Annotated in this window: 49 protein-coding genes and 1 tRNA gene (2 of these 50 only partly in view); 17 read left to right on the plus strand and 33 right to left on the minus strand. The window is 73.9% G+C overall.

The annotated features are described in order from the left end of the window. Nucleotides 1-2005: the 5' portion of a right-handed parallel beta-helix repeat-containing protein gene (locus AC4H2G_RS07935; protein WP_494365215.1), read on the minus strand. 1718 nt of this gene lie to the left of the window's left edge; the window shows 2005 of its 3723 coding nt (coding positions 1-2005); the start codon lies at nucleotides 2003-2005; the stop codon falls past the left edge of the window. Between the two features lie 928 nt (nucleotides 2006-2933). Between AC4H2G_RS07935 and AC4H2G_RS07940 the strand changes: the two genes are divergently transcribed. Next, complete coding sequence (locus tag AC4H2G_RS07940; RefSeq protein ID WP_494365216.1) at nucleotides 2934-3962, plus strand: SH3 domain-containing protein; 1029 nt, start codon at nucleotides 2934-2936, stop codon at nucleotides 3960-3962. Nucleotides 3963-4043: 81 nt separating this feature from the next. Here the strand turns inward: AC4H2G_RS07940 and AC4H2G_RS07945 are convergent, their stop codons facing one another. Continuing rightward, nucleotides 4044-4658, minus strand: coding sequence for a TetR/AcrR family transcriptional regulator (locus AC4H2G_RS07945; RefSeq protein WP_494365217.1), 615 nt, complete (start codon nucleotides 4656-4658; stop codon nucleotides 4044-4046). A gap of 72 nt (nucleotides 4659-4730) precedes the next feature. Here AC4H2G_RS07945 and AC4H2G_RS07950 point away from each other — a divergent pair, with 72 nt between their 5' ends. Further along, nucleotides 4731-5549, plus strand: a complete 819-nt coding sequence (locus AC4H2G_RS07950; protein ID WP_494365218.1) for an SDR family NAD(P)-dependent oxidoreductase — start codon at nucleotides 4731-4733, stop codon at nucleotides 5547-5549. Nucleotides 5550-5632: 83 nt separating this feature from the next. Here the strand turns inward: AC4H2G_RS07950 and AC4H2G_RS07955 are convergent. From AC4H2G_RS07955 to AC4H2G_RS08010, 12 genes are all read right to left on the minus strand, one after another. Beyond that, nucleotides 5633-5705, minus strand: a tRNA-Ala gene (locus tag AC4H2G_RS07955). 66 nt (nucleotides 5706-5771) lie between these two features. Then, nucleotides 5772-6452 (minus strand): histidine phosphatase family protein, encoded by a 681-nt coding sequence (locus AC4H2G_RS07960; protein WP_494365219.1) that lies wholly within the window; start codon nucleotides 6450-6452, stop codon nucleotides 5772-5774. Further along, a complete protein-coding gene (gene rsfS, locus AC4H2G_RS07965) occupies nucleotides 6449-6910 on the minus strand; it encodes a ribosome silencing factor (protein ID WP_494365220.1) in 462 nt (153 codons plus the stop codon). The genes AC4H2G_RS07960 and rsfS overlap by 4 nt, the downstream gene beginning before the upstream one ends. Before the next feature lie 33 nt (nucleotides 6911-6943). Continuing rightward, a complete protein-coding gene (locus tag AC4H2G_RS07970; RefSeq protein WP_494365221.1) occupies nucleotides 6944-8128 on the minus strand; it encodes a hypothetical protein in 1185 nt (394 codons plus the stop codon). After that, the gene (gene nadD, locus AC4H2G_RS07975; protein ID WP_494365222.1) at nucleotides 8121-8726 is read right to left on the minus strand and encodes a nicotinate-nucleotide adenylyltransferase; all 606 of its coding nucleotides are present in this window, start codon (nucleotides 8724-8726) and stop codon (nucleotides 8121-8123) included. The genes AC4H2G_RS07970 and nadD overlap by 8 nt, the downstream gene beginning before the upstream one ends. A 40-nt stretch (nucleotides 8727-8766) precedes the next feature. Beyond that, nucleotides 8767-8922 (minus strand): hypothetical protein, encoded by a 156-nt coding sequence (locus AC4H2G_RS07980; protein WP_251151667.1) that lies wholly within the window; start codon nucleotides 8920-8922, stop codon nucleotides 8767-8769. A gap of 173 nt (nucleotides 8923-9095) precedes the next feature. Next, nucleotides 9096-10427, minus strand: coding sequence for a glutamate-5-semialdehyde dehydrogenase (locus AC4H2G_RS07985; RefSeq protein WP_494365223.1), 1332 nt, complete (start codon nucleotides 10425-10427; stop codon nucleotides 9096-9098). 185 nt (nucleotides 10428-10612) lie between these two features. Then, complete coding sequence (gene proB / locus AC4H2G_RS07990; RefSeq protein ID WP_494365377.1) at nucleotides 10613-11740, minus strand: glutamate 5-kinase; 1128 nt, start codon at nucleotides 11738-11740, stop codon at nucleotides 10613-10615. 144 nt (nucleotides 11741-11884) lie between these two features. Continuing rightward, complete coding sequence (obgE, locus tag AC4H2G_RS07995) at nucleotides 11885-13405, minus strand: GTPase ObgE (protein ID WP_494365224.1); 1521 nt, start codon at nucleotides 13403-13405, stop codon at nucleotides 11885-11887. A 137-nt stretch (nucleotides 13406-13542) separates the two neighbouring features. After that, entirely contained in the window at nucleotides 13543-13800 is a 258-nt protein-coding gene (gene rpmA, locus AC4H2G_RS08000; protein WP_251151670.1) for a 50S ribosomal protein L27, read from the minus strand. Nucleotides 13801-13883: 83 nt separating this feature from the next. Beyond that, nucleotides 13884-14192 (minus strand): 50S ribosomal protein L21, encoded by a 309-nt coding sequence (gene rplU, locus AC4H2G_RS08005; protein ID WP_251151886.1) that lies wholly within the window; start codon nucleotides 14190-14192, stop codon nucleotides 13884-13886. A 206-nt stretch (nucleotides 14193-14398) separates the two neighbouring features. Further along, the gene (locus tag AC4H2G_RS08010) at nucleotides 14399-14605 is read right to left on the minus strand and encodes a dodecin family protein (RefSeq protein WP_454043435.1); all 207 of its coding nucleotides are present in this window, start codon (nucleotides 14603-14605) and stop codon (nucleotides 14399-14401) included. 194 nt (nucleotides 14606-14799) lie between these two features. Here AC4H2G_RS08010 and AC4H2G_RS08015 point away from each other — a divergent pair, with 194 nt between their 5' ends. Then, a complete protein-coding gene (locus AC4H2G_RS08015) occupies nucleotides 14800-15408 on the plus strand; it encodes a protein-L-isoaspartate O-methyltransferase family protein (protein ID WP_494365225.1) in 609 nt (202 codons plus the stop codon). On the opposite strand, the gene AC4H2G_RS08020 is transcribed toward AC4H2G_RS08015, so the two are convergent. Genes AC4H2G_RS08020 through AC4H2G_RS08035 form a run of 4 tightly spaced genes read right to left on the minus strand, consistent with a single transcriptional unit; the run spans nucleotide 15357 to nucleotide 21956 of the window. Continuing rightward, complete coding sequence (locus AC4H2G_RS08020; RefSeq protein ID WP_494365226.1) at nucleotides 15357-16061, minus strand: thymidine kinase; 705 nt, start codon at nucleotides 16059-16061, stop codon at nucleotides 15357-15359. The genes AC4H2G_RS08015 and AC4H2G_RS08020 overlap by 52 nt on opposite strands. 9 nt (nucleotides 16062-16070) lie before the next feature. After that, nucleotides 16071-17573, minus strand: coding sequence for a 5'-nucleotidase (locus tag AC4H2G_RS08025; RefSeq protein ID WP_494365227.1), 1503 nt, complete (start codon nucleotides 17571-17573; stop codon nucleotides 16071-16073). 7 nt (nucleotides 17574-17580) lie between these two features. Then, nucleotides 17581-18210 (minus strand): GNAT family N-acetyltransferase, encoded by a 630-nt coding sequence (locus AC4H2G_RS08030; RefSeq protein ID WP_494365228.1) that lies wholly within the window; start codon nucleotides 18208-18210, stop codon nucleotides 17581-17583. After that, a complete protein-coding gene (locus tag AC4H2G_RS08035; RefSeq protein WP_494365229.1) occupies nucleotides 18207-21956 on the minus strand; it encodes an Rne/Rng family ribonuclease in 3750 nt (1249 codons plus the stop codon). The genes AC4H2G_RS08030 and AC4H2G_RS08035 overlap by 4 nt, the downstream gene beginning before the upstream one ends. Nucleotides 21957-22466: 510 nt before the next feature. Here AC4H2G_RS08035 and AC4H2G_RS08040 point away from each other — a divergent pair. Genes AC4H2G_RS08040 through cydC form a run of 4 tightly spaced genes read left to right on the plus strand, consistent with a single transcriptional unit; the run spans nucleotide 22467 to nucleotide 28882 of the window. Further along, nucleotides 22467-23993, plus strand: coding sequence for a cytochrome ubiquinol oxidase subunit I (locus AC4H2G_RS08040; RefSeq protein ID WP_494365230.1), 1527 nt, complete (start codon nucleotides 22467-22469; stop codon nucleotides 23991-23993). 37 nt (nucleotides 23994-24030) lie between these two features. Beyond that, complete coding sequence (cydB, locus tag AC4H2G_RS08045; protein WP_494365231.1) at nucleotides 24031-25167, plus strand: cytochrome d ubiquinol oxidase subunit II; 1137 nt, start codon at nucleotides 24031-24033, stop codon at nucleotides 25165-25167. Continuing rightward, nucleotides 25164-27005 (plus strand): thiol reductant ABC exporter subunit CydD, encoded by a 1842-nt coding sequence (gene cydD / locus AC4H2G_RS08050; RefSeq protein WP_494365232.1) that lies wholly within the window; start codon nucleotides 25164-25166, stop codon nucleotides 27003-27005. Before cydB ends, cydD begins: the two co-directional genes overlap by 4 nt. Then, the gene (gene cydC / locus AC4H2G_RS08055; protein ID WP_494365233.1) at nucleotides 27002-28882 is read left to right on the plus strand and encodes a thiol reductant ABC exporter subunit CydC; all 1881 of its coding nucleotides are present in this window, start codon (nucleotides 27002-27004) and stop codon (nucleotides 28880-28882) included. Before cydD ends, cydC begins: the two co-directional genes overlap by 4 nt. An 84-nt stretch (nucleotides 28883-28966) precedes the next feature. On the opposite strand, the gene AC4H2G_RS08060 is transcribed toward cydC, so the two are convergent. From AC4H2G_RS08060 to gadC, 3 genes are read right to left on the minus strand one after another with little or no spacing between them, the layout of a single operon-like run. Then, nucleotides 28967-30376 (minus strand): dipeptidase, encoded by a 1410-nt coding sequence (locus AC4H2G_RS08060; RefSeq protein ID WP_494365234.1) that lies wholly within the window; start codon nucleotides 30374-30376, stop codon nucleotides 28967-28969. After that, a complete protein-coding gene (locus AC4H2G_RS08065; protein WP_494365235.1) occupies nucleotides 30373-30894 on the minus strand; it encodes a hypothetical protein in 522 nt (173 codons plus the stop codon). The genes AC4H2G_RS08060 and AC4H2G_RS08065 overlap by 4 nt, the downstream gene beginning before the upstream one ends. Nucleotide 30895: 1 nt before the next feature. After that, nucleotides 30896-32458, minus strand: a complete 1563-nt coding sequence (gadC, locus tag AC4H2G_RS08070; protein WP_494365236.1) for a glutamate/gamma-aminobutyrate antiporter GadC — start codon at nucleotides 32456-32458, stop codon at nucleotides 30896-30898. A gap of 250 nt (nucleotides 32459-32708) precedes the next feature. Here gadC and AC4H2G_RS08075 point away from each other — a divergent pair, with 250 nt between their 5' ends. Beyond that, a complete protein-coding gene (locus AC4H2G_RS08075; protein ID WP_494365237.1) occupies nucleotides 32709-33650 on the plus strand; it encodes a phosphoglycerate dehydrogenase in 942 nt (313 codons plus the stop codon). Between the two features lie 31 nt (nucleotides 33651-33681). Here AC4H2G_RS08075 and mutM read toward each other — a convergent pair whose 3' ends face one another. The 9 genes from mutM to AC4H2G_RS08120 form a co-directional block, all read right to left on the minus strand. Continuing rightward, nucleotides 33682-34647: a bifunctional DNA-formamidopyrimidine glycosylase/DNA-(apurinic or apyrimidinic site) lyase gene (gene mutM, locus AC4H2G_RS08080; protein ID WP_494365238.1), complete on the minus strand. Its 966-nt coding sequence runs from the start codon at nucleotides 34645-34647 to the stop codon at nucleotides 33682-33684. Beyond that, entirely contained in the window at nucleotides 34640-35395 is a 756-nt protein-coding gene (gene rnc, locus AC4H2G_RS08085) for a ribonuclease III (protein ID WP_494365239.1), read from the minus strand. The genes mutM and rnc overlap by 8 nt, the downstream gene beginning before the upstream one ends. A gap of 5 nt (nucleotides 35396-35400) precedes the next feature. Beyond that, nucleotides 35401-35595: a 50S ribosomal protein L32 gene (gene rpmF, locus AC4H2G_RS08090; RefSeq protein ID WP_251151686.1), complete on the minus strand. Its 195-nt coding sequence runs from the start codon at nucleotides 35593-35595 to the stop codon at nucleotides 35401-35403. Between the two features lie 2 nt (nucleotides 35596-35597). Next, nucleotides 35598-36116, minus strand: coding sequence for a YceD family protein (locus AC4H2G_RS08095; RefSeq protein WP_494365378.1), 519 nt, complete (start codon nucleotides 36114-36116; stop codon nucleotides 35598-35600). A gap of 278 nt (nucleotides 36117-36394) precedes the next feature. Beyond that, the gene (locus AC4H2G_RS08100; RefSeq protein WP_494365240.1) at nucleotides 36395-37000 is read right to left on the minus strand and encodes an ATP synthase subunit B family protein; all 606 of its coding nucleotides are present in this window, start codon (nucleotides 36998-37000) and stop codon (nucleotides 36395-36397) included. Nucleotides 37001-37023: 23 nt separating this feature from the next. After that, a complete protein-coding gene (coaD, locus tag AC4H2G_RS08105; RefSeq protein WP_494365241.1) occupies nucleotides 37024-37521 on the minus strand; it encodes a pantetheine-phosphate adenylyltransferase in 498 nt (165 codons plus the stop codon). A gap of 63 nt (nucleotides 37522-37584) precedes the next feature. Next, nucleotides 37585-38175: a 16S rRNA (guanine(966)-N(2))-methyltransferase RsmD gene (gene rsmD, locus AC4H2G_RS08110; protein ID WP_494365242.1), complete on the minus strand. Its 591-nt coding sequence runs from the start codon at nucleotides 38173-38175 to the stop codon at nucleotides 37585-37587. A 128-nt stretch (nucleotides 38176-38303) separates the two neighbouring features. Then, nucleotides 38304-40571 (minus strand): ATP-dependent DNA helicase RecG, encoded by a 2268-nt coding sequence (locus AC4H2G_RS08115; RefSeq protein ID WP_494365243.1) that lies wholly within the window; start codon nucleotides 40569-40571, stop codon nucleotides 38304-38306. After that, nucleotides 40568-42535, minus strand: coding sequence for a DAK2 domain-containing protein (locus AC4H2G_RS08120; RefSeq protein ID WP_494365244.1), 1968 nt, complete (start codon nucleotides 42533-42535; stop codon nucleotides 40568-40570). Before AC4H2G_RS08120 ends, AC4H2G_RS08115 begins: the two co-directional genes overlap by 4 nt. Before the next feature lie 273 nt (nucleotides 42536-42808). On the opposite strand from AC4H2G_RS08120, the gene rpmB reads away from it, so the two are divergent. Further along, entirely contained in the window at nucleotides 42809-43000 is a 192-nt protein-coding gene (rpmB, locus tag AC4H2G_RS08125) for a 50S ribosomal protein L28 (protein ID WP_251151694.1), read from the plus strand. Between the two features lie 165 nt (nucleotides 43001-43165). Further along, nucleotides 43166-43681: a GNAT family N-acetyltransferase gene (locus AC4H2G_RS08130; protein WP_494365245.1), complete on the plus strand. Its 516-nt coding sequence runs from the start codon at nucleotides 43166-43168 to the stop codon at nucleotides 43679-43681. A 2-nt stretch (nucleotides 43682-43683) separates the two neighbouring features. Here AC4H2G_RS08130 and AC4H2G_RS08135 read toward each other — a convergent pair whose 3' ends face one another. Then, entirely contained in the window at nucleotides 43684-44703 is a 1020-nt protein-coding gene (locus AC4H2G_RS08135; RefSeq protein ID WP_494365246.1) for a thiamine-phosphate kinase, read from the minus strand. 72 nt (nucleotides 44704-44775) lie between these two features. Between AC4H2G_RS08135 and AC4H2G_RS08140 the strand changes: the two genes are divergently transcribed. Further along, entirely contained in the window at nucleotides 44776-45318 is a 543-nt protein-coding gene (locus tag AC4H2G_RS08140; protein ID WP_494365247.1) for a DUF3515 family protein, read from the plus strand. A gap of 165 nt (nucleotides 45319-45483) precedes the next feature. Here AC4H2G_RS08140 and AC4H2G_RS08145 read toward each other — a convergent pair whose 3' ends face one another. Continuing rightward, a complete protein-coding gene (locus AC4H2G_RS08145) occupies nucleotides 45484-46662 on the minus strand; it encodes a D-alanine--D-alanine ligase family protein (protein ID WP_494365248.1) in 1179 nt (392 codons plus the stop codon). A gap of 231 nt (nucleotides 46663-46893) precedes the next feature. On the opposite strand from AC4H2G_RS08145, the gene AC4H2G_RS08150 reads away from it, so the two are divergent. The 3 genes from AC4H2G_RS08150 to AC4H2G_RS08160 all read left to right on the plus strand — a co-directional run bounded on the left by AC4H2G_RS08150 (nucleotide 46894) and on the right by AC4H2G_RS08160 (nucleotide 53489). After that, nucleotides 46894-48309, plus strand: coding sequence for a hemolysin family protein (locus tag AC4H2G_RS08150; protein ID WP_494365249.1), 1416 nt, complete (start codon nucleotides 46894-46896; stop codon nucleotides 48307-48309). Continuing rightward, nucleotides 48306-49337 (plus strand): CNNM domain-containing protein, encoded by a 1032-nt coding sequence (locus AC4H2G_RS08155; RefSeq protein WP_494365250.1) that lies wholly within the window; start codon nucleotides 48306-48308, stop codon nucleotides 49335-49337. Before AC4H2G_RS08150 ends, AC4H2G_RS08155 begins: the two co-directional genes overlap by 4 nt. A 255-nt stretch (nucleotides 49338-49592) precedes the next feature. Continuing rightward, entirely contained in the window at nucleotides 49593-53489 is a 3897-nt protein-coding gene (locus AC4H2G_RS08160) for a PQQ-dependent sugar dehydrogenase (RefSeq protein ID WP_494365251.1), read from the plus strand. 73 nt (nucleotides 53490-53562) lie between these two features. On the opposite strand, the gene AC4H2G_RS08165 is transcribed toward AC4H2G_RS08160, so the two are convergent. Further along, nucleotides 53563-54624, minus strand: a complete 1062-nt coding sequence (locus tag AC4H2G_RS08165; RefSeq protein ID WP_494365252.1) for a LacI family DNA-binding transcriptional regulator — start codon at nucleotides 54622-54624, stop codon at nucleotides 53563-53565. A gap of 190 nt (nucleotides 54625-54814) precedes the next feature. Here AC4H2G_RS08165 and AC4H2G_RS08170 point away from each other — a divergent pair, with 190 nt between their 5' ends. The 3 genes in view from AC4H2G_RS08170 to AC4H2G_RS08180 are tightly spaced (at most 55 nt apart) and all read left to right on the plus strand, a layout consistent with a single transcriptional unit that may run on beyond the window. Beyond that, the gene (locus AC4H2G_RS08170; protein ID WP_494365253.1) at nucleotides 54815-56065 is read left to right on the plus strand and encodes an amino acid ABC transporter substrate-binding protein; all 1251 of its coding nucleotides are present in this window, start codon (nucleotides 54815-54817) and stop codon (nucleotides 56063-56065) included. A gap of 7 nt (nucleotides 56066-56072) precedes the next feature. After that, on the plus strand, nucleotides 56073-56957 hold the full coding sequence (locus AC4H2G_RS08175) for a branched-chain amino acid ABC transporter permease (protein WP_494365254.1): 885 nt from the start codon (nucleotides 56073-56075) through the stop codon (nucleotides 56955-56957). Between the two features lie 55 nt (nucleotides 56958-57012). Next, nucleotides 57013-57671: the 5' portion of a branched-chain amino acid ABC transporter permease gene (locus AC4H2G_RS08180; protein ID WP_494365255.1), read on the plus strand. 691 nt of this gene lie beyond the right edge of the window; the window shows 659 of its 1350 coding nt (coding positions 1-659); it begins with the start codon at nucleotides 57013-57015; the stop codon falls past the right edge of the window.

The following is a 57671-nucleotide window of genomic DNA, read 5'->3' on the forward strand; positions in this document are numbered from 1 at the left end:
CGTCGCCCGCCGCATCGAGGACCTGACCGGTGCCGTACATGTTCGCCACGAGGGGGACGTCGAGGCTGCGCTCCGGCGTCGTCGAGGTGATGTCGACGCCGAGCGTCGCCGGGACGTGCTCCGTCGGCGGCTCCTGGGCGGGCTCGTCGTCGTCGGGGTGGATCGTGGTGAGCTCCCAGTCCGTGACCGTCACCTGGATCTTGCGAGCCACGGCCATCCCGACGAAGAGGCGCTCCGGGTCTTGCTGAAGCAGCATCTCCGGGTCGTACTGGATGACCTCCAGGATCTCGCCGCCCTCCTCGGCTGACCGGTGCCAGACCGCGTGGAACCCGGTGTTCGACCTGCGCAGCGAGAGCTCGAAGACGTCACCGGTGGCGAACCTCGGGCCGGTGGTGTCCGCCCGCCAGGCCTCGTCGAAGACCTCTGCGTCGGAGGTGTCCCGCGTCCCCGCGGAGCTGTCGTGCGGCGCGCCGGTGTAGCCGTGCACGAACCGGGCGCCGGGCGTACCGTCGCGCACCGTGCCGGTGCCCTCGCCGTAGCGCGTGATCAGCGCACCGGCGGAGTTGAAGTACCGGGCCGCGGAGTCTCCGGGCACGAGGGTGTCGACCGCGAGCACGCCGAACCCGGACTGGTTGTCCTTCGTGGCGGCGTCGTCCACGCGGAAGGTGGCGGTGAGCGTGAAGTTCTCTTCCTCCGGGTCGATCTCGGTGTAGTGGTACTGGAACCCGTCCTCGGACGAGGCGAGCTTGGTCGAGCTGGCGCGCGCGTCGAAGGTGATCGATCCGTCGGCGTTCTCGACCACCTCGCCGCCGGAGCCGGCGTTGGAACCGATGTCGGCGGTCTTCCACCGCTCGACGGCGGTGGCGACGGTGACCTCGAACGGAGCACCCGCGGCAGCGTCCGTGCCGCGGTGCGCGACCGCGCGCAGCACGTAGGTCTGACCCGTGGTCAGGCCGGTGACGTCCGCGACGGTGCCGACGACGCCCTCGACGACGGTGGACCAGCTGGTGCCGTCCTCGCTGACCTGCACCGAGTAGGTCTCGGCCTCGGGGCTCGTGGACCACTCGGTGGACAGGGTGCCCCGGTCGGCGGAGACGGCGGTGGTCAGGGCGGAGGCGATCTCGGGTGCGGCGAGCGGGAGCGAGAAGCCGGCGTGCGCGACCCGGGCCGAGGTGAGCGGCGCGTCCTCGCCGTAGCGCGTGATCGAGACCTCGACCGCGTAGTCGCCGGACGCGGGCGGCGTCAGCGCGACGGTTCCGACCGGACCGTCGGTGACGGTCATGGCGCGGTCGACGACGGCACCCGTCGCGTCGTGGAGCGCCGCGTGCGCGACGTCGCCGCCGTCGATGCCGAGCAGGCCCGTGAAGCCCACGAGCAGGGTCCCGGGGTCCGCGGGGTCGGTGGTGAGCGAGTCGACCGTCGGGGCCGCGACGTCGGCCCACGGCGCGCGGTCCCCGAGGTCGACGGGTCCGAGCTGCGCGGAGAAGACGTTCACGCCGGAGCTCGGGGACGCGAGGTAGTAGTCGCCGGGAGCGGCGACGTCGATCGTCGCGGTGGCGACGGGCACCGTCTCGTCGTCGGCCGGCGCCGGCACGCGGGCGACCTCCCCGGTCGCGCCGTAGAGGGCCAGCGCACGGTCGCTCGCGCCGCTGCTGCGGGCGTTGACGACGACCTGGGTGGGCACGTCCTCGGCGCCGACGGTGAAGTGCAGGGAGCGCGCCTCGGCGCTGCCCGACCCGTTGAGCTTGATGCGCTGGGAGAAGACGTCGCCGCGGTCGGAGATGCGATCCGTCGCGTCGACGGTGACCTTCTTGGTGGCCGTCGCGTAGATCGTGAAGTCGGTCCCCGTGTCGACCACGGTGGCGTAGTCACCCGGCGCGAGGTCGCTCGCGTCGAGCGCCGTGCCCGGCCCGACGGCGACAGCCGTCAGCGCGGACGTGACGGTGAGTGCCGCTGCGACCACTGCCGCCAACGACGTGCGGAGGGTCCGCCCGAACGGTGTCATGGATCTCCTCGTCGAGATGCGCGTGCTCTGCGATGAACCACGCGAGAAACCGGTTTCCCGCACGGTAATCGCATTCCGGCCTAGCCGTCAAGGCTGGTCGATGCTCGACCGCCCGCCGGGACGGCCGCGCCGTCTCCTCCGGTACCAACCCGCCCGAGAGCTGGAGCGACCGCAACCGCGGCATCCGCGCGAGGAACGTGCCGTCGGCACCGTCGAGGGAGACGGAGAAGCACCTCGAGCGCCGCCGGGGACGCCAGGGCGCCCAGAGCGCGGAGCGCGACGCGCCGCGCGGCGGTGCGCTTGCTCGGGGTGCGGGGCGAACCGCTGCGGGTCGGTGTCCGGGTGCGCGGCGACCCACTTCGCCACCTGCGCGACCTTGTCGGGGAGCGGCGGGCCGTCGGTCGCCGCCGGTGCGACCGGCGAGACGGAAGGCCTCTCGAGCCCGGCGTCGTGCTTCGCGACCGCTCGCCGGATGATCGCGATCTTGTCAGCGCCCTGCTCGGTGACCTCGGCCGGGAGCCGGTCGAGGGCGGTCACGTCGGCCCGCGCCGCCAGCGCCAGGAGGGACCAGAGCGCCTGCGCACCGACGGCCCCTCGAGGTCCCAGGAGACGAGGCCGGCGGTCGCTCCGAGAGCCGGGTCCTCGAACACCTGCGGCGCCGCCCGTTCCAGCTCGGGGTCGCTCGGCAGCCTGGACACGCCCCGAGCGCGTTCGGCTGGTTCGAGTACCGGTCGACCCCGTCCAGCACCTGGGCGGAGCGTTCCGCGCCCAGGGCGTCCGGGAGGGCGGCGAGGATGGTCTTCGGTCCTGGCGTGCGAGCCTCCGCTCATGTCGGAAGGCAGGAGACCGACGACGATCACCGAAGGCCGCGGACGTCGACAGCACGGTCCGCAGGGCGACACAACCGAGCCCGGTCTCGCAGCGAGGGATGCAGGCCGGAGGGAGCCGGACGGCCACCGGTTGGACGACTTCCATAACGTTTTGGTTACACTGGCGCGGTCCCTTCCATCGATCCCCGGAGCACACCGTGTCACGAGGCCGCCACCACGCAGCGCCCGCTGCCCCGAAGCGCTCCGTCCGGCTCCCGGTTCTCGCGCTGGTCACTCTGCTCGGAACGGGAGTCCTGGGCTCCGGACCCCAGCCCGCGGACGCCGACGACGCCGCAGTGGCACCCGTCGCCGGGGCAGCCGAAGGACGCGACCAGCCGGCCGCCAGCCGCTCCGGCGACCGAGCGGCCCGGGAGCCCCTCCGGCAGGCGGCGCCGACACCGACCCCGGCTCCCGCGCCCGCGCCCGCTCCGACGCCCAAGGTAGTCCCCGCTCCGACGTCCGAGCCCGCCCCGGCGCCCACCCCCGTACCGCTGCCCGCAGTCACCGGTCAGCTCTGGACCACGGACGCCGTCAACGTCAGGACCGGTCCGTCGGCCGATGCCGAGCGCGTCACGACGGTTCCGCTCGCGACGGTGGTCGACGTCACCGGCACCGCCCAGGACGGGTGGAACCAGGTGGTCTGGGAGGGTGCCGTCGCGTGGGTCAGCTCCAGCTTCCTCTCCGAGACCGAACCGGTCGCAGCGGCGCCGGCGAGCGCAGCCGGTACCTCCGGTGCCGCCTGCTCCGTCAGCGCGGGGATCGAGTCGAGCCTGCGGAGCAACGCGTCCGCGGTCTACCGGTCCGTGTGCGCGGCGTTCCCGCAGGTCACCGCGTACGGCGGCATCCGGCCCGGCGACGGCGGCGATCACGGCACGGGCCGCGCCGTCGACATCATGATCAGCGGCGACACCGGCTGGGAGATCGCGCGCTACGTGCAGGCCAACGCCGGCGCGCTCGGGGTCACCTACGTCATCTACCAGCAGCAGATGTGGATGGCGGGAGACCCCGCGGGGGCCTGGACCGCGATGGAGGACCGCGGCGGAGCGACCGCGAACCACTTCGACCACGTGCACGTCAGCACCTCCTGACGACCGGTACCACGGCCGCGTTCCGCGCCCCGCCGCGGCGGTCCGCCGCGGCGGTCCGCGCAGGCAGGGTTTCGGCCGGGTTCAGACGGCCGCGTCGTCCGGTGAGCGGCGGATCGCGTCGAGAGCGGCGTCGTAGTAGGTCGCGAGGGGTCGCACCGCGCCGTCGCGGGTCCACGCCTCGCCGGCGAGGTCGAGGCACGTGATGACACAGCCGACGACGGCCTTGGCGCGCAGCGTCTGGTCCGCAGCCGCACCGAGGCGTCGTTCGACCTCCGGCACCAGCTCGTCGTACCAGCGCAGGTGCTTCTCGATGCTGCGCGCCCGCAGCGTGGGCGTCTGGTACATCATCCGGGAGACCGCCAGGAGCCGGTCCTTGTCCGCCGCCTTTCCCTCGAGCGCGAACAACGCCTCACGCAGGGCCGCCCAGACGTCCTCGTCGTCGGGCCGGCGTTCCAGCTCGGCGCGCAGCACGGCCCCGTCGGCGACGAAGTGGCCGAGCGCGACGTCCTCCTTGGTGCCGAAGTAGCGGAAGAAGGACCGGCGCGAGATTCCCGCGGCGGTGACGATCTCGTCGATCGTGGTCTGCTCGAACCCCTTCACGAGGAACAGGTCCATCGCCACGGCGGCGATCTCGGCGTACGCCCGCTGACGGGACCTCTCCCACAGCCCGGGACCCACCTCGCGCGTCGATGCCATGCCGTCACCCTACCTTTCCGTAGCCCATGTGCCTGGTTGGCACTAGGTGCCACATAGGCATACCGTGTCCGCATGAACACCTCGAAGAAGCCCCTGGACCACGCCCGCCAGACCGTCCTCGTCACCGGAGCGAGTGCAGGGATCGGGGCGGAGTTCGCCCGACAGCTCGCCGCTCGCGGCAGCAGCCTCGTGCTCGTCGCTCGGCGCGCCGAGCGACTCGAGGCACTCGCCCGGGAGCTCGAGGACGCTCACGGCACCGACGTGGTCACGGTGCCCATGGACCTCGCGCAGCCGGGTGTCGGTCGGCTCCTGCAGGGCGAGCTCGACGCCAGGGACGTCGAGGTGACCAGCGTGATCAACAACGCGGGGTTCGCCCACCTCGGCCCGTTCCACGCGCAGGACCTGTCGGACGCCAGCGCGGAGATCGCCCTCGACGTGGTCAGCGTGGTCGACATCAGCCACACGTTCATGCCCGTCCTGCGTCGACGCGGGGACGGCTACCTCATCAACGTCGCCAGCATGGCCGCCTACCAGGCCACCCCCACGATGGCGGTCTACGGTGCGAGCAAGGCGTTCGTGCTCCACCTCACGGAGGCCCTCTGGTACGAGGCCCGCGACACCGGCCTCCGCGTGCTCGCCCTGTGCCCGGGTGCGACCCGGACCGAGTTCTTCGACGTCGCCGGGGACGGAGCCGACGGCGGGTCCCGCCGCATGTCCGCCGACGCGGTCGTCGTCACAGCCCTGCGCGCGCTCGACCGTCGCAACCCGCCGCCCAGCGTCATCGCGGGCCGGTCCAACCGATTCGCCGCCGTCGCGTCCCGGCTCGTCGGTCGGCGCGGTACGACCGAGATGATCGGCGCGCTGATGACACGCGGGACGGTTGGTCGCTGACCCGTCTCCGACCACGACGACAAAGGCTCGGATCCCGCCGGTCACGTATCGTGATCAGCGGGATCCGAGCCCAGTGCGTTCGGTGGAGCTGAGGGGACTCGAACCCCTGACCCCCTGCATGCCATGCAGGTGCGCTACCAGCTGCGCCACAGCCCCGAGGACCCGAAGGTCCAGGTAAGACGCTCCCCCGGCCGGTTTCCCGTCCTGCGGAGCGTCGCTAGTCTACGCAGAAACGGGCTCCAAGTTCCAATCCGGTCCCGCGTTCCACTCGTCGAACGGGAACCCCGCACCGACGTTGTGCGCGACGAGGCGCCACGCCGGCACCGCCGCGGGCGCCGAGCGGTGCAGGTGCGACCAGTGCACGTTGTGCAGGCCGCTGATCCCCCGCCAGCCGCCGGGGTCGAGACCGAGCAGGGCCGTCACGGCGAGCGTGATGGCGGCGCCGTGCGAGACCACCACCAGGGTGTCGCCACGGTCGAGCGCGTCGGCGTGCTCCGTCACGGCGGCGAGCATGCGCGCCGCGACGTCGACCTTCGCCTCCGCCCCGGCGCGCGTCGGCTCCTCGCCGGCCCGCCAGGCCGCGTGCTGCTCGGGCCAGCGCTCGGCGATCTCGTCGCCCGTGAGACCTTCCCACTCGCCGAAGCTGCGCTCGCGCAGGCGGGCGTCGAACGTGGGCTCCACGCCGACGGCCGCGCCGTACGCGCGGGCCGTGTCGGCGGCGCGTCCGAGGTCGGACGTGACGACGCGCGTGGCCCGGTGCGCGGTCGCGAGGGCCTTCGCGCCCTGCTCGGCCTGCCACCGGCCGACGTCGTCGAGCGGGATGTCGGACTGCCCCTGCAGCCGCAGCGCGGCGTTGAACGCCGTGCGGGCGTGCCGCAGGAGGACGAGGGTGCCCGCTGTCACGCGAGCGGCTCCCCCGAGAGGCGGATCGCGCCGTCGTCCTCGGAGCGGTTCCCGCCCGTGGTGTCGTCGGCCGCGTCCACCGTACCGTCGCCGCCGCGGGCGTCCTCGGGCAGCTCGATCAGCGGGCAGTCCTTCCAGAGGCGCTCGAGCGCGTAGTAGACCCGGTCCTCCGCGTGCTGCACGTGCACGACGACGTCGCCGAAGTCGAGGAGCACCCAGCGGGCCTCCTGCTTGCCCTCGCGGCGGATCGGCTTCGCGCCGGCCTTGTGCATGGCCTCCTCGACGGCGTCGACGATGGCCGACACCTGCCGCTCGTTCGTCCCCGAGGCGATGAGGAAGACGTCCGTGAGGACGAGCTGCTCGCTCACGTCGAGCGCGATGATCTCCTCGGCCTTGCGGTCGGACGCCGCGCGCGCCGCGGTGACGGCGAGCTCGACGGCCCGTTCGGTAGCAGTCACGTGTGTTGTCCGTTCGTCGGTGGGGTGTGCGGGTCAGCGGACGGCGTCGGGAGCGCCGACGGCGTGCCACGCCGGGTCCGAGGGGTCGACGGTCTCGACGACGGCAGCCGCGTCGTCGACCGCCGGGGCCGTGTCGTCGCGCGAGATGAGCTCCCACACGAGCAGCCCGAGCACGAAGGCGACCGCCACGAGGATGAGGTAGTGCAGCCAGGTGTACGACGGACCGCGCGGCTCGTCGTCCTCCTCGGCCGCGTCGTCGGCGCTCTCGGCGGCGCGGGCGTGCACGCGTGGGAAGAGGTCGTCCCCGGCGGGGGTCGACGCAGCGGCGACCGGTACGGGCGCGCCCGAGGCGGTCCCGAACGGTGACGCCGGCTTCTCGACGGCGCGAGCGGGTTCCGGTGCGTCGCCCGACGTGATCGCCGCCCAGGGCAGCGCCGATCCCACGGGCTCGGCCGGTGGTGGCGTCGCCTGCCTCGTCGCCCGGGCGGCGGGCGCCTCGACGGGCGCCTGGGCCGCAGGCTGCACCTGCGTCTCCCCCCAGGGTGACGGGGACGGCGACGGCGACGGGCTCCCCGGGGCCGTCGAGGCCCCGGTGGAGCTCGCGAACGCGGACATGCGCTGCGGCTGGTTCGTCAGCGGCAGGCTCGTCGGCGGCGTCGAGGGCGCGGGTGCGGACACCTGCCCGAACGGCGACGCCGCGGGCACGCCGGGTACCGGGGTCCGGCCGGAGGACGTCGCGAAGGGGTCGCCCGTGGGTGTCGGCGGGCGGACGGGGCCGCTCGCACCGGGCGCCGTCGGACGCGGAGCGCCGGCGGGCGGGCGCGAGCTCGTCCGGGTCGGGACGGCCGGCGTCGGGGCGGGCGGGCGGATCATGACGCGCTCAGCGGTCTCCTGGACCGGGGTCAGACGACCGGTCTCGTCGAGACCGCGCATGCCCCCGGACGCCGCGGGCGGCCGGACGACGGAGGGCTGGGACGGATAGTCGGTCGCCCCCGTCGTCTCGCGCAGGGTGCGCCGCGAGGGCGGCGGCGTGGGCGGGGCGGCCGGGCGCGCGGGCGGCGCGGGGGCCCAGGTGGAGGCCGCCGGCGCAGCGGAGGGCTCCGGGGGCGTGCCGCCAGCCTGCGCCGTGCGCTGTGCCGCGGCCGCCTGCTCGCGCTCACGGATCTCGCGCCGCGTCAGGGGGCGGACGGGCTGCATGTTGCTGCCGTTGTCACTCATCGTGCTGACCTCGATACAAACCGTGCTTGGCGATGTACTGGACCACGCCGTCGGGCACCAGGTACCACACCGGCTGGCCCGCCTGCGCGCGTCGACGGCAGTCCGTCGACGAGATGGCGAGCGCCGGCACCTCGAGCGTCGTGACGACGCCGGGAGGCAGGCCCTCGACGCTCAGCCGGTGCTCCGGGCGCGTGACAGCCACGAAGTGTGCCATCTTCCACAGCTCGTCGGCATCCTTCCAGGTCAGGATCTGCTCGATGGCGTCCGCACCGGTGATGAAGAAGAGCTCGGCGTCGGGTCGCGCGTCGCGCAGGTCGCGCAGCGTGTCCACGGTGAAGGTCAGGCCCGGTCGGTCGACGTCCACCCTGCTCACGGTGAAGCGAGGGTTCGACGCGGTCGCGATCACCGTCATGAGATACCGGTGCTCGGCCGGGCTGACCTGCTGGTGCTGCTTGAACGACGGGTTGCCCGTGGGGACGAAGACGACCTCGTCGAGGTCGAACCGCGCGGCGGCCTCGCTCGCGGCGACCAGGTGTCCGTGGTGGATCGGGTCGAACGTCCCGCCCATGACCCCCAGTCGGGGCCTGCGCGGGCTCATCGGTCGGTCGTCGGACGCGGCACGGGATCCCGTTTCTCCGTCAGTGGCGCGTGCCCACGCTGCGGAACGCGTAGGTCACCAGAAGGAGCGCGACGAGGCCTCCGAACGCGAGCAGACCGTAGGCGAGCGGCGGGATGGGCAGGTGCGACGCGGCCTCGGCGCCTTCCTCGGCTGCCTTCACGACGGCTGGGATCACGACGTCCTCCTCGAGTGTCGTCCCCGGGCGGGGTCGACCGTCCGGACGGGTCCGGGCGGTGCGTGCTGGGATGCTTGCGGGCGACCGGAGGGGCTCCGGTCGCCGACCAGTGTCTCACGGACCCGTGGGAGACCGGTCCGGCCGGTACCGGGTACTTCCCGGCACAGCGGTCGTCACGGACGAACGTGACCGTCGCCGTGGACGACCCATTTCGTCGTCGTGAGCTCGGCGAGGCCCATGGGGCCGCGCGCGTGCAGCTTCTGGGTCGAGATGCCGATCTCGGCGCCCAGGCCGAGCTGCCCGCCGTCCGTGAAGCGCGTGGAGGCGTTCACCATGATCGCGGCCGAGTCGAGCTCCGCGACGAACCGCTCCGACGACTGCAGGTCGCGCGTGACGATCGCCTCGGTGTGCCCCGACGTCCACGTGCGCACGTGCTCGATCGCGGCGTCGAGGTCGTCGATGACCCGGACCGCGATCTCCAGCGCGAGGTACTCCGTCGCCCAGTCCTCGTCGGTCGCCGGGAGGACCTCGAGCCCGGCGGGCGCGAGCGCCGTCGTGCGCTCGTCCCCGTGCACGACGACGCCCGCCTCACCCAGCGCCGCGAGCGCGGCGGGCAGGAAGTCGTCGGCCGCGTCGGCGTGCACGAGCAGCGTCTCGGCCGCGTTGCACACCCCGACACGCTGCGTCTTGGCGTTGAGGAGGATCTCGAGCGCCATGGCCCGGTCGGCGCTCGCGTCGACGTAGACGTGCACGTTCCCCACGCCGGTCTCGATGACGGGGACGGTCGACTCCTGCACGACGGTCCGGATGAGGTCCGCCCCGCCGCGCGGGACCAGGACGTCGACGAGGCCGCGCGCGTGCATGAGGGCGACCGCACCGGGGCGTCCGTGGGCGTCGATGGACTGCACGAGGTCGCCCGGCAGGCCCTGCACCTCGAGGGCGCTCGCGAGGACGGCGACGATCACCGCGTTCGAGCTCGCGGCCGCCGACCCGCCGCGCAGGATCACGGCGTTGCCGCTCTTCAGCGCGAGACCGGCGGCGTCGACCGTGACGTTCGGGCGCGCCTCGTAGATCATCCCGACGACGCCCATCGGCACGCGGAGCTGGCGCAGGCGCAGCCCGTTGGGCAGCGTCGAGCCCCGCACGACCTCGCCGACGGGGTCCGGCAGGCCCGCGAGCTCGCGCAGCGCGTCCGCGATCGCGGCGACGCGCTCCGGGGTCAGGGCCAACCGGTCGAGCAGGCCGGGCGCCATGCCGTGCGCGCGACCACGCTCGAGGTCGTCGGCGTTCGCCGCCACGATCTCGTCGGTCGCGGCGACCAGTGCGTCGGCGAGGCCGAGCAGCGCCGCGTCCTTCGTCGCGCGGGTCGCGGTCGCGAGCGCTCGGGACGCCGTCTTGGCCCGGCGGGCGATGTCCTCGACCGCGGTGGCGACGTCGGTGGTGCCGTTCTCGACGGCGGCGGCGGGCCCGCGACCGACCGCAGCCGTGTCCTCGATGGTCGTCATGTGCCGAGCCTACGACCGACAGGCCGCGTGGCGGGAGCGGCGTCCGCCGACCATGCCTTCGTCCCCGTCGACCATACGGTCCCGGACCGTCCCGGGAGTAGGACAGGCCCTGATCACCTGGTCAGCAGCGAGGGATCACCTGGTCGGCAGCGAGGCAGCGCCGTCTCGTGCGACGACCGCGGTCGTCAGCGGGCGCGCTTGCGCACGAGGACGAGGTCGTCGCGGTGCACGATCTCGCGGTCGTAACCCTCCCCCAGCTCCGCGCGCAGGTCGCCCGTCGTGCGGCCGAGCAGCCCGGGAAGGTCGCGCGACTCGAACGCGACGAGCCCGCGGGCGACGACGCGCCCGTCGGACGCCACGAGCTCGACCGGGTCGCCGGCGTCGAACTCTCCCTCGACGGCCGTGACGCCTGCCGGCAGGAGCGAGGCCCGGCCGCCCTGCACGGCCCGCACCGCGCCGTCGTCCAGGACGAGGCGCCCGCGCGTGCGCGCCGCGTGCGCGAGCCACAGGCGGCGACGCGTCGTGCGCTTGCCGGTCGCCGCGAACCACGTGCCCACGGGGTCTCCCGCGAGCGCGGCCGCAGCGTTCCGGGCCTGCGTGAGCACGACGGGGATCCCCGTGCCGGTCGCGATGGTCACGGACTCGAGCTTGGTGACCATGCCCCCGGTCCCGACCGCGCTCCCCCGCGACGTCACCTCGACGCCCTCGATGTCCGCCGCGGAGCGCACCTCGGCGATGCGGCGCGTCCCCGGTCGTGACGGCGGCCCGTCGTACAGGCCGTCGACGTCGGTGAGGAGCACCATCGCGTCGGCGCGCACGAGGTGCGAGACGAGCGCTGCGAGCCGGTCGTTGTCGCCGAACCGGATCTCGTCGGTCGCGACGGCGTCGTTCTCGTTGACGACGGGGACCACACCGAGGTCGAGCAAGCGCTCGAGGGACCGCTGGGCGTTGCGGTAGTGGCCACGGCGCACGGTGTCCTCGGCGGTGAGCAGGACCTGGCCCACGCGCAGCCCGTGCGCCGCGAAGGCCTCGGTGTAGCGGGCGACGAGCATGCCCTGCCCGACGGACGCCGTCGCCTGCGCCGTCGCGAGGTCGCGCGGTCGCGTCGTCAGGCCGAGCGGTCCCAGGCCGGCGGCGATCGCGCCGGACGTGACGAGCACGACCTGACCGCCGGCCGCACGCCGCGCCGCGAGGACGTCGACGAGCGCGCGCAGAGCGGCGAGGTCGAGGTGCCCGTCCGCGCCCGTGAGCGACGACGAGCCGATCTTCACGACGACGCGGTGGGCGGTGGCGATCTGGGACCGGGAGGACAGGGCGTTCACCGCCCCATCATCGCCGCCGCCCGCCCGGGCGCGCTGCGGATTTCACGAGGCAGGACGCCGACTCCGTGCTGTGGGCATGCGATGGGCCCGGTTCCACGTCGGAGACCGGGCCCATCTCCAGCCCACAGCTGCTCGTCAGTCGGCGTCGGGGTCCGTCCAGGTGCCGGCCTGGCGCTCGGTCCACAGCTCACGGCGGGCCTCGGCCTTCGCGTCCATGCGCTCGTGGTGCTCGCGGCGCTTGTCGGTCCGCGTCGGGCGCAGGCTCTCGTCGAGGCGGTTGTCGGAGCCGCGCGGGCCGCCGAGCAGCTCGGAGCCCGTCATGAGCGTGGGCTCCCAGTCGAAGACGACGGCGTTGACGTCGCTGCCGATGCGCACCTCGTCGCCCGCGACGGCGCCCGCGGCGAACAGCTTCTCCTCGACCCCGATCCGGGCGAGCCGGTCGGCGAGGTATCCCACGGCCTCGTCGTTGGAGAAGTCGGTCTGCCGGACCCAGCGCTCGGGCTTCGCACCCCGCACCTGGAACCAGTAGTCGGTCGCCCCGCCCTTGCGCGTGACCGTGAAGCCCGCCTCGTCGACGGCCCTGGGCCGCAGGACGACGCGCGTCGGCTCGGGCGCGGGCGCGTCCGCGCGCGCCTTCTCGACGAGCTCGGCGAGCGCGTAGGTCAGCGCACGCAGCCCTTCGTGGCTCGCCGTCGAGATCTCGAGGACACGCAGCCCGCGCGCCTCGAGGTCCGGCTTGACGAGCTCGGCGAGCTCGCGCGCCTCGGGCACGTCGATCTTGTTGAGCACGACGATCCGCGGACGCTCCATGAGCGGCACGCGCCCGCCCTCGATCTCCAGGTCGCCCGCGTACGACGCGAGCTCGGCCTCGAGCACGTCCAGGTCGCTGATCGGGTCCCGGTCCGGCTCGAGCGTCGCGCAGTCCAGCACGTGGACGATCACGGCGGTGCGCTCGATGTGGCGCAGGAACTCCAGCCCCAGTCCCTTGCCCTCGCTCGCGCCGGGGATGAGCCCGGGGACGTCGGCGACGGTGTACCGCGCGCCGCCGGCCTGCACGACGCCGAGGTTCGGCACGAGCGTCGTGAACGGGTAGTCCGCGATCTTCGGCTTGGCCGCGGAGATCGCCGCGACGAGCGACGACTTGCCCGCGCTCGGGTAGCCCACGAGGGCGACGTCGGCGATCGTCTTCAGCTCGAGCACGACGTCGCGCTCGTCGCCCGGCTCGCCGAGCAGCGCGAACCCGGGCGCCTTGCGGCGCTGGGACGACAGCGCGGCGTTACCGAGCCCGCCGCGACCGCCCTCCGCGAGCACGTACTCCGCGCCCGCGCCGACGAGGTCGGCGAGCACCGTGCCGTCGGCGTCCTTGACGACGGTGCCGTCGGGCACGCGCAGCACGAGGTCCTCGCCGTTCGCGCCGTCGCGGTCGTCGCCCATGCCCTGGGTGCCCGACGTCGCGTGGCGGTGCGGCGAGTGGTGGTACTCGAGGAGGGTCGTGGTCTGCGGGTCGACGACGAGGCGCACGGTGCCACCGTCGCCCCCGTTGCCCCCGTCCGGCCCGGCGAGCGGCTTGAACTTCTCGCGGCGCACCGACGCGCAGCCGTTGCCACCGTCACCGCCGGAGACGTGCAGCACGACGCGATCGACGAACGTGGCCATGATCAGATCCTCTCGCAGGTGCGCAGAGCGCTGGCGGCGACGGAGGCGTCGACCGCCGGGGTGGAGCCGGGTGGTACGGCAGGAGGGGCGCACCGCATCGGTGCGCCCCTCCTGCGTGAAGCCGTGCTGGGTGGTCGTCAGACCTCGGCGGTCACGATGTCGATGACCTTGCGGCCGCGGCGCGTGCCGAACTGCACGGCGCCGGCCGCGAGGGCGAACAGCGTGTCGTCCTTGCCACGGCCGACGTTCTCACCGGGGTGGAAGTGCGTGCCGCGCTGGCGGACGATGATCTCGCCGGACTTGACGACCTGACCACCGAAGCGCTTGACGCCGAGGCGCTGGGCGTTGGAGTCGCGACCGTTGCGCGAGGAGCTCGCGCCCTTCTTGTGTGCCATGACGAACCTGCTTTCGTGCGAGGGGGAGGGTGCCGGGCGGCGTTCGGCGGGGCCTCACGGCCCGCTGCGTCACGCCGCGAAGATCACTTGATGCCGGTGACCTTGAGGCGGGTCAGCTGCTGACGGTGACCCTGACGACGGCGGTAACCGGTCTTGTTCTTGTACCGCAGGATCGTGATCTTCGGACCCTTCTCGTCCCGCACGACCTCGGCGGTGACCTTGACCTTCGCGAGCTTCGCCGCGTCGGTGGTCACCTTCTCCCCGTCCACCAGCAGGAGGGCGGGCAGCTCGAGGGACTCACCGACGCCGGCGGACACCCGGTCCACCACGACGATGTCGCCGACTGAGACCTTTTCCTGGCGGCCACCGGCCTTGACGATCGCGTACACCACGTTGCTGCTCATCTCTCCTAGTCTTGGCGTGCTCGTCACGGCGTGAGACGTCTTGGAAACTCGAACACGCCGCGGCGTGCGAGTGCGAAACCGTCCGTGGGCACACGGGACCGGCGCGCCTGGGCGCGCCGACGTTCAAGCCTACGGAACGGCGGGCCGCAGGTCAAATGCCGCCGACTCGGCTCGGACGGTCCCGCGCCGCCGGATCAGTCCAGGACGAAGGTGATCTCGAGCATCACCTGCCACGCCACGATGCGACCGTCCTGCACCTCGACCTTCTGCTCCTTGACCCAGGCACCCGAGACGTTGCGCAGCGTCTCGCTCGCGCGCTCCACCCCGGTCCGGACAGCGTCCTCGAAGCTCGTCTCCGACCGCGCGCTGATCTGCGTGACGCGTGCCACCGTTCCGGCCATGTTCGCTCCCTCCGTCGGACGGGCGCCCTGGCGCGCCCGCGCTCCACCCGAGCGTCCCGCCGTGCGCACCCGCCCGCCACCGGGAGCCCGTGCGCGGCCGCGCGACGGGGCACCGTGGGTGCGTGCCGTCCTCCCCGTGCGGAGCGGCGAGCCGGGTCCGGCCGTGCCAGCCTTGCGGGAGCGGAGGTGATCCCATGAGCTCCCGGGCCGAGACCCCTCGGGACCCCGTCGACGAGGCGATGGAGACCGTCGACCGGCGCGAGTTCCTGCCCCGTGCGCAACGACGCTTCGCCGACCAGGACCGGCCGCTCGCCATCGGCGGGGGGCAGACGAGCTCCCAGCCCTCCACGGTCGCGGCCATGCTGCGCCTCCTGCAGGTCCCCCGGGACGCGCGCGTGCTCGACGTCGGCGCGGGGTCGGGCTGGACGACGGCGCTCCTCGCCCGGCTCGTCGGTCCCGGTGGCCGCGTCGTCGGGGTGGAGCGCGACCCGGAGATCGCCACGTGGGGAGCGGCGAACGTCGCGCGGGCCGACGTCCCGTGGGCCTCGCTCGAGATCGGGCGCCGAGGTCTCCTGGGACGGCCCGGCGAGACCTTCGACCGCGTGCTGGTCTCGGCGGCGGCCGAGAAGCTTCCTGCCGCGCTCGTGGAGCAGGTCGCCGCGGGCGGGAGGCTCGTCGTCCCGGTCCGGCACACGATGCTGCTCGTCGTACGCGACGTGGACGGCGCCGTCCGCACGACCGAGCACGGCTCCTACTCGTTCGTGCCGCTCGTCGAGGACCCTCCCGACGACGCGCCGGGCTGAGCCGTGGACGCCGCCCCCGGCGCGGCCGGCTCGCGTCGCCAGGGCGCCCCGACGAGGTGCGCCCGGCACCGCGCCTCGTAGCGCTCGGACCCGCCCACGTGCGACGCGTCGGCGACCAGCGCGTCGCCGACGTCGTCGTCACGGGTGTCGCCCTCGGCGTCGTCGTCTCGAGCCGTCGCGACGGCCCCGGTGCGGACGTGGAAGGCGGCGTCCTCGCCGCACACCGCGCACACCGCCGTGAGCCTGTCGACGCGTTCCGCCCGCGCGGCCAGGCTCGGCAACGGCTCGAAGGGACGCGCGTCGTAGGTCACGTCGAGGCCGGCGACCACGACGACCGACCCGTCGTCGGCGAGGCGCTGGACGACGTCCACGAGCGCCGGACCGAAGAACTGCCCCTCGTCGACGGCCACGAGGTCCCACGGCCCCTCGGCCCGCGCGACCGCCTCGAGCTCGTGCGCGTCGTGCACCGTGCGCGACGCGAGCGACAGGCCGGAGTGCGAGCTCACCGTGCCGCTCCCCCGCCGGGTGTCGAGGACGTGGTCGACGAGCAGGACGCGCCGCCCGCCGACCTGGGCCCGGCGCACCCGGCGCAGGAGCTCCTCGGTCTTGCCCGCGAACATCGGCCCGGACACGACCTCCACCCGACCGGTCACCACGGCCGCCTACCGGTGCCGGGCGAGGCCGGGCGACTGCCGGACGGGGAGCGGCTTGGGTGCCGGGAGCGGCTCGGCGGACGATCCGCCGCTCGACGGCCGTGCCTCCTCGCGGCGGGCCCGCCGGGACGACTCACTGCCCTCGCCCTCGTCCCGCGTGCCGCCGAGGACCGTGAGCTCGGGCACGCGCGTCACGAGCGGCAGCTCCTTCGTCCCGGTCGACCTCTCGAGGATCCGCGCCGCCGGGACGACCGTCGACACCCGCACGACGCCCGGCACGGGCAGCGGGTTCGGGCTCGGCGGGAGATCGGCGGGTCGGTCCGGCTGCTGGTCCCCTGCGGGCTGGTCGTCGGCACGGCGACCGTCGGCGGGCTCGACGGCGGCCTGGCCGCCGGTCGTTCGACCCTCCGCGGCGCCCTCCTCGGACGGACGCTCGGCCTCACTGCCGGAAGCGCCCGCTCCCTCGGACGGCGACCCCGTCGGGCTTGAGACGGCGACCGGCGCGGGCGCCGGAGCCGACATGGCGGCGGCCCGTGCGCCGTCGGGAAGCGGCGGGAGCGCCGGGTGACCGGGTGCAGCGGCGGCAGACCGGTTCAGCGCCCCGTACGGGACGTGGACGCTCGGCGCAGCGAGCCGGGCGGACTCGACGTGCGTGCGCTGGTCGTCGAAGAAGATGTGCGGTCGCAGGACCTCGAGGATCCCGGACTTGTCGATCCCGCCGAGGAAGAACGCGTCGTCGACGGAGACGCCCCACGACTTGAGGGTCGCCACGGCGCGCTCGTGCGCGGGCGCGGACCGGGCGGTGACGAGCGCGACGTGGATGCGCGGCTCGTACGAGGGGTCCTCCCGGCGGCGCGTCCTCTCGACCTCCTGGAGCCGGTGGATGCCGACGACCAGGTCACGCAGCGGCCCGCCGCCGAGCGGTACGTCCGCGAGCTCGGCCTCCCGCCGACGATAGGACGCGAGGTCCCCGCCGCGGAACTCCTGCTCCGACGAGTCGTCGGCGAGCACGCCGTCGACGTCGAACGCGATGCGCAGCTCGTCCCCGGGCTCGTCGGCGAACGTCGGGTCCAGCACGTACCCCGCGGGGAGCCCGAGCGCGACCGCGTCGCGCACCGAGGCCTCGTCGGCCGAGAGGAACAGGTCCATGTGGAGGGGGCGGATGAACTCGTAGGGCGTGTGGCCCTGGCGGAACACCGCGCGCGTGATCGGCAGGTCGTGGTGGCGCACGGACCGCATGACGCGCAGCCCGGTCTCCGGGGAGTTCCGCGACATGACGATGACCTCGACCAACGGGTCGTCGTCGGACACCGAGAGGTCGTTGAGGGCCAGCAGGCGCCGCACGAACCCGAACGCGACGCCGGGCCGCAGCGGTTCGTCGAGGTGCTGCTCCTGGAACGCGCGGTACGCGGCCTCGCCCTCGGTCCGGAAGACGCGGTCGGAGTCGGTCAGGTCGAACAGTGCGGACGAGGCGACGCCGACGACGAGGCGGCCCGTGAGGTCGTAACCCATGGCCGCACTATGCCAGGATCGCGGCCTCCGGCGGAACGTCGCCCGAGGAGGGGGACCACTCCTCGCGGAGCACGCCCAGGACCACCGCGTCGTACCGGACGCCGTCGACGACCCGCGCACGGCGGAACCGTCCCTCCTCGACGAACCCGAGCCGGCGTCCGACCCCCAGCATGGCCGCGTTCCCCGACCACGTCGCGAGGTCGAGCCGCACCCAGTCGGTCGCCGAGAACAGGTACGTGGTCCACGCGCGCAGCGCCTCCCGGCCGACGCCCCGGCCCCGCAGCGCGGGGTCGAAGACGGTCACGCCCAGCCGGGCCCACTGCGTCTCGGCGGACTCCCAGTACCAGGAGCAGGTCCCGACGAGGCGGTCCTCCTCGTCGGCGACGACCACGCGTCGGGGCGGCAGCCCGTCGGGTCCGAGCCCGCGCGGGTCGTGCGCCTCGGCCGCCGAGGCGTCCCTGAGGCGCGCGACGAGCGCGTCGGCCGCGGCGTCGTCGGGCACCGGGTAGTACGGCCCGTCCCACCGGTGCCACTCGTGGTGCGGTCGCATCCACTCGCGGAACGCGGCGAGGTCGCGCGGGGTCCACCCGCGCAGCCGCACCCCGGTCCCGACGCCGTACGTCGGGACCGCGGTCACGCCTGGTCCTCGACCACCTCGTCCGGGGTGTCGGACGCAGGTGCGTCCTCGGACGGGCCGTCGGTCGCCTCGTGCGCGTGCTCGTGGTCGTGCGCGTGGGCGGCGGCCGCCGCGATGGTGGCCAGCGTCGCCTTGACCGCCTCGCGCGCCTCCGACGACACCTCCGGCAGGACGGGGACACCCGCGTGGGGCAGCGTGATCGGGGCGTCCTGGGACGCACCCTGCTCCGCCGAGGAGCCCGAGCCGCGCTTGCGGCGCGAGCGCTGCTTCGCGTCGCCGTTGCCCTCGGGAGCGCCGCCCCCGTTGCCCTGGCCGTTGCCGTTGCCGGACTTCTCGATCGGGTCCGTGTGGACGATGAACCCGCGGCCGTGGCAGTGCTCGCACGTCTCGCTGAACGCCTCGACGAGACCCTGCCCGACGCGCTTGCGCGTCATCTGGACGAGCCCGAGCGACGTCACCTCGGCCACCTGGTGCTTCGTCCGGTCCCGGCCGAGGCACTCGACGAGCCGGCGCAGCACGAGGTCACGGTTCGACTCGAGCACCATGTCGATGAAGTCGATGACGATGATGCCGCCGATGTCGCGCAGCCGGAGCTGGCGGACGATCTCCTCCGCGGCCTCGAGGTTGTTGCGCGTCACGGTCTCCTCGAGCGTTCCGCCCGAGCCCGTGAACTTGCCGGTGTTGACGTCGACGACCGTCATCGCCTCGGTGCGGTCGATGACGAGCGAGCCGCCCGAGGGCAGCCAGACCTTGCGGTCCATGCCCTTCGCGAGCTGCTCGTCGACGCGGTGCACGGTGAAGACGTCCTGCGTGCCCGTCCACTTCGAGACGCGCTCGCGTAGGTCCGGGGCGAGCTCCTCGACGTACGAGGAGATCTCGGTCCACGCGCCGTCGCCCTGGACGACGAGCGACGTGAAGTCGTCGTTGAAGATGTCCCGGACGACGCGGATCGCGAGGTCGGGCTCGCCCTGGAGCAGCGCCGGGGCGGACTTCGCCGCCTTCGCCGCCTTGTCGCTGATAGACGCCCACTGGCCGCGCAGACGCTCGACGTCGGCGCGCAGCTCGTCCTCGCTCGCACCCTCGGCGGCGGTGCGCACGATGACGCCCGCGCCGTCGGGCACGACCTCCTTGAGGATCTTCTTGAGGCGGTTGCGCTCGGTGTCGGGGAGCTTGCGGCTGATCCCGGTCATGCCGCCGCCGGGCACGAAGACGAGGTAGCGGCCCGCAAGGGTGATCTGCGACGTCAGGCGCGCGCCCTTGTGGCCGATCGGGTCCTTGGTGACCTGTACGAGCACCGGGTCGCCCGACTTGAGCGCCTGCTCGATGCGGCGCGGCTGGCCCTCGAGGCCCGCGGCGTCCCAGTTGACCTCACCGGCGTACAGCACGGCGTTGCGGCCCTTGCCGACGTCGATGAACGCCGCCTCCATGCTCGGCAGCACGTTCTGCACACGGCCGAGGTAGACGTTGCCCGCCATCGAAGTCTGCGACTGCTGCGAGACGTAGTGCTCGACGAGCACGCCGTCCTCGAGCACGGCGATCTGCGTGCGGCCGTGCGTCTCGCGCACGACCATCGAGCGCTCGACGGACTCGCGGCGAGCGAGGAACTCCGCCTCGCTGATGATCTGGCGGCGGCGCCCTGCGTCCCGGCCCTCGCGGCGGCGCTGACGCTTCGCCTCGAGGCGCGTCGACCCCTTGAGCGCCGTGACCTCGTCGGCGAGGCTGCGCTCGCGCGGACGGGTCCGGGTCGTCACCTCGCCGGGCTCGCCGCGTCCTCCGCGGCGGCGACGACGACGACGGCGGCTCGAGCCGCTCTCGTCCTCGCCCTCGGCCGGCTCGTCGGCCTCGGCGTCCTCCGCGATCTCCTCGGCGGTGCCCGCGGCGTCGACCGGGGACTCGGCACCGTCCCTGCCACCCTCGTCCTGACCGCCATCGTCCTGACCGCCATCGTCCCGACCGCCGTCGTTCCGCCCGCGGCGGCCGCGGCCACCACGGCGACGCCGACGTCGCGGCGCGCCCTCGGCGTCGTCGCCCTCCGCCGCGTCCTCGGCGTCGTCGTCGGCAGGTTCCGCGTCGGCGGTACCGGCGTCGACGGTGCTCACTGTGCCGGCATCGACGGTGCCGACGGTGCCGGAGAGGTCCGCGTCGACGAAGTCCTCGGGGCCGAAGGCCACGACCGGCAGCTCGACGCCCTCGGCGACGAGCTCGGACTCGATGGCCTCGATCTCCTCGACCGCGGCGCGGTCCTCACCGCTCAGCACGAGCTCGGCCGACACGTCGGCGGCCGCCTCGGCCACCGTCGCCTGCGCAGACTCGTCCGTCACCGGCTCGGCAGGACGCGCCGGGCCGGCGGACCGACCCGCGGCACGACGCGACGAACGGGTCGAGCGACCGCCCGACCGCTCTCGCGAGGCCACCGGCTGCTCGGGCTCGGGCCGCTCGGTCACGGTCTGCTCGGTCACCGGTGTCTCGGACGCACGCCTCCCGGTCGCCGCGGGAGCAGGCTCGGTGGACGCGGGCGCGGTCGACGTGGGCTCGGCCGGCGCCTCGTGGTGCGCCGGCGGCCCGGCGGGGCTCTGGGCACGGCGCGGTCGCCGCGGGGCGGCGGCCGGGTCGGGCGCCTGGAAGAGCAGCGCGGTCGTCGCGAGTCGCGGCGTGCCGCCGCCCGTGGTCGCGACCGGCGACGTGGGGGGTGCGGCCGGTGCGGTCGCCGTGCCTCTGGTCTCCGGGCTCGCGGTCTCGGGCGTGGTCGCCTTGCGGCTCGTCGCGGTCTCGCGCCGAGCGTCGGTCGACGGCGCGCCGGCCGCTGCGGTCGCCCGCCGGGACCGCCGTGCGCGCTGACCCGACGCGGGCGCCCCGCTCGACGACGTGGCGGACGCGTCCACGACGGGAGCCTCCGATGCCGGGGCGGCCTGAGCCGCGTCGGTGTCGGACGTCGCGCTCTCGGGCCCTGCGCTCCCGGTCCCCTCGCTCACGGCCGTCGCAGCGCCGGAGACGGTCTCGTCAGCCCCGGCCTTCGCCCGGCGTGCACGGCGAGCAGGCTTCTTCGCGACGGCGGGCTCTGCCGCCGGCGCGTCGACCGTGGCGGCCGGGAGCTCGGTCGCCGCAGCACCGTCGGCCGCAGGAGCGGCCGCTTCGACGGGGGCAGCCGCATCAGCGCGCGGAGGCGTCTCGTCGGGAACGGCCGCGGCACCCGCCGCCTTCGTCCCGGACGTCGCCCGGCGGGTCCTCTTGGCGCGGCGCGGCTCCGGGCTCGTCCCGAGCAGCGCGTCGGCGTCGGGCTCGGTCGCCGGAGCGTTCACGGCCGTCTCGGCCGGTGCGGCGCGGAGGCCGAACTCGGACAGGACGTCGAGCGCCGGCGGCTCTGGCTCCACCGCGGGTGATCCGGTCGGCGCCTCTGCCGGCGCCGCCTTCTTGCGCTTCGCGCCGCTCTTCGCCCGACGTGCCGGCGCGGTCTCGGCGGCCGGCTCCGCGGCGGCGTCGGGGGCGCCGGACCCTGCCGTGGTCGGTGCGGGCTCCGTGGCCGACGGTGCAGGAGGAGTCGTCTGCGCGGCCTCGTCGCCCGAGATGCCGTCGGGGGTGCTGGTCGCCCGCGCGGCGACCGGCTCGACCGCGGGCGGGGCGACGTTCCTGGTCGCACGCCGGCGACCGGTCTTGCGCACGGGAGCAGTCTGTGCGGTGGGGTCCTGCTCGACGCCGCCTGGTGAGGAGGCGTCGGCGGTGCTGTCGGAGGTGTTGTCGAGCGTCACGCGTCGTGCTCCAGCTTGCTCGAGGCCCCGCCCCGCACCGTGCGGCCCCTCGAGCGGTCGGTCGTCACCCGGGGAGAGCGCACCGGAGCGCGTCTCCCCCGCGACGGAAGTCGTCGGTCACGGCTGCGGCACGCGAGGGGCGGCGCGGGCGCCTGCCGTACCGGGCCCTTCGCCCCGTGGCGGCGCTCCGCGGGCCGCTGTCGCGACTGCTGCAAGCACGTGTGCGCCGAAGGACGATGCGGTGCCCTCCTGGCACGCCCAGTATCGCACAGGGGGGCCGACCCACCCTGCCGACACGCACCCCGCCTGCGGACGATCGGCCGACCGGCACGGGACCGAGGTCCGGACACCTTGTGAACATGGTCACAAGCGGCATGTTTTCAGTGCTTTCCGTCCTCTTGACGGCCCTCGATGGTGCAGATTGGGCGTACCGCCGGGGAGGCGGCGCCGCGCGCCGCCCGCCTCCGGTGCCCACCCGTCCTGACCCCGACGGCCTCCCGAGGAGCGCACGTGGATGCTCTAGATCTCGCCCGGTGGCAGTTCGCCATCACCACCGTCTACCACTTCATCTTCGTGCCGCTGACGATCGGCCTCTCCCCCCTCGTCGCGATCATGCAGACGGCCTGGGTCCGCACCGGGAACGAGCGGTGGCTGCGCCTGACGAAGTTCTTCGGCAAGCTCCTGCTCATCAACTTCGCCCTCGGCGTCGTGACGGGCATCGTGCAGGAGTTCCAGTTCGGCATGAACTGGAGCGAGTACTCGCGCTTCGTCGGCGACGTCTTCGGCGCCCCGCTCGCGATGGAGGCGCTCGCCGCGTTCTTCGTCGAGTCGACGTTCCTCGGCCTGTGGATCTTCGGCTGGGACCGGCTGAACAAGAAGGTCCACCTCGCGTGCATCTGGGCCGTCGCGCTGGCCACCAACCTCTCCGCGTTCTTCATCCTCGCGGCGAACTCGTGGATGCAGCACCCGGTCGGGGCGGTCTACAACCCCGAGACGGGCCGCGCCGAGATGAACGACATCTGGGCCGTCCTCACCAACAACACCCTGCTCGCGGCGTTCCCGCACCAGATCACCGCCACGATGCTCACGGCGGGCACGTTCGTCACCGGGATCGCCGCGTGGTGGATGGTGCGCCTCGTTCGCACGAGGAAGGCGGAGAACGTCGAGCTCGCGCGCGACGTCTACCGCCCGGCGGTGACGCTCGGCGTCATCGCGATGCTCGTCGGCGGGATCGGCGTCGCGGTCTCCGGCGACGTCCAGGGCAAGATCATGTACGAGCAGCAGCCCGGCAAGATGTCGTCCGCCGAGGCGCTGTGCGAGGGCGAGGAGGGCGCGGCGTTCTCGATCCTCACGATCGGCGACCTGTCGAACTCGTGCGAGAACGTGCGGCACCTCATCGAGATCCCCGGTCTCGCGTCCTACCTGGGCACCGGGCACTTCTCCGGCCCGGAGAGCTACCTGCCCGGCGTCGAGGACGTCCAGGACGAGATGACCGAGCGCTTCGGCGACACCACCGCTGCCGGCGACCCCGTCATGTACACGCCGAACCTCGCGATCACCTACTGGGCGTTCCGCCTCATGATCGGCATGGCCGCCGGGTCCGTCCTGCTCGCGCTCATGGCGCTGTGGCTCACGCGCAAGGGCCGGGTCACCGACAACGTCTGGTTCGCGCGCGTCGGCCTGGTCGCGATCCCCATGCCGTTCCTGGCGAACTCGTTCGGCTGGATCTTCACCGAGGTCGGTCGCCAGCCGTGGGTCGTCGCGCCCAACCCGACGGGCATCGACCAGATCCGTCTGCTCACCGAGCGCGGCGTCTCGACGGTCGTCAGCCCCGGCATGGTGCTCACGTCGATGATCGTCTTCACGCTCGTCTACGGAGCGCTCGCCGGCGTCTGGTTCACGCTCATGCGTCGCTACGCGATCGAGGGCGTCCCGCTGACCGTGCGCGACGAGTCGCCCGAGGCGCAGGAGCCCCCGGGCGACGGGTCCGGCGACGCCGACGACGACGCCCACGCCCCCCTGTCCTTCGCCTACTGACGCCGCACCCCGTAGAGAGAGCTCTGGAGACACCACCGTGGATCTCGCCGTCGTCTGGTTCGTGCTCATCGCCGTCCTGTGGACGGGCTACCTCGTCCTCGAGGGCTTCGACTTCGGGGTCGGCATGCTCCTGTCGATCCTGCCCCGGGGCGACAAGGAGCACCGCGAGAAGGAGCGTCGCGTGCTCATCAACACCATCGGCCCCGTCTGGGACGGGAACGAGGTGTGGCTCCTCACCGCCGGCGGCGCGACGTTCGCCGCCTTCCCCGAGTGGTACGCCACCCTCTTCTCGGGGTTCTACCTGCCGCTCCTGCTCATCCTCGTCGCGCTCATCGTGCGCGGGGTCGCGTTCGAGTACCGCGGCAAGATCTCCGACCCGCAGTGGGCGCGTCGCTGCGACGTCGCCATCCAGGTGGGCTCGTGGGTGCCCGCGGTCCTGTGGGGCGTCGCGTTCGCCAACCTCGTGCGCGGCGTCCAGCTCGACGCCGACCACCAGTTCGTCGGTGGCTTCTTCTCCCTGCTCTCCCCGTTCGCGCTGCTCGGCGGTCTCGTCACCCTGAGCCTGTTCCTGCTGCACGGCGCGGTGTTCGTCGCGCTGAAGACCGACGGCGAGATCCGGCACCGCGCCCGGCAGCACGCCTGCGTGCTGGGCGTCGTGGCCCTCGTGCTCGCGGGCGGCTGGGCCCTGTGGGCGCAGGTCACCTATTCCGTGCCGTGGACGTGGCTCGCCGTCCTGGCCGCCGCGGGCGGCCTCGTCGCGGCGCTGGTCGCCACCGCGCGCGGGCGGGAGGGCTGGGCGTTCGGCGCGTCCGCGCTGACGATCGTCGGCGCGGTCGTGCTGATCTTCGGCTCGATGTACCCCGACGTCATGCCCGCGACGGATCCCGCGAACTCTCTGACGGTCCACAACGCGTCGTCGACCGACTACACGCTCACGGTCATGACGTGGGTCGCGCTGGTGCTCACGCCCCTGGTCATCGGCTACCAGGCCTGGACGTACTGGGTGTTCCGCCGTCGTCTGTCGACGCGGGACATCCCCGCACCGGCGGGGCTCTCGCTGAAGAAGGTCCGCGAGGCGGCCTTCGGCGGGGCGTCCTCCGGCGGGGCGGCAGGACGGGAGCTCGGCGCCGGGGCCGGGTCTCGCGGTTCCGGCCGCGGGGACGGCAGCGCGTGAAGCCGCTCGACCCGCGGCTCCTGCGGCAGGCGCGCGCCGCACGGGGCTACGTCGTCCTCACGGCGGTGCTCGGGTTCGTCACGGCGGCGCTCGTCGTCGCGCAGGCCCTCCTGCTCGGTGCGATCCTCGCCCCGGCGATCCAGGGCACGGCCGCCCTGCCCGACGTCGCGGGCCGGGTCGGTCTGCTCGCCGCCGTGGTCGCGGCGCGGGCGGGCGTGTCGTGGGCGCAGGAGCGGTTCGCGCTGCGGGCGGCGACCCGCACGGTGTCCGAGCTGCGCGAGCAGGTCGTCGCGCACGCGGCGGCGCTCGGCCCGCGCTGGCTCGCGAGCGGACGCGGACCGGCCGTCGCGACCCTCGCGACGCGTGGTCTCGACGCGCTCGAGCCCTACCTCGTGCGCTACCTGCCGCAGCTCCTCCTCGCGGCGACGGTCACGCCCGCCGCGCTCGCCGTCGTCCTCGGGCTGGACTGGGTCTCCGCGCTGGTGATCGCCGGGACCATCCCTCTCGTCCCGCTCTTCATGGTCCTCGTCGGGCAGCTGACGGCCGGTACGTCGGAGCGGCGGCTCGTCGTCATGCAGCGGCTGGGCGCGCAGGTGCTCGACCTGCTCGCGGGTCTGCCCACGCTGCTCGCGTTCGGGCGCGCCCGCGGCCCCGAGCGCCGCGTGCGGGCCCTCGGTGACGCCAACCGCCGCGCGACGATGGGCACCCTGCGCGTCGCCTTCCTCTCGGGCATGGTCCTCGAGCTGCTCACGACCCTGTCCGTCGCCGTCGTTGCGGTGGGGGTCGGGCTGCGACTGGTGCACGGCGGGATGGAGCTCGAGCCGGCGATCGCCGTGCTCGTGCTCGCGCCCGAGGTCTACCTCCCGCTGCGCCAGGTGGGCCTGCACTTCCACGCGTCGACCGACGGCATCGCCGCGGCGCAGCAGGCGTTCGACCTCCTCGACGAGCCCGCCCCCGAGCCGGGGCGACGCCCGGCGCCCCGCCTCGCCGGGTCGACCCTCACCCTGCACGGCGTGGGGGTGCGTGCGGGCAACCGCGGCGTCCTCGCGCCCGCCGACCTCGATCTCGTGCTGCCCGTCGCCGCGTCCTCCGGTCCGGGCTGCGTCGTCGCGCTCGTCGGGGCGAGCGGGGCGGGCAAGACGACGGCGGCGCAGGTGCTCCTGGGTCTCGTCCGGCCCGACGCCGGGGACGTCACCTGGACGACGGCCGACGGCGAGCGCGTCCGTCTCGCGGAGATCGACCTCACGACCTACTGGCCTCAGGTCGCGTGGCTCCCCCAGCGCCCGGCGCTCGCTCCCGGGACCCTGCGCGAGTCCGTGACGGACGGACTCGACGTCGACGACGCGACGCTCGCGCGCGCGGCCCGCACCGCGGGGCTCGACGCCGTCGTCGCGGGGCTGCCCGACGGCTGGGACACCCCCGTGGGGCGGGGCGGGACCGGACTGAGCGTCGGGCAGCGCCAGCGCGCCGCGCTCACCGCGGCCTTGCTCGGCGACCCCGCGCGCACGCCGCTCGTGGTGCTCGACGAGCCCACCGCCCACCTCGACGCGCGCGGCGAGCAGGTCGTGCTCGACGCCGTGCGTGCGTGGCGCGAGCAGGGCCGGACCGTGCTCGTCGTGGCGCACCGTGCGTCGCTCGTGGGCGCCGCGGACCAGGTCGTCGAGGTCACGGCGGCTCCGCTCACCGCGGGACGGGAGAACGGGACGGGCACGGAGGACACGGCGGAGGTGGGCATCTCGGACCCGGTGCTCGTGGCGGAGAAGGTGGCCCTGGTGGACCCGGCGCACGCACCCCGTGGCCGGTCCGAGGTACAGGCTCCCGCGGCGGTGGACGCATGACCCGGCTGCGGAGACGTCTCGACGCCGACCCGCTCTGGCGGGCCGTCGGCCTGCTCGACGTCCGCTGGCGCCGCGTCCTGTGGGCCGTCACGCTCGGCACGCTCGCGCTGGGCAGCTCCGTGGCGCTCGCGGCGGTCGCGGCGTGGCTCATCGCCCGCGCGTCGCAGATGCCGCCCGTGCTCACGCTGTCGGTCGCGGTCGTCGCGGTGCGCGCGTTCGGGATCTCTCGCGGCGTGTTCCGCTACCTCGAACGGCTCGCGTCGCACGACGTCGCGCTGCGCGGCATGGCCGCGCTGCGCGCCAACCTGTACACGGCTCTGGCCGGAGGCTCCCCCGCGGCGCTCGTGCGGCTGCGCCGCGGCGACCTGCTCGCGCGCGTCGGGGCCGACGTCGACGACGTGGGCGACGTGGTCGTGCGCGCGCTGATCCCCGCGGGCGTCGCGCTCGCGGTGTCCGTCGGCTCGGTGGTGCTCGTCGCGGCGTTCCTCCCGGCGGCAGGGCTCGCGCTCGCGCTGTGCCTCGTGCTCGCCGCGGTCGTCGCGCCGTGGCTCTCGGCCCGCTCGGCGCGCGACGTCGAGGACCGTGGTGCCACCGCGCGCGCCGCGATGACCGCGTCAGCGCTCGAGATCCTCGAGGAGTCGGGCCCTCTCGCGGTGTCCGGCCGTCTTCCCGGTCGCCTCGCCGACCTACGCTCCGCGGACCGCGACCTCGCCCGCGCGAGCGACGACGGCGCCCGCACCGCCGGGGTCTCCGCCGCTCTCGCCGCGGCGGCCGTCGGGACGGCCGTGCTCGCGGCCGTCGTGCTGGGACTGCCCGCCGTCGTGTCGGGGACGCTCACGCCCGAGGAGCTGTCCGTCGTCGTGCTCACGCCGCTCGCGATGTTCGAGGCGGCGAACGCGCTCCCTGCCGCGGCGGTCCAGCTGCACCGCTCGCGCCAGGCCGCGCGCCGCGTCATGGCCCTGCTCGACGTGTCAGGACCACCGGTCACCGGGGTGACCCCTCGCGCTGACAGGACTGTGATGAGCGGCCTCGAGTCAGGGCCACAGGACACCGGGGTGATTCCTCGCCCTGACACCACGCTCGTGCTCGACGGCGTCGCGTGCGCCTGGCAGACCCATGGCCCGCGGGCACGCACCGTCGTCACCGGCGTCGACCTGACCGTTGGACCGGGCCGCGCCGTCGCGCTCGTCGGGCCGTCCGGCATCGGGAAGACGACGCTGCTCGCGACCGCTGCGGGTCTGCTCGCCCCGACCGCCGGGCGCGCGACGCTCGACGGCGTCGACGTCGCCTCGCTCCCGCGCGACGAGGCAGCGCGCCGAGTCGTGCTCGTCGCCGAGGACGGCCACGTCTTCGACACCACCGTGCTCGAGAACCTGCGCGTCGCGCGCGGTGACGTCAGCGCCGCCGAGGCCGAGGCCGTGCTGCACGACGTGGGACTCGGCGCGTGGCTCTCCGGCCTGCCGGAGGGCGTCGCCACGACGCTCGGCCCGGACGCGACCGACGTGTCGGGCGGTGAACGACGTCGTCTCCTCGTCGCGCGCGCGCTGCTCGCCCCGGCGCCGCTCCTGCTCGTGGACGAGCCGGCCGAGCACCTCGACCCCGGCACCGCGGACGCCCTGGTGCGACGTCTGGTGGCGACCACGCGGCCGGTCACCACCCGGACGGGCACGATGTCCGACGTCGCCCCCCGCGGCCTCGTCGTCGCGACGCACCGGCTCGGCGCGCTCGAGTCGATGGACGAGGTGCTGCTCCTCGCACGCCCCGACGACGACCCGGACGGCCCGGCGCGCGTCGTCGCGCGCGGCACTCACGCCGAGCTGCTCGCACGACCGGACTACCGCTGGGCGCTCGAGCAGGAGACCGCCGCGACCGCCTGACGCGCCGAGATCGACCCGAGCGTCCCGAGATCGACCCTCAGAGGGTCGACGTCGCGGCGCCGGGGTCGATCTCGCGTGGGACGGTCAGCGCGAGCCGAGACGCGCGAGGAACAGCGCCTCGCCGACCGCGAGGTGCTCGATCTCGCTCGGCGCGACGGACTCGTTCGGCGCGTGGATGAGGCACGCGGGCTCCTCGACGCCGAGCAGCACGATCTCGGCGTCCGGGTACTGCCCGGCCAGCACGTTGCACAGCGGGATCGAACCGCCCTGGCCCGCCGTGACCGTCTCGCGCCCGTACGCGTCCGCGAGCGCGCTGGACAACGTGTCGAACACGTGACCGCTCGTGCGCGCCTGGAACGGCTGGCCTGCAGCGTCGCGCTCGACGGTCACGCGCACGCCCCACGGCGCGTGCGCCTCGAGGTGCGCGACGAGCAGGTCCTGCAGCTCGACGGCGTCCGCACCGGGGGGCACGCGCAGGTTGAGTCGTGCCGACGCGCGCGGCTGGATCGCGGCCGCGGACCCGACGACGCTCGGTGCGTCGATCCCCAGGATCGTGACGACGGGCCGCGCCCACAGCCCGTCCGCCACGGTCCCGCTCCCGACGAGCCCGACGCCGTCGAGCACGCCCGCGTCGCGCCGGAACTGGTCGGCGTCGTACGCGACGCCGGGCCACGTGCCGCGCGCGACGGCGTCGGGAAGCCCGTCGATCGTCGTGTCACCGCGGTCGTCGCGCAGGCTCGCGAGGATCGCGACGAGCGCCGCGAGCGCGTCCGGTGCCGCGCCGCCGTACATGCCCGAGTGGATCTCGCCCGCGAGCGCCTCGACGTGCACGACGACGTTGGCCGCGCCGCGCAGGGTCACGGTGAGCGTCGGCAGCCCGAGCTCCGCGTTCCCCGTGTCCTGCACGAGCATCGCGTCGGCGGCGAGCGCCCCCGGGTTCGCCTCGACCCAGCGCTCCAGGCCGCCGGTCCCCTGCTCCTCCGACCCCTCGACGACGAGCCGGATCCCCACCGGGTAGTCGTCGCCGCCGAGCGCGCGCAGCGCCCGCAGCGCCGTGAGGTGCGTGACGACGTTGCCCTTGCAGTCCGCCGCCCCGCGGCCGTGCAGGCGGCCTTCGCGCTCGGTGAGCTCGAACGGGGGGCTGGTCCACGCGTCGTCGTCCAGCGGGGGCTGCACGTCGTAGTGCGCGTAGAGCAGGACCGTCGGGGCGCCGTCGGGCCCCGGCCGGTGACCGAGGACGACCTGCGAGCCGTCGGGCGTCGTCTCGAGCCGCGTGTCGATGCCTTCGGCGGCGAACGCGTCCGCGACCCAGCGGGCGGCCCGCTCGCACTCGGCACGGGGGAACAGGCGTTCGTCCGCCACGGACGGGATCGCGACGAGCGTGCGCAGGTCCGCCAGCGCGCGGGGCATGAGCTGCCCGACGGCGCCCCGGACCTCCTCGACGTGACCCGCGTCCGCGGGCGTCGTGGCCGCGGTCGGCGTGCCGTCGTTCACGAGTCCTCCTGGGGCGTGCCGTCGGACGTGTCGTCGGTCGTGGTCGTGCCCGTCGTGAGGTTGAGCGACTCGACGTACTCGTCGAACGCGTCGAGCTGCTCGGGGCAGTACACCTCGATGACGAGGCGGTCGCCGGCGAGGCGTCGCTCGTCCACCAGCGACGGTCGGAGGCCAGGGCCCACGGCGCCGTTGGCCGCACCGAGGTTCGCGGTCGCGTCGACGAGCGCGGTCGGGTCGGTGCAGAACGCGCCGCCGTCGCTACCCAGCACCTGCACGAGGGTCTCCTGGTCGATGCCCACGACGCCGATGGCGACGAGCTGCTCGTGGAGCACGGCGGCCTTCTCCTCGGCCTCGCGCGCGTCGCGGTTCGCGCGCAGGTTGGAGAACTGCACGATCATCACGACGCCGAGCGCGACCAGCACGAGGGCGACGGCCGTGTAGACGACCCAGCGGCGCGGTCGCGGCTCCTCGGGCTCGTGCCGGGGTACGTGCGTGGCGGTCCCTGTCGTGGACGACATGTCAGGCCTCCGTCCCGTCAGTCGTCGCGGTGTCCAGGTCGCCGTCCTGCTCCGCCGTCTCCGCGGCGGTGACCGGGTTCTTCCAGGACGGCTTGCGCAGGAGGTAGAAGAGGGCGGGCACGAGGAGCCCGATGATCCCGAGGCCGCCGCCGACGATGAGCACGTACACCCCGACGCTCCCGCTCGAGAACTGCGCGGGCGGGACGAAGCCGATCACCATCGCGGCGACCGAGGCGATGAAGCCGACCACGCACAGGAGCGTCAGGGCCGGAGCCCGGTAGCCGCGCGGGTGGTCGGGCTTGATGCGTCGGAGGCGCACGGCGGCGACGAACAGCAGCAGGTACATCACGAGGTAGACCTGCGTCGTGATGACGGACAGGATCCAGTACGCGCTCGACACGTCGGGGATGAACGCGTAGAGCAGCGCGATGAACGTGGTCACGACGCCCTGCGCGACGAGGATGTTCTGCTGCACCCCGTGCTTGTTGAGGCGCTGCAGGAAGGGCGGCAGGTAGCCCTCCTCGCGCGCGACGGTGAGCAGGCCCTTCGACGGGCCGGCGAGCCACGTGAGCATCCCGCCGAGCGACGCGGCGATGAGCATGAGCCCGAGGATCGGCGTCAACCAGCTCACGCCGAAGTTCGCGAAGAACGCGTCGAACGCCTGCATGACGCCCGCGGTGAGGCTGAGCTGGTCCGCGGGGATCACCCAGCTGATCGCGACGGCCGGGAGGATGAAGATGAGGAGCACGAGACCGATCGCGAGGAACATCGACCGCGGGAACTCCAGGCCCGGCTTGCGCAGGCTCGTCACGTGCACCGCGTTCATCTCCATGCCCGCGTAGGATAGGAAGTTGTTGACGATGAGCACGAGCGACGCGAGACCGGTCCACGCGGGCAGGAGGTGCTGCGCGTCCATGGGCGCCGCCGAGGTGTTTCCCTGTCCGAGGAACACGATCCCCAGCACGACGAGGATCGCCGCGGGGATGAGCGTGCCGATGATCAGGCCCATGCTCGACAGCCCCGCGACGGTCTTCGTCCCCTGGGAGGACAACCACACTCCTGACCAGAACAGCACGACGATGACGATCGCGACGTACAGCCCGTTGCTCGCGAGCGCCGGGTTGATGACGTACGCGAGCGTGCTCGCGACGTACCCGAGCAGGCTCGGGTAGTAGAAGATCGTCATCGCGAACTGGCACCAGACCGCCAGGAACCCGAGCGGCTTCGACACGCCGTCGGCGACCCAGCGGTACACGCCGCCCGACCAGCCGGACGCGAGCTCGGCGGACACGAGCGACGTCGGCAGCAGGAAGACGATCGCCGGGACGACGTAGAGGAACACCGCCGCGAGCCCGTAGACCGCCATCGTCGGGGCGGCGCGCAGGCTCGCGACCGACGACGTGATCATGAACGCGAGCGTGATCCAGGTGATGTAGTTGCGCGGCGTGCGGGCGGTGATCGCGGCGCGCACCTGCGCTCGCGACGGCGCGCCGGCCGCCGCACCGGGCGGTGACCCCTCCCTCGCGGACCCCCCGCTCGACGGCGCTGCTGACGACTCGCTCACCGCTCCACCCCCGTGCTCCGAGGTCCACGACGGGACCGGCCAGGACGGCGCGCCGTCGTCGTGACGGCGTCATCTGGAACATAGCGCCGTGCCACGGGAACCGCCCCCGGAAGGCGTCGTGACCAGGGCGCCCGCGTGCGGCCGGTCACCCGCCCGTCACCGGCTGCTACGGTCGCGAGGGCGCCGGACCCGACGTGCCGCGACCGGGCCATGTGCGCCACCCCTCGACGACGACACGCTGGAGACGACGGTGAAGATCCTCGTGCCCGACACGATTCCCCTGGACGTCCGCCCCGGGCCCGGCGACGAGGTCGTCGTCTACGACGCGTCCGCACCGCTCGCGGTCGCGGACCGCGACGCGCAGGTTCTCGTCGCGTGGGCGAACACGCCCGAGAACCTCGCCGACGCCGCGCGCCACCTCACCGGGCTGCGCTGGGTCCAGACGCTCGCCGCCGGGCCCAACGCCGTGCTCGCCGCAGGCTTCGGACCCGGCGTGACGGTCACGTCCGGGCGGTCCCTCCACGACGGTCCCGTCGCGGAGCACGCGCTCGCCCTCGTCCTCGCCGCCGTGCGACGCCTCGACGAGCTCGGGGGCGCGCAGCGCGACCACCGCTGGGACCGGACGGTGAACGCCGCCCAGGCGGCCCCGGCGACCGCTGGTCGGTACACGCTCGACGGCGCGCACGTGGTGATCTGGGGCTTCGGCTCGATCGCGGCGCGCCTCGCCCCCCTGCTCGTCGCGCTCGGCGCACGCGTCACGGGCGTCGCGAGCCGCCCCGGCGAGCGGCACGGGTTCCCGGTCGTCACCGATGACGACGTCGCCGCGGTCCTGCCGACCGCCGACGTCCTCGTCTCACTCCTTCCCGCGCTGCCCGCGACGCGACACGCGCTCGACGCGCGGCGCATCGACCAGCTTCCCGACCACGCAGTCTTCGTGAACGTCGGCCGCGGGGCGACGGTCGACGAGGAGGCGCTCGTCGCCGCGCTCCGCGAGGGCCGGCTCGGGGGCGCCGCGCTCGACGTCACCGAGACGGAGCCGCTGCCGGCCGGCTCACCGCTGTGGGACGCGCCGCGCCTGATCCTCACGCCGCACGTCGCGGGCAACCGCCCGCAGCGCGCGTCCGACCTCCTCAACGCCAACCTCGACGCCCTGCACGCCGGCGAGGAGCTGCGCAACGTCGTCCCCCGCTGACGCCTGGGCGAGGGGCAGGCGGACAGACCTCTCACCAGCGGCCGTTGCGCGGCCTGGGCTGGCAGCGCGGGCACGTGTACGCCGAGCGGTTCATGAACTCGTCGCGCCGCACGGGCGTCCCGCAGCGGGGACACGGGTCGCCCTCCTGCCCGTACACCGCGAGCGAGCGCGAGAAGTAGCCGGACTGCCCGTTGACGTTCACGTACAGCGCGTCGAAGCTCGTCCCGCCCTGCGCGAGAGCCTCGGACATGACCTCGGCCGCAGCGTCGAGCAGGCGGTGCGCCTCCGTGCGGCGCAGCGTGTCCGTTGCGCGCGCGTAGTGCAGGCGGGCGCGCCACAGGGCCTCGTCGGCGTAGATGTTCCCGACGCCGGACACGACCGTCTGGTCGAGGAGCGCGCGCTTCACGCCGGTCCGACGACGGCGGACCGCGTCGACCACGACGTCGCGCCGCAGGGCGGGGTCGAGGAGGTCGCGCGCGATGTGCTCGACCGGACCCGGGACGGCGGCGAGGTCCGAGCCGAGGCCGCCCGGGGCGCCGTCGGGCGTGGGGACGAGGTCCTGGACGGACAGGTGGCCGAACGTGCGCTGGTCGACGAAGTCGAGCGCCTGCGCGTCCCCGCCGCCCTCGGGCTCGAGGACGACCCGGACCCGCAGGTGCGGGGACCGCACGTCGAGCGCGTCGCCCGACCGCACGAGGAGCTGGCCGGACATGCCGAGGTGCGCGAGCAGCGCGGCCGCGGGCCGGGCGTCGAGGGAGGTTCGTCCGCCACCGGACGGGGCCGACGCCGGTGACCCCAGCGGGAGCCAGAGGAACTTGCCTCGCCGCACGGCGGCGTCGAGGCGCAGCCCGAGGAGCTGGTCGCGGAAGCCCGCCGGGCCGCCGTCGTGCCGCCGCACGCTGTAGTCGCGCAGCACCTCGACGTCCGTCACGACACCGCCGAGCACGTGTCGTGCGAGGCCGTCGCGGACGGTCTCGACCTCGGGGAGCTCAGGCACCCGCGCCCTCGGGAGCCGTCTCGCCGTCCGTCTCCGCCCGCCCGGCCAGGGCCTGCGCGCGCTCGACGGCGATCGTCCGGTAGGCGCGCTCCGCGGCCTCCTGCTCGGCGTACTTCTTCGCCGTGCCGCTGCCCGTCCCGTACAGGCGGCCGTCCAGGTGCACGTACGACGTGAAGACGCGGGCGTGGTCCGGCCCGACGGCGTCGCTCGAGTAGGCGGGCGGGCTCATGCCCGCCTCCGCGGCCGCCTCCTGCAGCGACGTCTTCCAGTCGAGGCCGGCGCCGAGGTCGGCCGCGGCCGCGAGGCGTGGCTCGACGAGCCGCAGCACGAGGCCGCGCGCGGGCTCGAGGCCGTGGCTCAGGTAGACGGCGCCGATGAGCGCCTCGACCGTGTCGGACAGGATCGAGTCCTTGTCGTTGCCGCGCGTACGGATCTCGCCCTTGCCGAGCAGGACGTACCGCCCGAGGTCGAGGGCGCGCGCGATGATCGCGAGGGACTTCTGCGACACCGTCGCGGCCCGCATCTTGGCGAGCTCACCCTCCGACAGGTCTGGGTGGCGACGGTAGAGCGTCTCGGTGACGACGAGCCCGAGCACGGTGTCCCCGAGGAACTCGAGGCGCTCGTTCGTCGGGATGCCACCGTTCTCGTGCGCGAACGACCGGTGCGTGAGCGCAAGGACGAGAAGCTCGGGGTCCAGCTGGACCCCGAGCTTCTCGAGCAGACCGGTTGCCGGTGCAGCCGGTGCCACGCGCCTCAGCCTGCGTGCTCGGTGCGCAGCGCCTCGGCGTACTGGCGGGCCTTGTAGGTGCCGCACGTCGGGCAGGCTGCGTGCGACAGCTTGTCGCCCTTGCACTGCGGGCAGGTCGTGAGGTTCGCGGCGGTCGTCTTCCACTGCGAACGACGCGCACGGGTGTTGCTGCGCGACATCTTGCGCTTCGGAACAGCCACGGCTAGCTCTCTTTCGTCTCGTCGGACACGTTCGAGGAGTCGAACATGCTCTCCAGCGCCGACCACCGAGGGTCGACAAGTTCGTGCGTGTGCCCCGGGTCCTCGGCGAGGCGTGCTCCGCACTCGGAGCACAGGCCCGGGCAGTCCGGACGGCACACCGGACTGAATGGTAGTGCAGTCACCACGGAATCCCGAAGCGCGGGCTCGATGTCGGCGAGGTCGCCGTCGAGCTCGTAGACGTCCTCGGCGTTCTCGAGATCGTCTCCGGAGTCCTGCGCCGCCTGCGCGCGCTCGGGGTAGGCGAACAGCTCCGTGAGCTGGACGCTCACGGGCTCGGTCACCTCGTCGAGGCACCGGACGCACTCCCCCACGGCCCGCCCGGAGACGGTGCCGGTGACCAGCACGCCTTCCATCACGGCGGAGAGGCTCAGGTCGAGCTCGAGCTCGCTGCCCTCGGGGATCCCGATGACCGCCGTCCCGAGGTCCGCGGGCGCCGCGACCGTCCGACGGATGTCGAGCATGCTTCCGGGTCGCCGACCGAGCTCGTGCGTGTCGAGCACGAGCGGCGACGTCTTCTCGGCGGCGATGGCGCGCTCCAGGGTCGGTCTCCTGCCGGGCAGGAGGGGTCTACGGACGGTGTCGGGGACGGTCGGGCCGACGTCGTGCCGGTCACCGACGCGGGACGGCGCCGTGCGGGAGCAGGGCGTGGGCCTCACGACGGTCGGCAGGACGAGTTCACCGAACCAAAGGACGATCTTACGGCACCGCGAGGGGTGAGGCCAACGTGATCGGGATGCGGCTAGCCCGCCGGCCGCGCGGTGGGCTGTTCGGTCGACCGCGACGCCATCGTGCTCGGGAACGGCGACGGTTCCGGGGCCCGGCCGGCACCGTCCAGGCGCCCCGCGAGCTTCGCGCGACCCGCCTGGACCTGCGCGAGCACCTTGCCGAGGTCGACCTCGAAGTCTGCGAGGCGCTGGTCGCAGTAGTCGTCCGCGTCACGGCGGAGCCCGTCGGCAGCTCGCTCGGCCTCGGTCACGATCTCGTGGGCCCGCGACTGCGCCTGGACGACCACCTGCTCCGCCTGCACGAGCTCGATCGCCCGCGCACGTGCCGTCGTGAGGATCTCCTCCGCCTGGCGGTGCGCGTCCTCGAGGACGGCGTCCGCCTCGGCGAGCACCTCGTCGGCGTGGGCGAGCTGCTCGGGCAGCGCCGCACGGAGCTCGTCGACGAGCGCGAGCGCGTCCGCCTTGTGCACCAGGACGGAGGCCGACATCGGCATCGTCCGCGCGTTCTCCACGAGGAGCGCGAGATCGTCGAGGATCGCGTGCAGCCCGGCCTGCGCCTCGTCGCCGGGCGGCACGCCCGTCGACCCGTCCCGCGTCCGCGCCACGTCGTGCTCGCTCATCCGTCCGATCCTCTCCGTCGTGCTCACCTGCTCGCCCGCTCCCGCGCCAGCGCCTGCCGTACCGCGTCCCCGACCCCCGGGGGCACGAGGTCGTCCACCGGACCACCGTGCCGAGCCACGTCCTTCACGAGCGACGACGCGACGTGCAGGAGCGACGCCTCACCGGCGACGAACACCGTCTCGACGCCGGCCAGGTGCCGGTTCATGAGCGCCATGGGGAGCTCGGCATCGAAGTCCGCGCCCCCGCGCAGGCCTTTCACGACCGCCGACGCGCCGATCTCCCGGCAGAAGTCCACGAGGAGCCCCGGGACGACCTCGACGCGCACCCCGTCCAGCCCCGCCTGCTCGACGGCCCGACGCGCGAGCGCGACGCGTTCGTCGGCGTTCAGGAGCGCGGTCTTCGACGCGTTGCGGGCGACGCCGACGACGACCTCGTCGAAGAGGGCGCGGGCGCGACGCACGATGTCGAGGTGGCCCAGGGTGATCGGGTCGAAAGACCCGGGACAGACGGCTGCGGTCACCTCGTCACGGTAGTACACAGGTGCGCCGATCCCCGGACCGACCCACCGGAGGCCGGACAGCGGTCAGACGGCCCCCGGCTCCACGTCGTCCGGGACCGCCGGTCCGGTGAAGAACACGGCCGTCTCGCCGTAGTCCTTGCGCGCGAGGAGCTCCCACCCGGCGGGCCAGTCCGGCTCGGCGGTGCGCGTCGAGCGCTCCACGACGACGACGGCCGCCGGGTCGAGCACGCCGGGCGCCGCCAGGTGGTCGAGCACCCGCCCGAGCGCGTCCGACGCGAGGTCGTACGGCGGGTCGAGGAACACGAGGTGGAAGGGGGCCCCGGCCGCGGCCGCCGTCGCGGCGAACGTCTCGGCGGGCTGCGCGACGACCCGGACGTCGCTCAGCTCCAGGGCCGCGACGTTGCGCCGGGCGACGTCGACGGCGACCCGCGCCGAGTCGACAAGCGTGACCTCGCGTGCCCCGCGGCTCGCCGCCTCGAGCCCGAGCGCGCCCGAGCCGGCGTAGAGGTCGAGGACGCGCGCGTCCTCGACCACGCCGTAGTGGTCGAGGCGCGAGAAGATCGCCTCCCGCACCCGGTCGCTCGTGGGACGGGTCCCTCGCGGCGGGACCTGGATGGTGCGTCCGCCCACGGTCCCCGCCACGATCCTCGTCACGCGGACAGCCTAACCACGAGCCGCTCGGCACCAGGAGCCGTGGGGCGCTGCACGCGGGCGGCGATCCGTCACGGTCCCCTTCGCGCGAGCCACGGGCAGGTGCGGGTCCCGGGCCGCGCGGGCGACGGTCACGCGCGCTCGAGGAACTCCTCGCGCTCGGGGTCGAGCTGGTCCGCGATCGCGGCGCGCAGCGCGGGGTGGCCCTCGAGCCCCGGGTCCTCGGCGACGACCGCCGCGGCGTCCTCGCGCGCCGTCGCGATGACGTCGGCGTCCTTGACGACGCGCAGGAGCCGCAGCGAGCTCGCGCGCCCGGACTGCGCCGCCCCGAGCACGTCGCCCTCGCTGCGCAGCTCGAGGTCGACCGTCGCGAGCTCGAACCCGTCGGTCGTCCGGGCGAGGGTCTCGACGCGCGTCGCTGCGGGCGTCCCGGGCTGCGCGGTCGAGACGAGGAGGCACAGGCCGGGCGCCGCACCGCGCCCGACGCGGCCGCGGAGCTGGTGGAGCTGCGAGATGCCGAACCGGTCCGCGTCGTGCACGACCATGACGGTGGCCTCGGGGACGTCCACGCCGACCTCGACGACCGTCGTCGACACGAGCACCTGGACGGCGCCGCTCGCGAAGGCCGCCATCACGGCGTCCTTCTCCGCGGGCGGCATCTGCCCGTGCAGGATCCCCACCGAGACGCCCGCGAGGCGCGGGTGCGCGCGCAGCTCGTCGGCGACCTCGAGCACGGCGCGCAGGGGTCGGCGGTCGGCCGACGAGCCGTCAGGGCCGTCCTCGAGCAGGAAGTCCGGCACCTCGTCGAACTCGTCGCCCTCCGCCCCGGCGCGCGGCGCGTCGTCGCCCGGCTCGTCGGGGTGGATGCGCGCGCACACGACGTACGCGCGGTGCCCGGCGTCGACCTCCTCGCGCACGCGCGCCCACGTGCGGTCCATCCAGGCCGCGTTGTCGGCCGGCACGACGTGCGTCGTGATGCCGGCGCGGCCCGCGGGGATCTCGGTGAGCGCGGACGTCTCCAGGTCGCCGAACACCGTCATCGCGACGGTGCGCGGGATGGGGGTCGCGGTCATGACGAGCACGTGCGGGCTCGTGCGGGCCTTCGCGCGCAGCGCGTCACGCTGCTCGACGCCGAACCGGTGCTGCTCGTCGACGACCACGAGGCCGAGGTCGGCGAACTGCACGTTCTCGGACAGCAGCGCGTGCGTGCCGACGACGATCCCGGCGGCGCCGCTCGCGGCGTCGAGCAGCGCCTCCTTGCGGGCCGCCGCGCCGAGCGAGCCCGTGAGGAGCGCGACCCGCGTCCCGTGCTCCGCGCCGCCCAGGAAACCGCCCTCGGCGAGCGGGCCGAGGAGCGTGCGCAGCGTGCGCGCGTGCTGCGCGGCGAGCACCTCGGTCGGCGCGAGGAGCGCGGCCTGGCCGCCGGCGTCGACCACCTGGAGCATCGCGCGCAGCGCCACGACCGTCTTGCCGGACCCGACCTCTCCCTGCAGGAGCCGCTGCATCGGCCGGGAACGGGTGAGGTCCTGCGCGACCTGCTCGCCGATCTCGCGCTGCCCGCGCGTGAGCTCGAAGGGCAGGGCGGCGTCGAGGTCGGCGAGGATGCCCGGCTCGCCCGGGGCGCGTGGCGGCCGCGCCGTCGCCGGCTGGGCCTCGGCCCGCGCGCGGCGTTCCGCGAGCGCCGCCTGGAGGACGAACGCCTCCTCGTAGCGCAGCCGGTCGCGCCCGCGCTGCCACTGCTTCTCGTCGTACGGCTCGTGCACGTCGCGCAGCGCCTCGAGCCGCGTGCCGAGGCCGCGCCGCTCGCGCACGGCGTCCGGCAGCGGGTCGGGCACGTCCTCCTCCCGCAGCGGGTCCAGGACCGTGCGCACCGCGGGCTGGATCTTCCAGCTCGGGAGGCTCCCGCTCGCGGGGTAGATCGGGATGGGCCGGCTGGCCTCGAGCACCGCGCTCTCGGTGTCCTCGGCGTCGTCGTCCATGCCGATGATGCGGTAGTCGGGGTGCGCGAGCTGGCGCGTCCCGCGGTAGACGCCGACGACGCCCGTGAAGAGGCCGAGCCTCCCGGGAGCCAGGCGCTGCTCGTGGTATCGCAGGGCCCCCGGGCCCTTGGCGAAGAACGTCAGGGAGAGCTGCTGCGGGCCGTCCGTGACGATCGCCTCGAGGATCGCCCCGGCACGGTTGCGCATGCGCCGCACGGTCGCCGAGCGGACCTGCGCGACGATCGTCACGTGCTCGCCGAGCGCGAGACCGCCGAGATCGGTGAGCTTCCCCGGGTCGCCGTAGCGGCGGGGATAGTGGCCCAGGAGCTCGCCGACGGTGTTCACCCCGAGCTTCGCCAGCGCCCCGGCGCTGCGCGTCCCGAGCGCCTTGGCGAGCGGCTCGGCCATCCGGTCCGTCATCCGGTGACACCTCCCTCGTGCCCGACTCCCTCGTGCCCGACGCCGCCCGGCGGCTCCGCCCCGAGCGTCACCGTCCCGCCCGGACGCCCCGACCGCAGGACGACGGTCTCCGTCCCGCCGGTGGACGCTCGCTCCACGACGGCCTCCAGCACCGCCGGCGCGACGTCGTCGTCCGCGAGGACCATGAGGATCTCGGTCGGCCCGGCGAGGATCTCGGTGAGGGCCTGACTGAGGGCCTGACTGAGGGCCTGACCGAGGGTCTGACCGAGTCCGGGACCGGACCCCGCGGGCAGCTCGTCCGCCGAACGCTCGGCGACGATCTCGACGGCGACGATCTCGACGGCAGCGACACGCACCGCCGCGGTCGCGCGGCGCGCCGCGGTGAGGCCGGTCGTGGCCCCGTCCCCCGTCGCGTCGTGGTCCACGAGCTGCGCCGCGGCGAGCGCGACGACGACGTGGAGGTCCGTCGGGGCGTCCAGCACGTCGAGCCGCTCGACGCCGTCGGCCCGCACCGCCGCGCGCGCCGCGGCGACGACGTCGTCGTCGAGGTGGGTGCCGGGCAGGACGGCGACGTGCGGCGCACCCGTGTCGACGACGAGGCGGTGCAGCGCGGCGGCGTCCACCGGCGAGCCCGGCTCCCGCAGGAGCACGACGGCGCCGGCCCGCGCGAGGTCGGCGACGAGACCGGGCGTCGTCGTCACCGCGACGAGCCCGACCGGAGACCGGGACCCGGCGGCGTGCCCGGTGCCGGCCAGGTGCCGGACCCGCACCTGGTGCAGCGATGCGTGGCCGGGCGGGAAGGCCTGCAGCACCTCGCGCCCGGCGGCCACCGCCGCGACCGGGTCGTCGGTGTGGACGTGCGCCTGCCACAGGCCCTTGGTGCGCCCCGCGCCGTCGCCGCCAGGTCCGGGACCGCGCTCGCCGATGGCCCGCCCCCCGACCACGACCACCGAGTCGCCGATGCCTCCGAGCGCGGCACGCAGGCGACCCGCGACGTCGACGGAGCCCGTCCGGGCGTCCGGGGACGACAGTGCCGGGTGTGTCGCCTCGACGACGTACATCACCTCGAGCTCGCCTCCTTCGCTCGGCGCGGCACGCTCTGCGCCGAGCCCTTCGTCGGCGCCTGGGTCCGGCGCCATGCCGGACATCATGTCGAGCACCTCCGACACGACGTCCAGCACCGAACCCCGGGCGGCGCCCGGCCCGCGGTCGCTGCGCGCGCCGGCGTCTCCCGGCGGCGGGGAGGCTGCCCGGCCGAGGGCGACCCGCAGCACGCCGAGCAGCACGGTCAGGCCGAGCGCGCCTGCGTCGAGCACCCGCGCCCGCGCGAGGACGTCCAGCTCGGAGCTCGAGCGCAGCGCGGCGGCCCGCGCGCCGTCGTGCGCGGCACCGGCGACGACGGCGGGACTCACGACGTGCCCGGCGGCCGCCCGCAGGTCCGCGGCGTGCGCTGCGTCCGCGGCGTGCGCCGCCCGTGGGGTCGACGCGTGCAGCGCTCGCGGGGTCGCGGCGTGCGCGGCGGCCCGGGCCGCGTCGTCCGCCGCCGTGAGGATCGTGCCCGGCAGCGGCTCGGCGACCGCTCCCCGCGCCGTGCGCGCGGCGGCGGCGAGCGCCGCGGCGAGCGCTGTCCCCGTCACCGTGCGGTGCGCGGCGAGCGCGACCGCGAGACCGCGCAGGTATTCGCTGAGGATGACGCCGGAGTTACCGCGCGCGCCCACGAGCGCGCCCCGCGCGAGCCGGACGAGCAGGTCGCCCGCGTGCTCCTCCCCGGAAGAGGCGGAGGCGCCGAGGGAGCGCGTCGCGTCGAGGAAGGTGAGGTACAGGTTCGTCCCGGTGTCGGCGTCGGCGACGGGGACGACGTTGACCCGGTCGAGCGCTGCCCGCGCCGCGCCGAGCGCCTCGACGCCGCCCCGGGCCCACGCGAGGACGTCAGCGGCGTCCATCACGTCGGTAGGGCCGCTCACGTCGGTCGGGCTCCTCGCTGGTCGGTCGATGCTCGGCAACACCGTAGTCTCTGCTCCGGAACCCGGCCGCAGGGGCCTAGCCGCGGGCGCTCATTTGAGCAGACGCCACCCGATCGGCTACCCTGAGGAGGTTGCCCGGGTGCTTCGTGCGCCACAAGCCGTACGACGTCCTCGTACGCGCCTCACGCCGTGCGAACGACCGGGCAGAACCCACAGACCATTCACTACGTCGCGGCTGCCTGCGCGCGACGTGCACGACGATCAGGAGAAACCGTGGCTGCCAACTGCGACGTCTGCGGCAAGGGCCCGGGCTTCGGGCACAGCATCTCGCACTCCCACATCCGCACGAAGCGCCGCTGGAACCCGAACATCCAGCGCGTCCGCGCCGTGGTGTCGGGTACGCCCAAGCGCCTCAACGTGTGCACCTCGTGCCTGAAGGCCGGCAAGGTCACGCGTCCTGCCTGATCGCGAGAACGCCTCCACGAAGCGCCCGTCGGCCCCGCCGGCGGGCGCTTCGTCGTCCCCGGCACGGGTCCGGCGTCCCTCCCTGGCCTCACCGGTTGCGGAGATCTCCTGGAGGTCGGGACAAACCGGTTTGGCGGAACCGCTGCCCGATGGCAGGCTTTGTCCATGGTCACGGAACTGAGCGAGGTAACCATCCGCCCCGCCGGGCCCGCGGATGCGAGCGCGATCGCCGCGGTGCACGTCGCGTCGTGGCGCGGTGCGTACGCCGGGATCGTGCCCGACGAGTACCTGGCCTCGCTCGACGTCGACCAGCGCGAGAAGCACTGGGTCGAGAGCCTCTCCACGCCGGGAGCGCGCACGTGGCTCGCGGACGCCGACGGCCGGACCATCGGGTTCGCGACGCTCGGCCCGAGCCGTGACGAGGACGCCGACGTCGGCGACCTCGAGATCTACGCCATCTACCTCGACCCCGAGTCCTGGGGGCGCGGCGTCGCGCGCGATCTCATGCGCACGCTGCTCGCCGACGTGCCCCCCGGCGTCGTGGTCACGCTCTGGGTCCTGGAGGACGCCGAGCGGGCCCGCCGCTTCTACCGGCGCCACGGGTTCGCGCCCGACGGCGTCGAGCGCCGCGACGACATCGGTGGCAAGGACCTCACCGCGGTGCGCTACCGCCGGGGCTGACGTCAGGCGCGGAAGTGGTCCCACCCCGTCGCGCGGTGCGGCTGCCCGCCGTCCAGCGTGACACCCGGCCCGGCGTGGTCCGGTTCCTGCACGGACCCGATCGCCCGGAACGGTGCCGGCAGGTCCGTGCCCGCCGGGAACGTCGCGAGCAGCGCGTGGTCCTCTCCCCCGCTGAGCACCCAGTCGTCGACGACGACACGCCACCCGTCCGTGCCCGCCGCCACGGCCTGCTCGCTGACGCCCTCCGCGGCGGCGACCAGCGCGGACCAGCGCAGCTCGGCGCGGTCCGGGTCGAGCGCCGACCCCGTGAGGTCGATCCGCACGCCGCTCGCCCGGGCGATGCGCCCTGCGTCGCGCAGCAGGCCGTCGGACACGTCCATCATCGCGGTCGCACCGGCGTCGGCGGCGCGCGGCCCGGCCGCGAGCGGAGGGTCGGGCCGCAGGTAGGCGTCCGTGAGAGGAGCCTCCGGGCGGCCGATCTCCAGCAGGTCCAGACCCGCCGCCGCTCGCCCCAGCGTGCCCGCGAGGGCGACCACGTCGCCCGGCCGGGCGCCGGAGCGCAGCACCGGCGCTCTGCCCTCGAGGTCGCCGTGCACCGTCACCGCCACGACGATCTGGTCACCACCTGACAGGTCTCCGCCGACGACGGCCGCACCGACCGGCGTGCACGCCGCGGCGAGCCCGCGCGCGAGCCCCGTCACCCAGTCGACGGGCAGGTCGCCCGGCATGACCAGCGACACGACGAGCGCGGCGGGCCGCGCCCCCATGGACACGACATCGGCGAGGTTCTGCGCCGCGGCCCGCCACCCGACGTCGTACCCGCTCGACCACCGGCGACGGAAGTGCCGGTCCTCGACGAGGACATCGGTCGACACGACGTAGCGGCCGTCGGGAGCGGCGACGACGGCGCAGTCGTCCCCTGGACCGACGATCGTCGTCGGCGCGGCGGGCAGGAGGGGGAAGATCCGGGCGAGGAGCGCTTCCTCGGTCACGTCGCGGACCAGCAGGGGCGTCTCGCTCACGCAGTCACCCTAGCCGTCGCACGAGCACCGGTCCGTTCACGAGGACCTCGCCGGGACGGCTACCGTGGTCGCGTGCTCGGAACCACCCCTGCCCGAACCGCCCCGCGTCCACGCGCCGGGCACCGTCGTCCGCGCCGCGCCGCACTGCTCCCGGTGGTCGCGGTCGTCGTGCTCTCCGCGAGCGCGTGCGCGCCCCGCATCGGCGTCCCCGTCGCCGACGACGCCGCGAACCCGCTGTGCGCGGACGTGGTCCTCGCCGTGCCGGACGCGCTCGCCGAGGACCTCCCGAAGGTCGGCACGACGAGCCAGGCGACCGCGGCCTGGGGCGAGCCCGGCGCGGCGGTGACGCTGCGCTGCGGCGTCGAGGTCCCCGGCCCCACGACGACCGCGTGCCAGAGCGTCGAGTCGACCTCGGGGACCGTCGACTGGCTCGTGGTCGAGGACGGCGAGGGCACGTGGACCTTCACGACCTACGGTCGCGACCCGGCGGTCCAGGTCGTCGTGCCGCCGGCCGTCGCCGCGAACCACTCGACGTCGTTCGTCGCCGACCTCACGCCCGCCGTCCTCGAGGTGCCGCAGACGCGCGCGTGCGTCGGCGCCGCCGACGCGGGCTGACGACACCGCGGTCCTCGGGGGTCCGGCGGGCCGGGGGCGGGAAGGCGCCGAGTCTTCCATCCGCCGCCTCGTTCCTCGGCGGCTCCCGCCAGACCCGCCACGACTCGGCGCCTTCCCGCCCCCGCCCCTCCTCGCTGGTCCGCTTGGTCCGCCCGCCCGCACGCCTCAGCGGAGGCCGGTGGGCCGTTCGAGGGCGAGCGCGATGAGCTCGTCGATGAGGTCGGGGTAGGCGAGGCCAGACCTCTCCCACATGCGCGGGTACATCGAGAACGGCGTGAAGCCGGGCATCGTGTTGATCTCGTTGACGACGACCTGCTCGTCGGCGGTCACGAAGACGTCGACGCGGGACAGGCCCTCGGCCCCGACGGCCTCGAACGTGCGCACGGCGACGTCCTGGACCTCGGCGACGACGTGCGGGGGCAGGTCGGCCGGGCACGAGAGCTCGACGCCGGCTTCGTCGAGGTACTTGGCCTCGAAGTCGTAGAAGGCGTGCTCCGCACCCGTGACGACGATCTCCCCGGGCAGCGACGCCCGGGGACGGGCGCCGTCGCGGCCGCCGAGCACGGCGCACTCGATCTCGCGCCCGACGACCCCGGCCTCGACGAGCACCTTGGGGTCGTGCCGCTGCGCCTCGGCGATCGCTGCCGGGAGGTCGGCGAGGTCGTCGACCTTGGAGATGCCGAGGCTCGAGCCGGCGCGGGCGGGCTTGACGAAGACGGGCAGGCCGAGGCCGGCCACGGTCTGCGTCCACGCGTCCGGGTTCCGATCGAACTCCCCCGGCCGGATCACGGTGTACGGCGCGACGGGCAGTCCCTGGCCGGCGAGGACGAGCTTCATGAAGTGCTTGTCCATGCCGACCGCGGACGCGAGCACGCCCGCACCGACGTAGCGCACGTCGGCGAGCTCGAGCAGGCCCTGAACGGTCCCGTCCTCGCCGTACGGCCCGTGGAGCAGCGGGAAGACGACGTCCACCTCGCCGAGCTCGCGCGGGATCTCGCCCGGTGCGAGCACCCGCACGCCCCGACGGTCCGTCGCGAGCGGGAGCACGACGTCCTCGCCGGTCGCCTCGACCTGCGGCAGCCGGCCGTCGGTGATCTCCCAGCGCTCGGGCTCGTCGGCGGCGAGGACCCAGCCGCCGTCGGGCGTGATGCCGACGGGGACGACGTCGTACCGCGAGCGGTCGATCGCGCGCAGCACCCCCGCGGCGGTCGCGGCGGAGATGGCGTGCTCGCCGGATCGTCCGCCGAAGAGGAGCAGGACGCGCACCTTGCGGGGCGTGCTGGGGGTCGCGGCCGGAGCAGGCTCGGGCTCGGCGCTGTGCGGGGAGGGCTGCTGGCTGGACATCGCGGACGACCCTACCGGACCGGCGCCCCGCAGCCCTGCGCACCCTCGGGCACGCGACCCGGCGGCGCCGGGAACGAATCGCACGCCCCCCGCGTTGGGGTCGTTCGTGGAAGACATGACTCTCGAGGCCCCCGCGGCCGACGACCCCGACCATAGTCCCGGCCGCACCGGCCCCGGCGACAGGACGCGACACCGCGTCCGTGACGACCGGAGGACGGTGCGGGCCCGGTGATGACCTTCCTGTCTCTCCTCCTCGGACTCCTCGTGGTCCTCGCGATCACCGCCGCGACGGCGTACTTCGTCGCCCAGGAGTTCGCCTACATGACCGTCGACCGGTCCCGTCTCGGCGCGAAGGCCGCCGCAGGCGACGAGACGGCGCGGCGCGCGCTCGCGGTCACCCGTCGGACCTCCTTCGTCCTGTCCGGCGCCCAGCTCGGCATCACGGTGACCGGCCTTCTCGTCGGCTACGTGGCCGAGCCCCTGATCGGCGAGTCCCTCGGCACCATGCTCGGCGGCGTCGGCGTCCCGAGCGGTGTGGGCGTCGTGGTGGGCACCGTCCTCGCGCTCGTGCTGTCGACCATCATCCAGATGCTCTTCGGCGAGCTCGTCCCGAAGAACCTCGCGATCGCGCGGCCCGAGCCGCTCGCGCGGGGCCTCGCCCGGTCCACGACCGCCTACCTCACGGTGTTCGGCTGGCTCATCGCGGTGTTCGACAAGGCGTCGAACGCGCTCCTGCGCCTGCTGAAGATCGAGCCCGTGCACGACGTCGACAGCACCGCCACGGCGCGCGACCTCGAGCACATCGTCGCGGAGTCGCGCGAGAGCGGCGACCTGCCCGACGAGCTCTCGGTGCTCCTCGACCGGATCCTCGACTTCCCGCAGCAGGACGTCGAGCATGCGATGATCCCGCGCTCGCGCGTGGGGACGGTCCGTCCGGAGGCGACGGTGGCCGAGGTGCGCGAGCTCATGGCGCACGCGCACACGCGCTACCCCGTCGTCGACGACACGGACCAGCCCCTCGGCGTCGTCCAGCTCGCCGACCTGCTCGCCACCGACCTGCCCGACGACGCCCTGGTCACCGCGCTCATGCGCCCCGCCGTCGTGCTGCCCACCGTGATGATGCTCCCGGACGCGCTCGCGCAGCTCACGAGCACGCACAACCAGCTCGCGTGCGTGATCGACGAGTACGGCGGGTTCACCGGCGTGCTGACGCTCGAGGACCTGGCGGAGGAGGTCGTCGGCGAGATCACCGACGAGCACGACCCCGAGCAGCCCGTCACTGTCACGGCCGAGGACGACGACGTGTGGATCATGGGCGGTGACGTCCATCTCGACGAGGCGGAGCGCGCCATCGGTCACGACCTGCCGCGGGGTGACCACGAGACCGTTTCCGGCCTGCTCATCGCGCAGCACGGGGCGCTGCCGCGGGCCGGCGAGACCATCGAGGTCCCGCTCCCCCTCGACCCGGCCGACCTCGTCCACGACGAGCCGGTCACCCGCAGGCTCGTCGTCGACGTCCTGTCGGTCGAGCGCCACGTCCCGCACCTCGTGCGGGTGCGGCTCGAGGAGCACCGCGGCCACGACCGCGACGACAGACCCACGACCGCCGCGGACCCGCAGGCGACCGCCGAGGAGGAGACCCGATGAGCAACCCCGGGGTCGTCGTCGCGGCGACCGTCGCGATCATCGCGCTCAGCGCGTTCTTCGTCGCCGTGGAGTTCGCGCTCCTCGGCGCCAAGCGGCACCGTCTCGAGGACGCCGCGGCCACGAGCCCCGCGGCCCGGGCGGCGCTGCGCAGCTCCAACGAGCTGACCCTCCTCATGGCGGGCGCCCAGCTCGGCATCACCGCGTGCACCCTCGCGCTCGGCGCGATCACGAAGCCGGCCGTGCACCACTGGCTCACGCCGGTCTTCGAGACGTGGGGTGCGCCGCTGTGGCTCGCCGACGTCGCGGGCTTCGTGCTCGCGCTGATCATCGTGACGTTCCTGCACCTCGTCATCGGCGAGATGGCGCCGAAGTCGTGGGCGATCGCCCACCCGGAACGGTCGGCGACGCTGCTCGCGCTGCCGATGCGCGGCTTCATGTGGGCGTTCCGCCCGCTCCTGCGCTGGCTCAACGCGCTCGCCAACCGGTGCGTGCGCGCCGTCGGCGTCGAGCCCGTGGAGAACGTCGAGGCCGGTGGGCAGGACCCGGCGACGCTGCGCCACCTCGTCGAGCACTCGGCGAACGTCGGGGCGCTCGAGGCGTCGTACCGGGTGCAGATCTCCGGTGCGCTCGAGCTCGAGACGCTCACGGTGGACGCGCTCGTCCCGGACGGCGCCGCGCCGACGTCGGTCCCCTCGGACGCCACGGCGTCCGACGTGCGCGCCGCGTCCGCCCGGTCCGGGCACCTGCGCATCCTGCTCCAGAACGGCAGCGCCGTCCCGCGCGTCGTCCACGTCCGGGACACGCTGCTCGAGCCGGACGACCTGCCCGCTCGCGCGCTCACCCGGCCGGGCTTCGTGCTCGAGTCCGGCACGACGGTGCACGCTGCGCTCGCGCGCATGCGCGAGTCGAGCGAGCAGCTCGCGATGGTCATGGACGGCGACCGGTTCGTCGGGGTCGTGACCCTCGCCGACGTGCTGCGCCGGATCCTCCCGCACCCGGAGGAGCCGACCGCGGTGCTCGTCTCCTGACGCGACGGAAGGAGCGATACGCAGGGCCCTGACGGTCTCGGACCGCCGGGGCCCTGCGTCGCGCAGGCCGACACGCCCCGTTCCTCTTGACGCGGGAAAACCCTTTCCTTAGCCTGCGAGGAGTCGTGCACACCGACGTGCACGACCTGACAGGAGAAGCGGACCTCGGCGGCACCGGACGGACGTGGCGACGCGCACGCGACCCGGACGACCGTGGCGCGGCGGTGCGCACCCTCCGACGAAGTGGAGCAGACGATGACGTCTACGCAGTCGAGACGGCGAGGCAGAGCGGTCCTCTCGCTCTCCCTCGCGACCGTCCTGGGGGCGACCCTCCTCGGGCCGCCGGCGGCCGCCGAGGTGGCCGACGAGGAGTTCAGCGAGATCCTCAGCTTCGAGACCTACGAGCGCAGGGCGCTGACGGGCCAGGACGGGTGGTCGGCCTCCACGGCCGCCCAGGTCGTCGCCGACCCGCTCGACGCGAACAACCAGGTCCTCGAGATGGTCGGCGGCGGCCAACGAGCCCACCGGGCCGTCCCGGGGATCGCCGACGGTGACACCGGCACGGTGTTCTTCCGGTTCATGCGCTCGGGCAGCGTCGACACGTCGTTCGGCATCACGGACGTCGACGCGCCGTCCGACTACGTGAACAGCCGCGCCTACGTCAACAACCAGAACAACGACGTGATGCTCGTCCGCGACGGCGGGTCGTTCAAGCCCGCCGGCGTGTGGTCGCGCGACACGTGGCAGTGCGTGTGGGTGGTCGCCGACAACGCGACGGACAAGGTCGCCGTCTACAGCCAGGGCGGACCGTACGAGGAGATCACCCGGCTGCCCGAGGGGACCGAGCAGCAGTTCGGCTTCCGCCAGGCCGTGACCGGGGCCCTCGACCGGTTCTTCTGGATCAACGGCGCCAGCAGCGCGGGACGGCTCATGCTCGACGACGTCGCCGTCGACACCGCGGGCGAGAACCTGGCGATCCCGACGGGCAACCCCGCGGACTGCGCCGCCGGTGGGACGACACCGAGCGAGCCGCTGCTCAACCCGCTGCCCGACCCCACCCCCTCGGCCCTGGGCATCGAGGTCACCGAGCTGGCCCAGCTCCCGGAGTCGACGACGACGCCCGCGACCCAGGACCAGCGCCTGGTGCGGCACAACCGCATCACCCACCTCGACGAGGTGCCCGACGGCTCGGGCCGTCTCGCCGTCCCGGACATGAACGAGGTCCTCTACCTCGTCGACAAGGAGACCGGCGAGCACGTCGCGTACCTCGACGTGCGCGATCGGTTCGTCGACAACTTCCACAACCACGCCGGGCTCGGCACGGGCTTCGGCTTCGTCGAGTTCCACCCCGAGTTCGCGACGAACGGGAAGTTCTACACCGTGCACACCGAGGCCGGCACCGCGCTGACCGAGGACACCCCGGACTTCCCCGGCTTCGGCAACACCGCGTTCCACAGCGTGATCACCGAGTGGACGGCGACGGACCCGGCCGCGGAGGTCTTCGAGGGCACGAGCCGCGAGGTCCTGCGCGTGCCGTTCGCCGGGCGTGTGCACACCGTCCAGCAGATCGCCTTCAACCCGACCGTCGAGCCGGGCGACCCGGACTACGGCACCCTCTACGTCCTCGTGGGCGACGGGGGCAACGGCGTCGGCAACGGCAACCCGCAGGACCTGGCCACCCCGCAGGGCAAGATCCTGCGCATCGACCCGCTGGGCGACGACAGCACCAACGGCCAGTACGGCATCCCCGCGGACAACCCGTTCCTCGGCACCCCGGGCGCACTGCCCGAGATCTACGCCGTCGGCATGCGCGACCCGCATCGCATCAGCTGGGACCCCGAGGGCGACCACACGATGTACCTCGGGCACATCGGCGAGTGGCAGGTCGAGTCGGTCTACGCCGTCGAGCCGGGCGACAACTTCGGCTGGTCCGTCCGCGAGGGACCGTTCCTGGCGGAGAACCGGCAGATCTTCCCCCTGCCCGCGGACGACGCGGAGAACGGCTTCACGTACCCCGTGGCCGCGTACGACCACAACCGCGACCCGGGCCAGACCGGTGACGCGGGCGTCGCGCTCAACGGCGGCTTCGTCTACCGCGGCGACATCCCCGAGCTGCAGGGGCGCTACCTGTTCACCGACCTGGTGCGCGGCTGGGTGCTCGCGACCGAGCAGGACGAGATGGTCCGCAGCGACGGCGATCTCGCGGACCTCGCAGAGATCGAGCACCTCCGCGTGTTCCACGACGGCGAGGAGACGACCTTCCAGGAGCTTGTCGGCGACCAGCGCGTCGACCTGCGGTTCGGCTCCGACGCCGACGGCGAGCTGTATCTCGTCTCGAAGGCCGACGGGAAGATCTGGAAGGTCACGGGTGCCCGGCACGCCGGCGCGTCGTCGCCGGTCGCCCTGCCGGAGCTCGCACCGAACCTGGTCGCCCACTACGACTTCGACCACCCGGCCGAGGGCGCTCCCACCTGGGAGGCCGACCAGGGGTGGTCGGGGACGAACATCGAGCTCGTCAACGGCGGTGTCGAGATGCGCGTCGCAGACCGGGCCTACCCAAGTGCGGGCGAGGCGCTGCAGACGCAGCAGATGAGCCCGCTCACGTCCTCGAACGACGACTGGAATGCCGGGGTCTACGACGCCGCGGGCGTCGACTCGCTCGGGGCGTTCGCCGGCACCGACGAGATCTCGGTCTTGGGCTGGTTCAAGCCGACGGGCGAGCACCCAGCACTCAACTCGGGCACGACGAACCCCGACGACCGCTACAACGCGATCGGCCTCGCCGGTGTCCTCACGGGCACGTCCGACGGCCACGCGGTGCGCGCGCTGCTCGAAGTCATCACGGTCGACGGCGAGCTCAAGCTCGTCGCGCTCGGTCGCCGGGTCGACGGCGCGGGGTCCTGGACGTTCGCGGCCGACCTGCCGTGGGACCAGATCCTCGAGCGCAACCGCTGGGTGCACCTCGCCGCGACGTTCGACTTCGCGGGCGGCGAGATGCAGCTCTTCATGAACGGCGAGGAGCTCGCCGGCGAGTACACCGCCGCCAACCCCTGGGGTGCGGGAGCCACGTCCCCGACCGACCCGGCCGGCATCAAGATCGGGGGCAGCTTCCCGCAGGACACGCGTGAGGCCAACCCGTTCAGCGGCCGCATGGACGACCTGATGTTCCTCGACACGGTCCCGACGCCGGAACAGGTCGCGGCCCAGTACGCGCTGTTCGGGGCCGAGCCCGTGGAGCCGCCCGCGCCGCCGTCGTGCGCACCGGCGGGCGAGCAGGTCACCGACGTCATGGGTGCCGAGAGCTGGGCTCCCCGGACGCCGGCCAAGTGGCAGTTCCCGGGCGAGGAGATCGTGCTCGCGGAGGCCGGGGACAACCCGAACGACGGGATCCGCCGTCCGTTCGAGTACGCCGTCCTCACCGAGGGGCCCGAGCTGGGCTCGTTCGCGCTGGATGCCCAGGTCCGGCTCGACGCTCCGGCGTCCGTGAACAACCGGGACGTCATCGTCGTGTTCGGGTGGCAGTCGGACACGGAGTACTACTACGCGCACCTCTCGCAAGACAACACGATCTACGCCCACAACGGCATCTTCAAGGTCGACGGCAAGGACCGGGAGCGGATCGACGACCAGTGGGACGGGGCGGTCGGAGCACCGCCTGCGGTCACCGACGAGGAGTGGCACGACGTGCGCGTCGTGCGCTGCGCGGACAGCGGCGACATCGCCGTCTACGTCGACGGGCTCGACGACCCGCTCCTCACCGCGAACGACACGACGTTCACCGAGGGTCGCGTCGGGTTCGGCTCGTTCGACAACACCGGCCGCCTGCGCGACCTCACGGTCACGGCGGCCGAGGAGCCGGCCGAGATCGAGCTGGACGTCCAGGTGTCGCCGCGCTGCCTCGGCGGTCGCACGTACCTCGCGGTCGCCGCGACGAACGCGAGCGACGTGCCGGCGGACGTGACGCTCTCGACGGCGTTCGGCAGCCGGACGGTCGCGGACGTCGCACCCGGAGTGTCGGCCTACCAGTCCTTCGCGGTCCGCGCGCCGTCCCTCGCGGCCGGGTCGGTCACGGTCCTGGCCGAGGCTGTCGTCGACGGCGAGGAGGTGTCGTCGGAGGTCGTCGTGGAGCACGGCGCGCACTCCTGCGGGTGAGCGCCGTGGCCTGACGTGAGGGGGTGTGCGCGGGTGCCCGCGCACGCCCCCTTCGTCGTGGGCCGGCCCGGGGTCAGCCGCGGTCGGCCGGGGGCGCCGTCGAGTCGCGCACGACGAGCGCGTGACCCGTCGACCGGCGGCGGGGCCGGGCCGACGGCGGTCGCAGCGCCAGCTCGAGGGCGGCCGCACCGATCTCGGTCATGGGCAGTCGCACCGTCGTCAGGGCCGGCGCGAGGTCCTGGGCCACCTGGATGTCGTCGAAGCCCGTCACGGACATCTCGCGCGGTACGGCGGTGCCGCGCTCGCGCAGGACGGAGAGCACGCCGGTCGCCATCGCGTCGTTGAGCGCGAGGATCGCCGTGGTGCGGGGGTGGTCGTCGAGCAGGCGCTGCGTCGCCTCGCGGCCGCCCTCCCGGGTGAAGGGTGCGTGCGCGACGGCGAGCCCGTCGGGGTCGAGACCGTGGCGCGCGGCGGCCGTCCGGATGCCCGCGAGCCGATCGGCCATCGTGGTCAGGTGCGCCGGGCCCGCCGCGACCGCGAGGCGGCGGTGGCCGAGCCCCAGGACGTGCTCCGCGATGCTCTCCCCGGCGGCCTCGTTGTCGGGCAGCACGGCGTCGCACCGCAGGCGGTGCCGCCCGACGACGACGACGCGTCCGCCCGACTCCTCGAACGCGGCGAGCTCGCGGCCGGACTCGTCCTCCATCGTGGGGTCCACGTAGCCGGACCCGGCGAGGACGATGGCCCCGACCCGGTGCGCGCGCAGGAGGCGGATCTGCGCCACCTCCGCGGCGGGCTCGCGCTCGGTATGGCTGATCTGCACGCTCCACCCGTGCTCGCCCGCGACGCGCACCACGCCGCTGGCGATCTCGGCGAAGTAGGGGTCGCCGATCTCGTACACGATGAGGCCCGCGACCGACGTCCTCCCGCCGGCGAGCGTGCGCGCGTGGAGGTTCGCGACGTAGCCGAGCTGCGTCGCGACGGTGCGGACGTGCGCCGCGACCTCCTCCGAGACGCCGACGCTGCCGGAGAGCGAGCGCGACGCGGTCGCCAGGGAGACGCCTGCGCGCTCCGCCACGTCGACGAGCCGCGGCGCGCTCCGGTCCCGGACCGGACGACCCTCTCCCCGCACAGCCACTCCGATCGTTCGTGGGCCGACCTGGGCTGACCTAGGCCGACCGAGGCCAACCGCCGCGGCGACACCTCGTTATGACGCTTGCCACAAGCGCTGACGACAGCGTACTGTGACGAAAGCGCTTACGAAAGCGCTTCCGTACACAGAGGTACGGGTGAGTTCCTCACTACGACGAGGTAGGGAGATCCAGTCCATGTCTTCACGGTTGCCCTCACGTACCGCCCGCCGACGCGCACTCGCCGTCGCCGCCGGCCTGTCCACCACGGCGCTGGTCCTGACCGCCTGCTCCGGCGAGGGAGGCGGAGACGGAGGCGGCGGGTCGGAGGACGACCCGATCGTCGTCGGCATCTCGCTCCCCCTCACCGGCGACTTCTCCGAGCCGGGCAAGGGCGTGCAGCGCGGGTACGAGGCCTGGGCCCAGTTCGTCAACGAGGACGGCGGGCTTCTCGGCCGTCAGGTCGAGCTGAAGGTCCTCGACGACCAGTCGAACGCCGACCGCGTCGTGCAGGACTACGAGGCGCTCATCGCCCAGGACGAGGTCGACCTCGTCTTCGGCCCGTTCTCGACGCGGCTCGTGGTGCCGAGCGCGCGCGTCGCCGAGGAGTACGGGATGCTCTACGTCGAGCCGGCGGGTGCGGCCAACGAGGTGTTCGAGCAGGGGTTCGAGAACCTCTTCTACGCCGCTCCGGCCATCGCCGACGACCACTACAACTACCTCGCGGACCACATCCTCGACATGCCCGAGGGCGAGCGCCCGCAGACCGTGGCCGTCGCCGCCATGGACGACCCGTTCGCCCAGGGCACCGCGTACGGCCTGCGCGACAAGCTCGCCGACGCGGGCCTCGACATCGTGGTCGACGAGGTCTACCCGCCGAACACGACCGACTTCTCGTCGATCGCCGCGAAGATCAGCGACTCCGACGCGGACATGGTCATCGGGGGCACGCAGTACCAGGACGCGGTCAACCTCATCGTGGCGCTGCAGCAGCTCGGCTACCAACCCGACCTCGCGGCGTTCTCGACGGCGCCCACGAACCCCGAGTTCGCCTCGGCCATCGGCTCCAAGACCGAGGGCATCCTCTCGCCCACCGGGTATACCGAGACCGCGACCTGGCCCTCCAACGTCGACTTCGTCGAGCGGTACACGGAGCTGCACGGCAACCCGCCCGGCGAGGACGAGGCCAACGCCTACACGACCGGCCAGGTCGTCGCGGCGGCCGTCGAGGCCGTCGGCTGCGCCGAGCAGGGCGACTGCCAGCAGGAGCTCATCTCCTGGCTGCGGACCAACGAGGTCGAGACCGTCGTCGGCCCGCTGACGTGGGACGAGACGGGCAAGCCGCAGGGCGCCCACCTCATCCAGCAGTACGTTGACGGCCAGATCCAGATCGTCCTCCCCGAGGACACCAAGGAGGCCGACTTCATCTACCCGAAGCCGGCCTGGTGATCACCTCGTGACGCTCACACTCGCCTTCCAGAGCCTCGTGCTCGGCGTGCTGCTGGGAGGGCTCTACGCCCTCCTGGCAGCGGGCCTCACCCTCTACTTCGGCGTGATGCGCGTCGTGATGATCGCCCACTCGGCGTTCCTCATCCTCGCCGCGTACCTCGCCTGGTTCTTCAACCAGCAGACCGGGATGGACCCGCTCCTGTCCCTGGTCGTCACGGTGCCGCTCTTCTTCCTCGTGGGCGTGGGCATGCAGCGCCTGCTCATCACCCGGCTGCGGCCCGCGACGCTCACGATGATGTCCGTCCTGCTGACGTTCGCCGTCGCGCTCTTCATCGAGGGCATGATCGGCTTCGTCTGGAGCGGCACCCAGCGACGCATCCAGCTCCCGTACTCGGGGTCGAGCATCGAGTTCTTCGGGGCGCGGATCGCCGTCGTGAAGCTCGTCGCGTTCGGGCTGGCCGCCCTCGCGCTGGCCCTGCTGTACGTCCTCATGAAGCACAGCCGGTTCGGCCAGGCGCTGCGCGCCACGATCCAGCACCGCGAGGCGGCGCAGCTCGTCGGCATCAAGACGGACCGCGTCGCGGGCTTCGGCTTCGGTCTGGGCCTCGCCACCGCGGCGATCGGCGGGACCGCGCTGTCGCTCGACGCGACCATCTACCCGTCGCTCCACTGGCACTGGATCGGGCCGCTCATGGCGATCATCGTCGTCGGCGGCCTGGGCTCGATCCCGGGTGCCGCCGTCGCGGCGATGGTCCTCGGCATCGGCCAGAGCCTGCTCCAGGTGCCGCTCGGCACGACGTGGGCGCAGACCATCTTCTACGTCGCCCTCTTCGCGACGCTGATGCTGCGGCCCCAGGGATTCTTCGGAGGTCGCCTTGCGCAACGCTTCTGACACCCGTCCGGCACGTGCTCCCGGGGGCGCGGGAGCCACCGGCACACGCACCCCGGTGCCCGACGGCGCCGGCCCCGCCGCCGCTCCCGCCTCACCGACCGCTCGGCGACCGTGGGGTCGCGTCGCCCGCCTCGCCGCGCTCGTCGTGGGCGTCGTCCTCGTCCTCGCGTTCCCCGCGATGGCGCCCAACGCGTACATCCTGTCGGCGGGCATCGTCGTCGCGAGCTACGCCTGCACGGCGACCGCCTGGAACTTCATGGGCGGCTTCACGGGCTATGTCTCGCTCGGGCACGCGGCGTTCTTCGGCCTCGGCGCGTACGGCACGGGCATCCTCATCCGGGACCTGGGCATGCCGAGCTTCGTCGCCTGGCTCCTCGCCGGCGTGATGGTCCTGCTCATCACGATCCCGCTCGGCATCGCCGCACTGCGCGTGCGCGGCGCGTCGTTCGTCATCGTGTCGATCGCGTTCGTGCTCATCCTGCTGCTCGTGTTCCAGGCCTGGGGATCGTTCACCGGCGGCTCGGACGGCCTCGTCGTCCCGCGCCCCTTCCCCGACCTGCTCCGGCCCGAGCACCACCGCGTGTTCTTCTACCTGTTCGCCGCGCTCCTCGCGGTCATGCTCCTCGCCTGGTGGGCCATCGACCGCTCCCGCTTCGGCACCGGCCTCAAGGCCGTGCGCGAGGACGAGGACAAGGCGCAGGCCCTCGGCGTCCC

It is taken from the genome of Cellulosimicrobium sp. BMG9.23 (assembly GCF_059159985.1).

Bases quoted from the DNA above. Each gene is read 5' to 3' on its own strand.
- AC4H2G_RS08130 (WP_494365245.1), top strand. From the start codon at position 43,166: ATGGTCACGGAACTGAGCGAGGTAACCATCCGCCCCGCCGGGCCCGCG.
- AC4H2G_RS07970 (WP_494365221.1), bottom strand. From the start codon at position 8,128: ATGAGTGACAACGGCAGCAACATGCAGCCCGTCCGCCCCCTGACGCGG.
- AC4H2G_RS08065 (WP_494365235.1), bottom strand. From the start codon at position 30,894: ATGTCGTCCACGACAGGGACCGCCACGCACGTACCCCGGCACGAGCCC.
- AC4H2G_RS07945 (WP_494365217.1), bottom strand. From the start codon at position 4,658: ATGGCATCGACGCGCGAGGTGGGTCCCGGGCTGTGGGAGAGGTCCCGT.
- obgE (WP_494365224.1), bottom strand. From the start codon at position 13,405: ATGGCCACGTTCGTCGATCGCGTCGTGCTGCACGTCTCCGGCGGTGAC.
- AC4H2G_RS08170 (WP_494365253.1), top strand. From the start codon at position 54,815: ATGTCTTCACGGTTGCCCTCACGTACCGCCCGCCGACGCGCACTCGCC.
- AC4H2G_RS08025 (WP_494365227.1), bottom strand. From the start codon at position 17,573: ATGGGTTACGACCTCACGGGCCGCCTCGTCGTCGGCGTCGCCTCGTCC.
- AC4H2G_RS07940 (WP_494365216.1), top strand. From the start codon at position 2,934: ATGCAGGCCGGAGGGAGCCGGACGGCCACCGGTTGGACGACTTCCATA.
- AC4H2G_RS08015 (WP_494365225.1), top strand. From the start codon at position 14,800: ATGAGCTCCCGGGCCGAGACCCCTCGGGACCCCGTCGACGAGGCGATG.
- AC4H2G_RS08145 (WP_494365248.1), bottom strand. From the start codon at position 46,662: ATGTCCAGCCAGCAGCCCTCCCCGCACAGCGCCGAGCCCGAGCCTGCT.
- AC4H2G_RS08010 (WP_454043435.1), bottom strand. From the start codon at position 14,605: ATGGCCGGAACGGTGGCACGCGTCACGCAGATCAGCGCGCGGTCGGAG.
- rpmA (WP_251151670.1), bottom strand. From the start codon at position 13,800: ATGGCACACAAGAAGGGCGCGAGCTCCTCGCGCAACGGTCGCGACTCC.
- AC4H2G_RS08100 (WP_494365240.1), bottom strand. From the start codon at position 37,000: ATGAGCGAGCACGACGTGGCGCGGACGCGGGACGGGTCGACGGGCGTG.
- AC4H2G_RS07950 (WP_494365218.1), top strand. From the start codon at position 4,731: ATGAACACCTCGAAGAAGCCCCTGGACCACGCCCGCCAGACCGTCCTC.
- AC4H2G_RS07985 (WP_494365223.1), bottom strand. From the start codon at position 10,427: ATGACGACCATCGAGGACACGGCTGCGGTCGGTCGCGGGCCCGCCGCC.
- AC4H2G_RS08160 (WP_494365251.1), top strand. From the start codon at position 49,593: ATGACGTCTACGCAGTCGAGACGGCGAGGCAGAGCGGTCCTCTCGCTC.
- AC4H2G_RS08150 (WP_494365249.1), top strand. From the start codon at position 46,894: ATGACCTTCCTGTCTCTCCTCCTCGGACTCCTCGTGGTCCTCGCGATC.
- AC4H2G_RS08155 (WP_494365250.1), top strand. From the start codon at position 48,306: ATGAGCAACCCCGGGGTCGTCGTCGCGGCGACCGTCGCGATCATCGCG.
- nadD (WP_494365222.1), bottom strand. From the start codon at position 8,726: ATGAGCCCGCGCAGGCCCCGACTGGGGGTCATGGGCGGGACGTTCGAC.
- AC4H2G_RS08115 (WP_494365243.1), bottom strand. From the start codon at position 40,571: ATGACGGACCGGATGGCCGAGCCGCTCGCCAAGGCGCTCGGGACGCGC.
- cydC (WP_494365233.1), top strand. From the start codon at position 27,002: ATGACCCGGCTGCGGAGACGTCTCGACGCCGACCCGCTCTGGCGGGCC.
- AC4H2G_RS08095 (WP_494365378.1), bottom strand. From the start codon at position 36,116: ATGCTCGACATCCGTCGGACGGTCGCGGCGCCCGCGGACCTCGGGACG.